Below are 57671 nucleotides of genomic sequence, written 5' to 3'. Positions count from 1 at the left end.
CTCGGCGGCGGCAGCTGCTGGATTGGCTGGGGCGGCAGCTCCGCCCCGGGGCGGATGGCGGCTTGGGTCGGCGATGTCGTCGCCTTGGCGGTTTTGCTGGGCGCGGTGGCCGAAGCAGCACCGGCGATCGCGGCCTGTGGCATCGCGGCAACGGCGAAACCCAGGACCAGCAGCGCGGGCCAACGTCGTCCGGCTGCAGTTTCGGCGGCGTCGAGCCAGCCCCTCGTGATTCGCGCCACGCCGGTCATTCGCGCTCCCGGGAAAGCTCAAAGCTGAGATCAAGCAGGGTCATGCCCCCCTGCCATACCGCTTGTCGTCGCCGAATGGGAGCATTTTGGGGCGCCGGGCGGCGCCCGCCAGGGGATTAACGGTAGCCGGTGGCGCTGGCGGCGCGCTGCGGGCCAGCCATCCGGTTCGACGGCGGTGCCGGACGGCCCTTGCCGCCGAACACCACGGAATCAATCGCGCCCAGCACCTTCTGCTGCATGATCCGGTTCTTCTCGATCGTGATGTGACCGACGCCGGGAACCGACTGCACGTCGACATTTTCGAGCTTGCCGCGGAAACCGTCGTCGCGGCGGACCGGCTCGCCGGCGCCGCTGGCAATGTAGAAATTGATGTAGCGCTCGGCATTGCCGCCGACGAGCTTGGTCTTGAACACCGAGTCCAGGCCGATCGCGAGCTTCACCGGCACGCCGAGCTGGCCGAGCTTGTTGATCATGTCCGGCAGCGCCGTCGCGCCGGAGGAATGGCCGACCAGGATGATGGTCTTGATGCGGCCGGCCCGATAGGCCGCCGCCGCCTCATCGGCCAGCGAGGACCACGACACGAAATTGGCGACCGTGTTCGGAATGCCCTGCGCGTCGAGCCTGGCTGCGATATCGTCGAGACCGAGCGAGAAGATATTCAGCACGCCACGCAGCAGATAGACATGCGTCGTGCTTGCGGCCGGCGCGGCGACCGGGCTCGGGGCCGCATGCACGGAACCGGCGCCGAGCGGCAGCGCCAACGCGATCGCCAGTGCGACCATGCCGAACCAGCGCCCCGGGAGACTGCGCGGCTGGAGGCTCCGCGACGTGGTCGATCGATTGGTGCTGGGACGTGGCGTCATCGGTCCTTCTCCAAGGCGGAAACATCGAGACGGCGCGACCGTACCCGACACGCTCGCAGACGCAACATCGTCGGACATCGCCGCCGGCGTTCATCGCCCTGACGTGGCCGCGCGGCAACACTTGCCTTACACAGTCACAGAAAAGCCCTGCAAGCAACATGATAACGGCGACGGCCGCGATTGCGCGACAACATCACCGTTCTTATCTGAACTTTCCGCCCGCCGTCGCGGATGCTCGACCGCGCAAATTCCGAATCACATCGAAATCCGTCGAATGGCTCCCGTCATATCCGTTTCCGGCCTGTCGAAGACCTATGCGTCGGGCTTCACCTCGCTGAACAACGTCAATCTCGAGATCGCGCGCGGCGAGATCTTTGCGCTGCTCGGCCCGAATGGCGCCGGCAAGACCACCCTGATCAGCATCATCTGCGGCATCGTCAATGCGTCGTCCGGCCAAGTCGCCGTCGGCGGTCACGACATCAATGCCGATTATCGCGCCGCGCGGGCCTTGATCGGGCTGGTTCCGCAGGAGCTGCACACCGATTCGTTCGAGAGCGTCTGGGCGACGGTGAGCTTCAGCCGCGGCCTGTTCGGCAAGCCGAAGAACCCGGCCTTGATCGAGAAGATCCTCAAGGATCTCTCACTGTGGGACAAGAAGGATGCCAAGATCATCACGCTGTCCGGCGGGATGAAACGGCGCGTGATGATCGCGAAGGCGCTGTCGCACGAGCCGCAGGTGCTGTTCCTGGACGAGCCGACCGCAGGCGTCGACGTCGAGCTGCGCAAAGGCATGTGGGACGTCGTGCGTGAGCTCAAGGCTGCCGGCGTCACGATCATCCTGACCACGCATTACATCGAGGAAGCCGAGGAGATGGCCGACCGGGTCGGCGTCATCAACAAGGGCGAGATTGTGCTGGTCGAGGACAAGGCCAAGCTGATGCAGAAGCTCGGCCGCAAGCGGCTGAGCCTGCACCTGCAGCAGCGCATCGATGCCATTCCGGAGGCGCTCGCGCCCTATCATCTGACCCTGTCGGAGGACGGCTGGCGGCTCGCTTATGATTACGACACCAAGGGCGACCGCACCGGCATCACCAGCCTGCTCGGCGATCTCAGGACCGCCGGCATTCGCTTCGTCGACCTCGAAACCAAGCAATCGTCCCTGGAGGACATCTTCGTGAGCCTGGTGCGGCAATGAACCTGCGGGCAGTCGGCGCAATCTACAAATTCGAGATGGCGCGCACCTGGCGCACGATCCTGCAGAGCATCGTGTCGCCGGTGGTGTCCACCTCGCTGTATTTCGTGGTGTTCGGCGCCGCGATCGGCTCGCGGATCAGCGAGGTCCAGGGCGTCAGCTACGGCACGTTCATCGTTCCGGGCCTGGTGATGCTGTCGGTATTGACCCAGAGCATCGCCAACGCCTCGTTCGGGATCTACTTCCCGAAATTCATCGGCACGATCTACGAGATCCTGTCGGCGCCGATCTCGCATTTCGAGATCGTGCTCGGCTATGTCGGCGCAGCCGCGACCAAATCGATCGTTCTCGGGCTGATCATCCTCGCCACGGCCGGGTTGTTCGTGCCGTTGCACATCCAGCACCCGGTCTGGATGCTGACCTTCCTGGTGCTGACCGCCATCACCTTCAGCCTGTTCGGCTTCATCATCGGCATCTGGGCCGATGGCTTCGAGAAGCTGCAGATGATCCCGATGCTGGTGGTGACGCCGCTGACCTTTCTGGGCGGCAGCTTCTACTCGGTCAACATGCTGCCGCCGACCTGGCACTCGATCGCGCTGCTCAATCCGGTGGTCTACCTGATCTCCGGCTTTCGCTGGAGCTTCTACGAGATCGCCGATGTCAGGGTGGAGATCAGCGTCGCCATGACGCTGTGCTTCCTTGTGATCTGCATGTCGATCATCTGGTGGATCTTCAAGACCGGTTACCGGCTCAAGCATTGAGCCGGCGCCGCTCTCGGCAGACCAGTTCAGCGATAACAGTGGAAGCGGCCGTAGCCGTCGCGATAGCCGCGGCAATGGTAATGCCGGTGGTAATAAGAACGATGCGGGATGCCCAGGGCCCCCTCGACCGCTCCGACCGCCCCGCCGACACCGGCGCCGACCGCGCCGCCGACGACACCGCCAACCGGGCCGCCGATCCGATTGCCCTCATGGGCGCCCTCCCGGGCGCCGCGGACGATGCCCTGAGCATGGGCCGATTGCGGCAGCGCGAACCAGGCCAGCGCCAGCACGATCAAGGCGAGCGCGGCCAGCAGATAGGTCAGCCGCTGCGGCGCGCGGTCGTCGAGGACCGCGGTCCTGGCCTTCATCGTGAGCATTTTCAGTCCCGGTATCTGCATCAGAGATCTTTGAAACGCAGATGCGGCCAAAAGGTTGCGGCGCCCGCACGAATTCGGCCGATTTAGAGCTTTCCTAAACAACGACGTGCCGTCGGGCCAAAAGGCCTTCGGACAATCGCGCAATTGTCACCATCGCGCCCGGCCCGTCGGCTTGCCTGTGCCGCCTCTGCAATTAAGGTTGAGCCGGGCACCGGCTGGAACAAATGCGTGTCTTGCGACATAGTGCAGGCTGCCGGCTGGGGAGCTGCGGCGCGAATGACAGTCTACGGCCTGGAGGCCAGAGGTTCGATGCGTACCACTCTTTTTGCGATTGCCGGCTTCGCTCTTCTGTCGGCCACGCCGGCGCTGGCCAAGATCGATATTACCGTCGACAAGAACAACCAGATCATGACGGTCGCGGTTGACGGCGTTGAGCGCTATCGCTGGCCGGTCTCGACCGGCATTCCCTCGCGCGAGACGCCGAACGGCACATTCCGGGCCTTCCGCATGGAAGCGGACCATTTTTCCAAGGAATTCGACGACGCGCCGATGCCGCATTCGATCTTCTTCACGAAGGTCGGCCACGCCATTCACGGCACCGATTCGGAAGGCCGGCTCGGCACGCCCGCATCCCACGGCTGTGTGCGCCTGTCCAAGGCGAACGCCACCACGCTCTATGATCTCGTGCAGAAGGACGGCGTGCTCAACACCACGGTGACGCTGACCGGATCGGCCGAGGTGGCACTGGCGCGCAATCCGCGTCGCGGCACCGCCGTGGCCCGCCGCGAGGTGCCGCAGCAATATGACGACAATGGCGAGCCGGTTGTGCTGACGCCGCAGCCGCAGCTGCTGCCGGGACGGCCGATCGCGCCACAGCAGCGCCCGGACGACGGCTACATCTATCCGGCCGACGGCAGCGACAATGGCGTTCGCTATCCGGCCCCGCGCGGCACCAGCCGCCGCGTCTACGACGCGCAGGCCTATCCGTCGCAGCAGGACCCGTCGTATTCTTACGACAACAGCAATCCGAGCTACGCGCAGCCGCGCTATTATCAGCCGCGGTCCTATTATCAGCCGCGCGGCTATTACACCTATCAGGATTGACGCCGGATCATCCGCATCGCCCGTCATCCGAATCTCCCGGCGCAGCCGAGCTCGCCTGGTGATGCGGTTTTGACGTCCTTCATTCCGCGCCGACGCGCTCCAGCGGCGCCGGGCTCCGCTCGGCGCCGACCTGTCCCCGGGCCGTCGCACTGCGTTGCCGGCGCTGGACGAAATACTGATCGGCCAGCACGCCGATCAGGATGACCGTCCCCATCACGGCGAAATTCAGCGAGCTCGGAATCCCCAGCAGGTTGACCAGGTTCTGCAGCACCTGCAGCAGGATCGTCCCGAGCACCACGCCGATGATCGAGCCCTCGCCACCGCGCAGCGAGCAGCCGCCGAGCACGGCGGCCGCGATGGCGTAGAGCTCATAGAACGAGCCGTGCACGGCCGGCGAGATCGAGCGGGTGTACATCGCGATCAGCACGGCCGCCAGCGCGGTCAGTCCGCCGCAGATCACATAGGCTGAGATCACGACCCGGTCGGACCGGATGCCGGAATAGCGCGCCGCCTCCTCGTTCTTGCCGACCGCATAGAAATAGCGGCCATAGACCGAACGGTGCAGCACCAGCCAGGCGATACCGGCCACGATCGCCAGCGCGACGACGCTGTGCGGCAACGGAAAGCCAAGCACATTGGTCCGTCCGGCGGTGAGCCATTCCAATGTCGGGAAGCTTGCACCATAGCCGAAGCCGGCGGTCGAATCCTCGGTGTAATAGCGCGCGGCGCCGCGATAGATCAGCAGCCCGCACAGCGTCACCACGAAGGGCTGAATGCGCATCTTGGTGGTGAGGGTGCCGTGCATGATCCCGATCGCGATGCCGCCGGCGATGATCAGGGCGAAGGCCACCATCCAGTTCACATCGCGGTTCACGATCAGGTCGATGAACAGCACACCGAGCAGCGCGATCACCGACCCCACGGCCAGCTCGATGCCGCCGACGATGATCACGAAAGCCTCCGCGATCGAGAAGATGCCGAACATCCCGACCTGGTTGGCGGTGTTGGAGAGGTTGCCGACCAGGAGAAAGCGCGGATTGATGACCGCCACGACCGTGCCGACCACCAGGATCAGGATGAGCAGGCTGAGATCTTTCTTGTGCACGGGCGCCTCGTTCAGACGGTATGGCCGACGGCGAGCTGCAGCACATTGTGCTCGCTGAACTCGCTGCGCGCCAGGAAGCCGGAGATGCGGCCTTCATGCATCACGGCGATCCGGTCGCTGACCCCGATCACCTCTTCCATGTCGCTGGAGATCATCAGGATCGCCACGCCGGCATCGGACAGCCGCCGCAGCATGTCGTAGATTTCCTGCTTGGCGCCGACGTCGATGCCGCGCGTCGGCTCGTCGAAGATCAAGACCTTCGGCCGCATCGACAGCCATTTGGCGAGCACGACCTTCTGCTGGTTGCCGCCGGACAATGTACCGACCGGCGCTTTGACATCGGCCGCGCGGATCTTGAGGCGCTCGCGCTGATGGTCGGCATTGGCGGTCTCGCGAACCGTGTCGACCAGGCCGAAGCTCGAATAGGAGGCGAGGTCCGGCAGCGAGACGTTCTGCGCCATCGACAATTCGAGCAGCAGGCCGCAAGCCTTGCGGTCTTCCGGAATGAGATAGATGCCGCGATCGATCGCCGCACGCGGCGAAGCGATGCGGATCGGCTCCCCCTCGACGCTGATCCCACCCGCCAGCAAGGGATCGACGCCGAAAATGGCGCGCGCCAGCTCGGTGCGTCCCGCGCCGACGAGCCCGGCGAGCCCCAATATCTCGCCGCGACGGAGTTGCAGGCTGACGGACCGGTGGGGATAGGTCGAGGTGACGGCATCGGCAACGTCGAGGATGGTCTCGCCCGGCGGCGCGGCCGGGGGCACGTAGAGAGATCTCAGGTCCCGGCCGATCATCAACCGGATCATGGCCGCTGGATTGAGTTCCTCACGCGCGAGCGCGCCGACCATGCGGCCGTCCCGCAGCACGATCGCATGGTCAGCACATTGCATCACCTCGTTCAAACGATGGGTGATGAAGATGACGCTGACGCCGTCGGCCTTAAGACTGGCGATCACCTGCATCAGCCGTTCCGTCTCCGACAGAGTGAGGCTCGAGGTCGGCTCGTCCATGATGACGCAGCGCGCGTCGAGCGACAGCGCCTTGATGATCTCCACCAGCTGGCGCTGCGCCAGAGACAATTCGGCGAGCGGTGTGTCAGGCGCGAAATCCGCACCGAGGCGATCGATCAGCGGACGCACTTTGGCACGCAGGGTCTTGCGATCAATCAGCTTCAGCGGTCCGCCATGGACCGGCTCGCGACCGATGAAGACGTTGCCGGCGACGTCGAGATTGTCGAACAGGTTCAGCTCCTGATGAACGAACGCGATGCCGGCCGCGATCGCATCCGCCACGCTGTAGCTCGTACGTGCGACGCCATCGATCCGGATGGTGCCACTGCTCGGCGCGACAACACCGCCGAGCACGCGCATCAGCGTCGACTTGCCGGCGCCGTTCTCGCCGAGCAACGCGACCACCTCGCCGGGAGCGACCGACAGGCTGACGTGGTCGAGCGCGACCACGCCAGGATAGGTCTTGCCGATGTCGATCAGCTCGAGGAAGGGTTCGCCCACGCCGGCCGTCGCACTACTTTTTCAGCATCTGCTTCATCTGCGCCATGAAGTCGTCGACGTTGGACTTCTCGATGACCTTGCCGGGAACGATGATGATGCCGTTGGCCGGAACGCCCGATTTGTCCCCTTGGACGACCTTCGCCATCAGCTTCATGCCCTGATAGCCCCACTCGAACGGCTGCTGCACGACGGTGCCCTCGATGGCGCCGTCCTTGACGCCGCCGAGCGTGATCGGATCCTCGTCGAAGCCGATGATCTTGATCTTGCCGAGCTTGCCGGCCTCCTTCAGCACCTCGTAGATGCGCGGCGTGTTATAGGAATAGAAGCCGACCAGGCAGCTGACGTCGGGCATGGCTGCGAGAATGTCCTCGACATTGCGCTTGGCGCGGGTCTGATCGATCTCGTCGCCACGCACGTCGACCAGTTCCACCTTCGAGCCCTTGATGGTCTCCTTGACGCCCTCGATGCGCTCGCGGGCATTGTCGGCGCCGAGCAGGCCGACGAAGCCGACGCATTTGCCGCCGTTCGGCAGCGCCTTGAGCATCAGCTTGCCGGCATCCTTGCCGAGCTCGGTGTTGGAGGAGCCGATATAGGCGATGCGCTTGGATTGCGGAGCGTCACTGTCGGTGGTGAACAGCACCGTCTGTGCGGCAACCTTGTTGAGGTGCTCGGTCTGGTTCTTCGGATCGACGGCGCTCACCATGATGCCGGCCGCGCCGGCCGCGACGAGGTCATCCAGCATCCGCTGTTGCACGGCGGCGGCCGCCTGCTCCGGATATTTGAGCTGCAGGCTGTAGTCGGGCAACTCGCCTTGCGCCTTCTTCACGCCGGCCTCGGCAATCTTCCAGAAATCGGACGCGCCGTTGACGACGAAGGCCAGTACCTTCTTATCGGCGGCTCCCGCCGAGCCCACGCCGAGCACCATCGCCAACACCGCAGACGCGCCGGCCATCCAAAGACGCTTCATCGAACCCCTCCCATGTGAAGCCGGCCTGCTTGATGCGGCCGGCATTTTTGCACTCACGACGTCCTCCGCCCGGGCGAAGGCTCCGCCTGGACTCACGGCACGTCCCGGTCGATCTGATCTGAACAAGGCGAGCCATCGGTCCGCTCTGCAAAGCGTCGTCAGGCCGGCCGTCGTCATGGAGATATAAACCGAGCTTCAATGCCCGCGTGCCGCGCTGGCGCCCGACAAGAAGACCTCAACACGGGATCAGATTGAGGCACGCACCTCAAGGTAGCATGGTCTTCGCGGGCTCGCAACTCATCGCCGCGACGAAACACCCATCCTGCATTTTGCGGTGCGGCACGCCTCAGCCGGCGTAGCCATGCCCCCGCCGCTCACGGCGCTGCGACCGAGCAGGCGGTCACGGCGAGGCACGCACCTCTGATTTTACGGCACGGCCGGAGGCAGGCGCATGCGCTGCGGCGCCGGCCCATGCGAAGCGACCGGGGTTCCCCGCGCCGCTATTCGCCGTCGCGCAGTCGTCGATACACCGCGCCGAGAATGTTCGAATAGTCGTCGGTCCAGACGCGCTCGCCATCGGTCGGCTCGGTTTCGGTCCATTTGTCCGATGCGGCGAGCTTGCCGACATCAGCCTCCTCGCGCGCGCTGACCACGACATCCGTCGAGAAGATGTACTCGTCGTCGCGGCCGGAGTCCTCGTTGTAGACCCAGCTCTTCATGTCGTTGGCGTCGGCGATGCCGACCACGACGCTCTCAAGCTCCAGATGGCGGTTGGAGACGTGCATCACCACGGCCCCCTGCGGCGCCAGCTTAGCCTTGTAGATGGCCATCGCCTCTTCTGTGGCAAGGTGGATCGGGATCGCATCCGACGAGTAGGCATCGACGATGATAAGGTCATAGACGCCATCCGGCTCCTTGGCAAAGGTCAGCCTGGCATCGCCGATGACGGGCTTGAAGTCGGGCGCGCAAGCTTTGATGTAGCTGAAATATTTCGGATCGCTGGCCGTATCGACCATGGTCTGGTCGATCTCGAAATACTTCCAGCTCTCGCCGGGCTCGGCGGCGCAGGTGAGCGTGCCGCTGCCGACGCCGATCACGGCCACCTTGAGCGGCGCGCCCTTGCGCTCGCGGATCGCCGTGATGGCGCGCCCGATGCCGCCATCCTTGTGATAATAGGTGATCGGCTCGGGGCGCCCGGTTACCTTGGAGCCATCGGCGTTGAGATATTTCTGCGCGCCGTGGATGGTCGTGCCGTGCATCAGCACGTGATAATGCCCGTCCGAGGTCACCACGATCTTGTGCACGCCGAAGAAGCTGCGCACGGTTTCGACGCGGCCATCGTCGGCCGGATAGGCGCGGATCAGGACCAGCGCGAGCGCAGCCGTTGCGAACACCTTCCAACGGCCGGCATCCAGCAGCAGCGCGATCAGCGCTGCCAGCACGCCCACCGCACCCGCGACATAGACGCGGTGATCTTCGAGATAGGTCGTGACCTTGCCGGTCAGACCGGCCGGCACCAGCAGCGCGACGGCGATGATCGCCAGCGCGATCCAGTACCAGCGCGTGATCCGCGGCAGCCGTTCGGCTTTCTCGCCGGGCCGGCACAGCGCGGCGAGCGCCAGCAGGATCGGATATTCGGTGACCCAGGAGAAAGTGAAGGGCGCGATCAATCCGGCGAAGAGGCCGCCGACCATGCCGCCGAACGACAGCGCGACATAGAAGCCGGTGAGGTATTTCGCGGCCGGACGCGTGCGGGCCAGCTCGCCATGGCAGGCCATCGCGATGACGAAGAAGCACAGCTGATGCCCACCGAGCGTGAGCGCGAGGTTCTGCTCGCCGCCGAAGGCGAGCAGCATGACGACGCCGGCGATCGCGAGCGGCTGCAAGGCCAGCATCCATTTGTGCGGCAGCAGCGGGCGCGATTGAAACACCAGCACCCATGTGAGCAGATAGAGCGAGAGCGGCAGCACCCAGAGCAATGGCGCGGCGGCCACATCCGTCGAGATATGCGCCGTGACCGCGATCAGCAGGCCCGAGGGCACTGCGGCCAGGAAGATCCAGCGCGCGCGCAACAGCCAGCTCGGCGCGGGAGCGTCGCCGTCCACGCTGGGCAGCAGGGCCATCACCGCGACCGGCGCGCGCAGCAGCAACACGCCGCAGCCGGCGATCAGCGCGATCAGCGCGGCATAGCCGCCGGTCCAGATCATGTTCTGCATGCGCAGGCTGAAGATCGGCTCGATCAGCAACGGATAGGACAGGAGCGCCAGGAAGCTGCCGATATTCGACGACGCATAGAGAAAATAGGGATCGGGAGCCGCGGGGTGTCCGGTCCGCACGAACCAGGCCTGCAGCAGGGGATTGTTGGCGGCGAGCGCGAAGAACGGCAGGCCGATCGACACCGTGAACAATCCGAGCAGCCAGAGCGCATAGCCGGAGGTTGGCGGATCACCCCAATGGCTGGAAATCGACAGCGGCAGGGTCAGCAGCGCAAAGCCGAGCAGCAGCAGATGAATGGCGATCGGCAGCACCCGGCTGCGCAGCTGCGTGAGAAAATGCGCGTAGGCGTAGCCGGCCAGCAGCAGGGCCTGGAAGAACACCATCGCCACCGACCACACCGCCGGCGAGCCACCGAGCCGCGGCAGCACCATCTTGGTGAACAACGGCTGCACCGAGAACAACAGCAGCGCGCTGACGAAGATCGCGGCGGTATAGATGACGAGAACCAGCCGGTTGCGCGCAGCAGACGGTTCGGCGACGGCAGGCGAGGCGATTGAGGTCATGGCAACTCCAGCAGCGGCTCGGCCGGCCTTGGATGGGGATGCACCGCCACGTGCAGACGACACATAGCGGATCGCAGGGCGGTATGGCGAGGAGCGGCACTTTCCCTTGACGGCGCGCCGATCCGGGGCGACAGCACGATCCGGAGGAAGAGTTCCCCGCAGCCGATCCGTGTTGGTCATTAATCAGGGCTTTTTGAAGCGAACATGAACGAAACCGACGTGATCATCATCGGCGCCGGCCATAATGGCCTGACCTGTGCCGCCTATCTCGCAATGGCGGGCTTGCGCGTGCATGTGGTGGAACGCCGCAAGGTGGTCGGCGGCGCTGCGGTCACGGAGGAGTTTCATCCCGGCTTCCGCAACTCCGTCGCCTCCTACACCGTCAGCCTGCTCAATCCGCGCGTGATCTCCGAACTCAGACTGCACGAGCACGGGCTGGAGATCGTCGAGCGTCGCGCGCAGAACTTCCTGCCCGCACCCGACGGACGCTTCCTGCTGACCGGAGAAGGCCGCACCCAGGCGTCCGTCGCGCGGCTCAGCCGGCGCGACGCCGACGCGATCGGTCCGTTCTCGGCGCGGCTGGAAGCGATCGCCGACGTCCTGCGCAGCCTGGTGCTGCGGGCGCCGCCGAATCTCGTGCCGCAGTTCGGGCTCGCCGCCATCCGCGAGGCCGTCAACGCCCTCGGCACGGCCAACGCGTTGCGCGCGCTGTCGCTCGAGCAGCAGCGCGACCTGCTCGATCTGTTCACGCGCTCCGCCGGCGAGATGCTCGACGACATTTTCGAGACGGATCTCGTGAAGGCCTTGTTCGGCTTCGACGCCATCGTTGGCAATTATGCCAGCCCCTACGCGGCCGGCTCAGCCTATGTGATGCTGCATCACGCGTTCGGCGAGGTGAACGGCAAGAAGGGCGTATGGGGTCACGCCATCGGCGGCATGGGCGCGATCACGCAGGCCATGTCCCGTGCCCTGAAGGAGCTGGGGACGCTGATCGAGGTCGACGCGCCCGTGCGCGAGGTGATCGTCGAGCGGGGCCGGGCCAGCGGCGTCGCGCTGGAGGATGGCCGCACGATCCGCTCCCGCTATGTCGCCGCCAACGTCAATCCGAAGCTGCTCTACACCCGGCTGATCCCGGCGGACGCCCTGCCGGCACCGTTCCTGGGCCGGATCCGGAACTGGCGCAACGGCTCCGGGACGTTCCGCATGAACGTGGCGCTCAGCCGCCTGCCCTCTTTCAGCGCGCTGCCCGGCGAAGGTGATCATCTGTCGGCTGGCATCATCCTGGCGCCGAGCCTGGGATACATGGAGCAGGCCTATCTCGATGCGAGAAAGCTCGGCTGGAGCCGCGATCCGGTCGTCGAACTGCTGATCCCGTCAACGCTCGATGCGACGCTGGCCCCGCCCGGTCAGCACGTCGCCAGCCTGTTCTGCCAGCATGTCGCGCCGGAGCTGCCCGATGGCCGCTCCTGGGACGATCACCGGGACGAGGTGGCCGATCTCATGATCGCGACCGTCGACCGCTACGCCCCCGGTTTCGCCGCCAGCGTGATCGGACGCCAGGTGCTGTCCCCGCTCGACCTCGAGCGACAGTTCGGGCTGCTGGGCGGCGACATCTTCCATGGCGCGCTGACCCTCAACCAGTTGTTCTCCGCCCGGCCGATGCTGGGGCACGCCGACTACCGCTCACCGCTCAAGGGTCTCTATCACTGCGGGGCCGGCAGCCATCCTGGCGGCGGCGTCACCGGCGCCCCTGGCCGCAATGCTGCGCAGGCCATTCTGGCCGACCATCGGGCGCTGTTCGGCTGAGGACAAGTCGTGGAACAGGAGTGGAAAGGTCTGTGGGTCAACGGTGGACCGAGCTGTTGACGACGCCGGGACAAGTGCTGGGCAAGCCGGTGGACAACCCGGTAGACACCCCTTGGATCAATGGTGGAGATCGCTCCCCGCAATGAAAAACCGGGCTCAAGGCCCGGTTCTCGAGAACGCCATCAAGGAGCAGATCACTTCAGAGAGCTGTTGATCGACTCGAACTTGCTGCTCAGCGACGTGCCCAGGCCATTCACGGCCGCAATGATCGCCAGGGAAATGCCGGCTGCAATCAAGCCATACTCGATGGCCGTGGCACCGGATTCGTCGCGCAGGAACTTCAAAAGGAAATTTGTCATCTGTACCTCGTTTCCAGCCCGGGAACCGAGGATCGCGTGGTTCCCATGACGGGAACATTACGGTGCAGAAGCTAAGGCTGGTCTAATACGCCTGGTTCAAGTTCCGGGCGGTTTTGAAGCAATTGCTGCGAGACTTTTACGGGAAGCGGTTCAGCATCCGCGCACAATCGATAGTTGCAGGATTTTTGCCCTCCGCTGGATCGTCTCGCTTGCGTTGACAGGGAAATCGCTTAACCACGCCGTCGAATGTTCCCAGGATCCGTGATGACCTCGACAGCCACGCCGGCAACCCATAAGGCCAGTTTCACCGTTGCAGACGAAGCCACCGCCCGCCAGGCTGTGGATGTCCTGACGGAGGTGTTCTTCGAGGGCGATGCGGCGGTTGCTGCTTTCGAGCGGCCCGACCTGCTGTGGGATGTGACCGTTCATTTCGCCGATCCGCCGGATCAGGACCTGATCCGTGAGCTGATCGGCGGGGCCGCCGGTCCACAAGTGGTCCAAACCCTCAATTTCGCTGTCGTCGAGGCCAAGGACTGGGTCAAAGCAAGCCTGGACGACCTTGTGCCGGTGCCCGCTGGACGCTTCGTGGTCCACGGCAGCCACGACCGGAACCGCGTCCCGGCCAACAAATTGGGGATCGAAATCGAGGCGGCGCTCGCCTTCGGGACCGGCCATCACGGCACCACGCGTGGCTGCCTGCTGCTGCTGGACCACATCTTGAAATCCCGCATGCCGCGGCGGGTGCTCGATCTGGGCACGGGAACCGGCGTGCTGGCGATTGCCGCCGCCAAGGCGCAACATCGCCCCGTTCTCGCCAGCGACATCGATCCGCCTTCGGTGGCGGTGGCTCGGGAGAATGCCCGGCTCAATGGCGTCGGGCCGCAGGTTCGCGTGATCAGGGCGACCGGCTTTGCCGCGGAAGACTTTGCCAAGGCCAGCCCCTTCGACCTCGTGCTGGCCAACATCCTCGCCAATCCGCTGCGGCAGCTGGCAAGTCCGATGCAACGCCATTTGGCGCGTTCGGCCGATGTGATTCTGTCTGGATTGCTGACCACCCAGGCCCGCAGCGTTATCGCAGCCTATCGCGCCCGCGGTTTGGTGCCGGTCCGGCATCTGCGCATCGAGGGCTGGAGCAGCCTGCTGTTGCGCAAGTCGGACTGATCTAGGTTGGACTGAGTGAAGTCAGACTGAACTGGGCCAGGCTGAGCGATGCCTAGGGATCGGCGAGGTCCATCAATGGATCAGCCCCGGCGTCATTTCTGCGGCTTCGCGCGTGAATCGCTGGATTCGGGCTGGCCGCCCGATGGACGGCGGATACGGGGTTCGACAAGACGATTGACCAGGCCAGCAAGTCTGCTGCGCGGTTTCTCGGCGACTGCAGGCGCCGGACCATGCGAGGCCGGAGCTGACAGTTTTTCGAAGGTAAATGCAGGCATTGTGCGTCCCCTCGGCGTTGAGTTGAGGCACTCCCCGGATTATGCGACCGTGGGTGATCTTGACGATCGTGGTCGCCATCCAAACGTTTCCTCGTCGCATCTCTTTCGGATGACCGACATGCGACAGCAAATCTTTTTGCACAGGCGAATGCAAGGAGATTCTTCGTGCACTGCACTGTTGCGCGGAGGATAGTCTGCGGCTGAAGAGACCCTCTCCTAAAGTATGAGAACGATGTTCGAAGCTCACTTTCAGACATTCGAAGATCCCGAAGCCGGCGTCGCCTTGACGGCCCGCCTCGCGGCGCTGCGCGAGGAACTTGCACGGCGCAAGCTCACCGGCTTCATCGTGCCGCGCGCCGACCAGCAGCAGAACGAATATGTGCCGCCATCCGAGGAGCGGCTGGCTTGGCTCACCGGCTTCACCGGCTCGGCCGGCCTCGCAATCGTGCTGCCGCAGGCGGCCGCCTTGTTCGTGGATGGCCGCTACACGCTGCAGGCCGGCAAGCAGGTCGACGGCAAGGCCTGGACGGTGGAATCACTCATCGAGCCGCCGCCGGAGAGCTGGCTGACCCGTCATCTGCAGAGCGGTGACCGCGTGGGCTTCGATCCCTGGCTGCATACGACCGCGGCGGCCGAGCGCTTCGCCGCGGCCTGCGCCAAGGTCGGGGCCGAGCTGGTCGCCGTCGAAGGGAATCCGATCGACAGCATCTGGACCGAGCGCCCGTTGCCGCCGCTCGGTCCCGTGTCCGTCCATGGCGCGGAATTGGCGGGCGAAAGCGAAGCGGACAAGCTTGGCCGGATCCGCGAGGAGATCAGTCGTCTCGGTGTCGAGGCGCTGGTGCTATCCGACTCCCACAACGTCGCCTGGACCTTCAACATTCGCGGCAGCGACGTCTCGCACACGCCATTGCCGCTGTCCTATGCGGTGGTGCCGAAGAGCGGGCGGCCGACCATCTTCATCGATCACCGCAAGCTCTCGAACGTCACGCGCGATCACCTCGAACGGAACGCCGACGTGGCCGAGCCGGATGCGCTGACGGCAAGCCTGGGCCGCTTGGCCCAGTCGGGCGCAGCCATCGCACTCGATAGCGCCACGGCGGCCGACGCCCTGACCCGCTTGATCCAGGACGCGGGCGGCAAGCCGGTGCGCGGCGCCGATCCCGTCAGCCTGCTCAAGGCGGCCAAGAACCAGGTCGAGATCGAAGGCACACGCCGCGCCCATCAGCGCGACGCGGTCGCATTGGCGCGCTTTCTCGCCTTCATCGATCGCGAAGCCCCGAAGGGCGCGCTGACCGAGATCGATGCGGTGGAAGCCCTGGAAAGCTTCCGCCGCGACACCGCTGCGCTCAAGGACGTGTCGTTCCCGACCATTTCGGGCACCGGCCCCAACGGCGCGATCGTCCATTACCGCGTCACCCGCAAGAGCAACCGGCGCATTGTGCCCGGCGATCTGCTGCTGATCGATTCCGGTGCGCAATATCAAGACGGCACCACCGATGTCACGCGGACGATCGCCGTGGGCACGCCGACCGGTGAGATGCGCGACCGCTTCACCCGCGTGCTGCGCGGGCATCTCGCCATCGCGCGCGCGATCTTCCCCGACGGCACCACAGGCGCCCAGCTGGACACGCTGGCGCGGCAGTTCCTGTGGCAGGCCGGCATCGATTTCGAGCACGGCACCGGCCACGGCGTCGGCAGCTATCTCTCGGTGCATGAGGGGCCGGCGCGGATCTCCAAGCTCGGCACCACGCCGCTGAAGCGCGGCATGATCCTGTCGAACGAACCCGGCTACTACAAGACCGACGCGTTCGGCATCCGCATCGAGAATCTCGAGCTCGTAGTGGAAAAGGAGATCGCAGGCGCGGAGAAGACGATGAACGGCTTCGAGGCGCTCACGCTGGCGCCGATCGACCGCCGCCTGATCGACGTGGCCATGCTGAGCGCCGAGGAGCGCGGATGGCTCGATGCCTATCATGCAAGGGTCAGGGAGACCGTCCGTCCGGCGCTCGACGAAGCCGACCAGCACTGGCTCGATCAGGCAACCGCCCCGCTCTAATACTCCGCAGCAAGACGCTGCACATCCGGCAGACGGCATGCCGTCGTCCGCGGCAGCGTCTGCCCCATCCAGCGGCCCACTGCGGAACGGCCGCCGCTGCGGACATGGCCGCATGCGGAAACAAGCATTTCCGCGGCACGGAAGCTCGCTACATTCGGACGCGTTCGACATGACCTGAGCGACGCGTTCGATGCATGGAATGATCAGCAGACCGCCCCGGACCGCGACCATCCAGGCGGCTCCCTCGCGCGCGGTGCTGATCCTGCTGGTCGTGATGACCGGGCTGGCGCCGATCTCGCTTTATCTGCTGGTCCCGGCACTGCCGCTGCTGGCGACCACGTTCGGGCGCGATGCCTCCGTGGTCCAGATGACCGTGTCGTTCTACATGATCGGCATCGCGATCTCGCAATTGCTGCTCGGTCCGCTGTCGGACCGGTTCGGCCGGCGGCCGGTGATGCTGGCGGGGCTGGCATTGTCGATCGTTGCGAGCTTCGGCTGCATCTTCGCCGCCACCCTGCCCCAGCTGATCGCGGCCCGCTTCTTCCAGGCGCTCGGCGGCGCCAGCGGCATGGTGATCAGCCGCGCCATCATCCGCGATCTCTATCCACGTGAGCGGATCGGGGCGATGATCAGCCTCGTCGTCGCGGTCATGATGATCGCGCAGATGCTGTCGCCGCTCACCGGCGGCCTGATCGAGATCGCGTTCGGCTGGCATGCGATCTTCTACGTCGTCGCCGCCGTCTCGGTTGCCGTCGCCATCGCCGTGACGATGGCACTGCCGGAAACACGCCCGACCCGCGTCGAAGGGGCGAGCTTCCGGCGCGATGTCGCGGCCCTCGTCAAGAGCCGCGCCTTCCTCGGCTACGCGCTGTGCCAGGTGCTGGCGTCGCAGATCATCTTCGCCTTCGCCGGCGGCGGGCCCTATATCGTCGAGGTGCAGATGGGCCGCTCCTCGGCGGAATATGGCGCGTGGTTTGCGACCACGGGCTTTGCGTATTTCGTCGGCAACCTGTTCTGCGTACGCTACGCGCCGCGCCATTCCCTCGACCGGCTGATCTGGTTCGGACTGGGGCTGCAGCTCACCGGCGCCGCGCTGAACTTCACGTGGAGCCTGTTCGGATTCAATCAGGTGCCGTCGGTCTTGTTCGGGACCCAGATGCTGCTGATGTTCGCCAATGCCGCGGTCATGGCGAACTCAGCCGCGGGCGCGCTCAGCGTTCGCCCCGGTGCCGCCGGCACCGCCTCGGGAGCGATGGGCTTCCTGCAGATGGGCATGGGCGCGCTGACGTCGCAGCTCGGCGCCTATCTCGGCGGACATTACGCGACCACGCTGCCGCTGACATCGGCGATCCTGGCGCTCTCCCTGGCCTGCGCCTGCAGCATGATCTTCCTGGTGCCGCGCACGAGTGTCACGGTGACGAGGGAGTTGATCGAACGGGCCGAGGAGGATGAGGCCGGGGTGATGTGACGGCGGCCTCAGGGTAGCGAACCATGGCGATGCGCGCTCGATCCAATGCCGTGCTGGCGAGGTGGCCCGCGCAGGGCGACAAGAAATCGGTGTCATGCCCCGCGCAGGCGGGGCATCCAGTACTCCGAGGCCCATCGGGCCGAGAACGACCGCCTCTGGAGTACTGGATCATCCGCTTTCGCGGATGATGACAGCGGTGGGTGTCGCAACCAGTGTCTATCGTAGCTCTGATCGCCGATCGGTTATTCCGCGATCAGCTGCAGCCACTCGTCCTCGGTCAGCACCTGCACGCCATGCTTCTGCGCATCCTTCAGCTTGGAGCCCGCGCCGGGGCCGGCGACGACGTAGTCGGTCTTCTTCGAGACCGAGCCCGACACTTTGGCGCCGAGCCGCTCGGCGGTGGCCTTGGCCTCGTCGCGCGTCATCTTTTCCAGCGTGCCCGTGAACACCACCGTTTTGGTCGCGATCGGCGAATGGCGCTTCGGCCTCTCCGCATCGAGGATCTTCACCTCCTGCGTCAGCCGCTCGACGATGCCGCGATTATGGTCCTCGGCGAAGTAGGCCGTGACGCTCTTGATCACGGTGTCACCGATCTGATCGAGCGCGTCCATCTCGGCGATCGCCTCCTCATCGCCCGCGGCCACCTTCAGGCAGGCCTCGTGAAAGGCGTCCCATGAGCCATAGCCGCGCGCCAGCGCCAGTGCCGTGGTCTCGCCGACATGGCGCATGCCGAGCGCATAGATGAACCGCTCCAGCGCGATCTCGCGCCGCGCGTCGATGGCGTTGAACAGGTTGCGCACCGAGGTCTCGCCATAGCCCTCGATCTCCTCCAGCTTCAGGCTGGCGTTGCGCTTCTGCAGGGTGAAGATGTCGGCGGGCTCCTTGACCCAGCCTTGCTCGAAGAAAAACGCGATCTGCTTCTCGCCGAGCCCATCGATATCGAACGCGCGGCGCGACGCGAACAGCTTCAGGTGCTCGATCTTCTGGTACGGGCAGGCGAACTCACCGGTGCAGCGCGCGCGCGAGCCCTCCTCGCCGGTAGCCGTCTCCTCGCGGACGACGTCGGTGTGCAAGGGACAGGGGCACGTCTTAGGCAGATGAAATGGCTTTGCTTCGGCGGGGCGCTTGTCGATGACCACGTCCACCACCTGCGGAATGACGTCGCCGGCGCGCTGGATCACGACGGTGTCGCCGATCCGGATGTCCCGCCCCTCGCGCAGCACCTCGCCCTTGTTGCCGATGCCCTTGATGTAGTCCTCGTTGTGCAAGGTGACGTTCTGCACGATGACGCCGCCGACTCCCACCGGCTCCAGCTTGCCGACCGGCGTGAGCGAACCGGTCCGGCCGACCTGGATCTCGATGTCCTTGAGCACCGTCATGGCGCGCTCGGCCGGGAATTTATGCGCGATGGCCCAGCGCGGCGTGCGCGACACGAAACCGAGCCGCTCCTGCCAGTCGATGCGGTCGACCTTGTAGACGACGCCGTCGATGTCGTAGTCGAGCTCGGCGCGCTGCTCCTCGATCGAGCGGTGAAACGCGATGAGTTCCTCGACCGAGTGGCACAGCCTGGTCAGCGGATTGGTGGTGAAGCCGCACTGCTCGAACCATTTGATCATGCCGGTCTGCGTCTCGGCCGGCGGCGTGCCGCTGATCTCGCCCCAGGCATAGGCAAAGAAGCCGAGCGGCCGCGAGGCGGTGATGGTCGGGTCCTTCTGGCGCAGCGAGCCGGCGGCGGAGTTGCGCGGATTGGCGAAGATGGTGTCGCCGGCCTCCTTCTGGCGCTCATTGAGCGCGAGGAAGGCCTGCTTGGTCATGTAGACCTCGCCGCGGACCTCGCAGACATCAGGCCAGTTGCGGCCATGCAGCTTCTGCGGAACGTCCTTGAGCGTACGGATGTTGGCGGTGACGTCCTCCCCCTCCGCGCCGTCGCCGCGGGTCGCTGCGGTGACCAGTTCGCCGCCCTCATAGCGCAGCGACATCGACAGGCCGTCGATCTTCGGCTCGGCCGAGAAATCGATGCGATCATCGGCAAGCTTCAGGAACCGCGCGATCCGGCCGACGAAGTCGCGCACATCCTCATCGGCGAAGGCGTTGTCGAGCGACAGCATCGGCACCGCATGCCGGACCTTCTTGAAGCGGCCCGAGGGCGTGGCGCCAACCTTCTGCGACGGAGATTCGCTGCTCACGAGCTCCGGAAAGCGTGTCTCGATGGCGTTGAAGCGACGGCGCAGCTCGTCATATTCGGCGTCCGAGATCTTGGGCGCGTCCTCCTGGTAATAGAGCCGATCATGGGTCTCGAGCTCCAAAGCGAGCCGTTTCCATTCCACCTTGGCCTGCGCCTTGGTGAGTTCCGCGACGTCCACGGGCTGCTTCGGTTTTGCTGTCTTCGGCATGCTGCGCACTATGCTGGGTCATTGCGGGCGGGGCCAAGCTTGATGCTGAGGGGCGCCCGGGCATGACGGTGTACACAATGCGCGCCTGGGTGCCAAAGCCGTTCGACCCGGCTGCCCCAGCCCAGGACGCCCAGTCGAGTATGCCCCCGTCTCTTGGGACGGCCCCGTGTTGGGACGTTCCAACCTAGGCCGCCGCCGCCTCCAGCAGCCGGTCCGCTGCGGCGCGGGCCTCGGCGGTGACCTCGGCCCCCGCCAGCATGCGCGCGATCTCCTCGCGGCGGTGCAGGGTCGCCAGCGTATTGACCCGGGTCACGACCCGCTTGCCGCGATCGAGCGCGTCCTTGGAGATCAGGAGATGCTGGTCGGCCCGCGCCGCGACCTGCGGCGCATGGGTGACGGCCATGACCTGGACCCCATGGGCAAGCCGCGCCAACCGGGCGCCGATCGCATCGGCGACCGCACCGCCCACGCCGGTATCGATCTCGTCGAACACCAGGGTCGGGGCCGAGCCGCGGTCCGACAGCACCACCTTGAGCGCCAGCAGGAACCGCGACAGCTCACCCCCGGAGGCGACCTTCATCATCGGGCCCGGCCGCGTTCCGGGGTTGGTCTGCACCCAGAACTCGACCCGGTCGATGCCCTCCGGCCCCGGCGCCTCGGCGTCGCTGTCGACCTGGGTCATGAACTTGGCGCGTTCGAGCTTGAGCGGCGCGAGTTCGGCATGGACGGCGCGGTTCAGCTTCTCCGCCGCCTTGCTGCGGGCCGCCGACAGCTTGGCTGCGGCCGCAGCATAACGCCCATCCGCCGCGGCGGCTGCAGCTTCCAGCTTCTTCAGCTGCTCTGCGCCGGCATCGATCAGGACGACATCGGCGGCATATTTGGCCGCCAGCGCCGCCAGCCCGTCGACCGGCGTCGAATATTTGCGCGCGGCCGCCCGCAGCGCAAACAGCCGCTCCTCGATGCGCTCGAGCTCCAGCGGATCGAAATCGGTCGCCGCGAGTGCTGCGGTCAAATGCTGGTCGGCCTCCTCCAGCGCGTTGATCGCGGCATCCATCGCCTTCACCGCCGGGTCGACCAGCGCGGGCGAACTGACCGCGCGCCGTTCCAGCCTGCGCACAGCGGCGGCGAGCGCTGCAATCGGCGACTGGTTGCCGCTCACGGCATCCTGCGCGTCACGCAGATCGCCCGCGATCTTCTCGCCCTGCATCATCGCGGTGCGGCGGGCGGCGAGCTGCGTCTCCTCGCCCTCCCTCGGCGCCAGCTTCTTCAGCTCGTCGGCGGCATGCCGCAGGTAGTCGGCCTCGCGGGCCGCCCGTTCCATGCCCGCGCGATGCTGGTCCAGTGCCGTGACGGCGGTCCGGCGCGCGACCCACAGCGCCTCGACCGCAGCGACGTCCTTCTCCAGACCCGCAAAGGCATCCAGGAGCCGGCGGTGGGTGGCGGCATCGACCAGCGCACGCTCATCATGCTGGCCGTGGATCTCGACCAGCGTGGCGCCGATCGCCTTGAGCGTCTGCACGCTCACCGACTGATCGTTGATGAAGGCACGGGTGCGGCCATCGCCATATTGGACGCGGCGCAGGATCATCTCGCCATTGGCATCCAGGCCGTTGGCGGCGAGGATCCTGGCAGCCGGATGCTCCTTGCCGATCTCGAACACGGCCGTCACCTGGCCCTGCCCGGCGCCATGGCGAACCAGACTGGCATCGCCGCGACCGCCAAGGGCCAACGCAAAGGCATCGAGCAGGATCGACTTGCCGGCGCCGGTCTCGCCGGTCAGCACCGCAAGCCCATTGGAAAATTCGAGATCGAGTCGTTCGATCAGGACGATGTCACGGATCGACAGTCGCGCCAGCATGGAGGCTCAAGTCCTTCGTAACGGGGCGGGAAGCCCCTGAGCGAACGACTCGACGCTAGCAGCAAAACGAGAACAAAACAAGAAAATAGAACAAACAAGGACCACGACTCGCGGTCGGGTACGTCTCAGCCGAGACCCAGTTTCTTGAAGGCCCGGGAGATGTAGGAGCCCTTGTTCTCCTCGGGTTCCACGCCGCCGGACTTCACGAGGTTATAGGCGTCCTTGTACCACTTACTGTCAGGGAAGTTGTGGCCAAGCACGGCCGCGGCGGTCTGGGCCTCGCCGACGATGCCGATGGTCATGTAGGCCTCGGTCAGCCGGTACAGCGCCTCTTCGACGTGGCGGGTCGTCTGATACTGCGTCACGACGGCCTTGAAGCGGTTGATGGCCGCCGTGTAGTCGCGCTTCTGCATGTAGTAGCGGCCGACGTCCATCTCCTTGCCGGCGAGCTGGTCGCGGGCGCCCTCCATCTTCGCCTTGGCGTTGGTGGCGTATTCGGAGTTCGGATATTTGCGCACCACCTCTTCGAGCGCGGCGATCGCCTTCTCGGTCCGGCCCTGGTCGCGGCTGATATCCGGGATCTGGTCGTAATGCGACGCGGCGATCAGGTATTGCGCATAGGCGGCGTCCGGGCTGCCCGGATGCAGCGTGACATAACGGGTGGCCGCGCCGATGCAGCCGTCATAGTCGCCGGCCTGATAGGACGCATAGGCGGACATCAGCAGCGATTTACGCGCCCAGTCGGAATAAGGATGTTGCCGGTCGACCTCTTCGAACTTCTTGGTCGCGCCTTTGACGTCCTTCTTCTCGTTCATGAGGTACAAGCCCTCATTGTAGAGCTTGTCCGCGGGCTCATCGACGAACGTATCGTCCTTGGCCAGGAACTTGTCCCACAGCCCGCCGGTGCCGCACCCGGCCAGCGGCAGCGCGAGCAGGACCAGCGATGCCGCCAGACGCAGGCTGCGGCCGGCGGACATTGCGGGATGACGGACTTCGCGCGTGAGACGCTGTATCGACATGCTTCTTTGGAACCTGATGCCTGTGATCTGATCTACGCCGCGTACCATGAACACCGTCTCATGACCGCGAAGGACGGATGATCCCTGCCTGGGGCGCATCACGCCGCCCCGGCCTCTCTAATCGAAAAACCTTCGTCAACCAACCGCATAGGCAGGCAATTCGCCCGGATTAAGGCGACACCTGGACGGCGGCATTCGAACATGGTTAGCGCGGAAAAAGCCTTTGGAAAACAGTCGGATGACGAACCGAATGCGACGTGCCGACGCATCCCGGACACAGCCGGTCACAAAATAGTTGGCGTGACGCGATCTGCGGGCTGGGCGCAGCAGCTTCGCTGCGCCGAATCCCGTCGTCGAGAACGTGCGGTCAGACCTTAGGACACATCCGGACCGAAGGCCGGGGCGATCATGCCGCCAACCATGCCGCCGACCGCTTCTGCGGCAACGCGCGGACGACGCACCGTCTCGCCTTCGACCACCCGCCACGCGGTGCGATCGGCCATCAGCGCGGTCAGAACCGCGTGGTTGAGCTTATGCCCGCCGCGAACCGAGCGGTAGGTTCCGAGCATCGGCAGACCGGCCAGCGCCAGATCGCCGATCGCGTCGAGCACCTTGTGACGCGCGCATTCATCGGCGTAGCGCAGACCTTCCGGATTGAGCAGGCGCTCTTCGTCGAACACCAGCGAGTTCTCGAACGAGGAACCGAGCGCGTAACCGGCGCTCCAGAGCCGGGCGACGTCACTCATGAAGCCGAACGTCCGGGCCCGCGCGATCTCGCGACGGAAGCGCTCCGGGCTGAGCTCGAAATGATAGGCTTGCCGGCCGATCACGGCGTTGGCGAAGTCGACCTCCACCTCGACCTGGAAACCGCTGCTGTTCGGACGCAACTCGCCGACCGAGCGACCGATCGCGACCTGAACCGGCTTGAGCACCTGGATGTAGCGGCGCGCCGCCGATTGGGTGAGGATGCCGGCCTGGTCGATCGCCGCCACGAACGGCGCAGCGCTGCCATCCATGATCGGAACTTCGGGGCCGTCGATCTCGATCAGGGCGTTGTCGATGCCCATGCCGCACAGTGCGGCCAGAACATGCTCGGCGGTCGACACGAGCGGACCGTTGCGGTCACCGAGAACGGTGGCAAGCTCGGTGGCAGTCACGGAGTTGAAGGCGGCCTTGACCTCGCGGTCGCATCCGTCGAGGCCGGTGCGGACGAACACGATGCCGGTGTCGATCGGCGCGGGGCCGAGGGTCAGGCTGACGGGAGTGCCGGAATGTACGCCGATACCAGTGACGGTGGCTTGCGAACGAAGCGTGGTTTGCCGGCTGAATTTCATCGACTATCGCCCAAGACCCCACCTGAAGGTCCCGCCGGCCGCCCCTCGCGAAACCGACTCACTTTCAGGTATCCCCAAGTCACGGCAGACCTTATCGAGGGCCCCAAAGAGCGCCAACTCACGCTTCTTTACGGATTGTTACCCCATCTCTGCCGTATTCGCGCCAACCCTTAACCAAACTGGAACGCCGCCTTAACCCTCCGTTCCCCCATCCAAACACCCAAAAGATAATTAATCATTTAAAATCAGTTAGTTGAGTAGCTGCAAATGAGATCCGAGAGCGCAGCAAAAAGCCCGGCTCTCACGAGCCGGGCCTGTGTGGCACCGTCGGTGCTGTAACAATTCTCACGTTGCCTGCCGGCGCAGGAAGGCCGGGATGTCCAAATGATCGTCGCCCTGTGGCGCCGGCGCCACAGGCGCAGGACGGCCATGGGGATCCAATCCCTGCGGAGCGGGACGGCGGGCATATTCTGAGACCGGCGATTCGTGGCTCGCGATCTGTTGGGCAACGTTCCGCTGCGGCTTTCGTTCCGGCAGCGGGGGCATCTGCGGCATCGCCGGACCCGCGGTTCGGGACGCGATCGGCGGCTCGTTCTCCTCGTCGCGACGACCGAGGCCGACATTGGCGAGACGCTGGAGCAGCGACATCCGGGTCTTCTGCGGATGCTCCTCACCCTCGTCGCCCCTGGCCTGCCGGATCTCGGCCTGGGCCGGCATCGGCAGATCCTCGAACTTCGGCATCCGGGGCGCGCGGGTCGGGACGCGCTCGGCGGCCTGCGGGATGAAGGTCTCCGGCGGGGCGGCTGGTTCGACCGGAGCGGCACGCTGCGCCTCCGGTTCCGGGAACAAGGACGGCTTCTGGGCGATCGGCCGCACCGTCACGTCACCATAGGAGGCCGGCTGCACCGGAGCCGCAGCGGGCGCAGGCTCGCTGGCCATGGCCGCGGCAACCGCCGCCAGCGTATCGCGTTCAACATTCGGCACCGGACGCGGCGCCGGGGCGACCGGCGCGGGCCCCGCGACGGCCGGGGCCTGCGACGCCTGCTGTTCCAGCTTGGCGGCGCGCTCGGCGAGACGCTGATTGTCGGCACGCAGGCGCGCGGTCAGGTCGGCAAGGCGGCTTTCCGGAAGACCCGCATGAGCGGTCGGGGCGGCGGCAATCGGAGCGACAGCCGCCGCCGGCTGTGCAGTCGTGACGTTCCGGTTGAACTGCGCCTGCTCGATGCCGGTGGCAACCACGGAGACGCGGATCAGGCCGTCGAGCGATTCGTCGAAAGTGGCGCCGACGATGATGTTGGCGTCCTGGTCGACCTCCTCGCGGATGCGGGTGGCGGCTTCATCGACCTCGAACAGCGTCAGGTCCTTGCCGCCGGTGATCGAGATCAGCAGGCCGCGGGCGCCCTTCATCGAGGAATCGTCGATCAGCGGGTTGGCGATCGCGGCTTCCGCGGCGGTCAGCGCGCGCTTCTCGCCCGACGCCTCGCCGGTGCCCATCATGGCCTTGCCCATCTCGCGCATGACGGCGCGGACGTCGGCGAAGTCCAGGTTGATCAGGCCTTCCTTGACCATCAGGTCGGTGATGCAGGCCACGCCCGAATAGAGCACCTGGTCGGCCATCGCAAAGGCGTCGGCGAAGGTGGTCTTCTCGTTGGCCACCCGGAACAGGTTCTGGTTCGGAATAATCAGAAGCGTGTCGACGACCTTGTGCAGCTCGGCGATGCCGGACTCGGCCGTGCGCATACGGCGCTGGCCCTCGAAATGGAACGGCTTGGTGACGACGCCCACCGTGAGGATATTCATCTCGCGCGCGGTCTTGGCGATGACGGGGGCCGCACCCGTGCCGGTGCCGCCGCCCATGCCGGCGGTCACGAACACCATGTTCGCCCCCGAAAGATGATCGCGGATCTCGTCGATCACCTCCTGCGCGGCGGCGGCGCCGACATCCGGCTGCGAACCGGCACCGAGCCCCTGGGTCACCTGGGTGCCCATCTGGATGATGCGCTGCGCCTTCGACATCGTCAGCGCCTGCGCGTCGGTATTGGCGACGACGAAGTCCACGCCCTGCAACCCGGCCGTGATCATGTTGTTCACGGCATTGCCGCCCGCGCCACCAACGCCGAACACGGTGATCCGGGGCTTCAGCTCGTGGATATCAGGAGGGGTAATAGTGAGTGCCATGGTTGCCTCTCGATCACGCGCGCGTGGGTTCGCCCCGGCCGCCGGCCGCGGGTGGTGTTGGTGAAAATCGCATGGAGCTGAAAATGGTCATCAGAAGCCCTCGCGTAGCCATCGTCCGACCTTTCCGAAGTAGCCGTCGGTTCCTGTCCCGACCTGCCGCGTATGCCGCGGTTCGACATGTTCGAGATGCGCGTATTGCGGATAGACGAGCAGCCCGGTGGGCACCGCGAAGGCGGCGTTCTTGGCTTCGTTGGGAAGGCGGCCGAAGCCGAGCGGACGGCCGACCCGCACCGGGCGGTCGAGGATCCGGGTCGCAAGCTCGACCAGACCCGTCAGCTGGGAGGCGCCTCCGCTGAGGACGACGCGCGCTTTGGGTTCTGCCGCAAAGGGCGAATCCTTCAGCCGGTCGCGGACCATTTCAAAAATCTCCTCGGCGCGGTGCCTGACAATGTTCGCGATGGTGGCGCGGGACACGATTTGCGGAACATCCCGCTCATTGTCCCCGGCCGTCGGAACAGACATCAACTCACGCGCGTCGGACCCGCCGGTCAGCACCGTGCCATATAACGTCTTGATTCGCTCGGCATCTGCAATGCACGCTGACAGGCCTCGCGCAAGATCCATGGTCACGTGATGCCCGCCGAGCGCAAATCCGGACGCATGCACGAACCGCCCGCCCGAATAGGTCGCGATCGTCGTGGTGCCCGCCCCCATCTCCACCACCGCCGCGCCGAGATCGGCTTCGTCGTCGGTGAGGACCGAGAGCCCGGCAACATAAGGGCTCGCCGCCATGGCCTCGACATTGAGATGGCAGCGCTCGACCACGAGCATCAGATTCTTGGCCACGGTCGCATCGGCGGTGACGACGTTCATGTCGACGCCGAACTGCCGCGCCAGCATGCCGCGGGGATCGCGAATGCCTTTCACTCCGTCGAGCGTGTAGCCGACGGGGAGCGCATGCAGCACCGCCCGTCCCTCGCCGGTGGCGTGGTGCATGCCGGTGGAGGTCACCCGGCTGACATCGGCCTGGGTGACGGCGCCGCCGCGAATGTCCGACGTCGCCTCAATCAGATGCCCCATGACGCGGCCGCCGGCGACCGGCAGCAGCACGGACTCGACCCGCACCTTGGCCATCCGCTCGGCCAGCGCGACGGCCTGTCGCACCGCCTGCTCGCAGGCGACCGGATCGACCACGGCGCCGGCCTTGACGCCGCGCGACTGGATCTGGCTGTAGCCGATCAGCTCGACCGCATGGGTGCGGCCGCGCAACGCGTCACTCGGCGGCGCCGGCCTGAGACGCGCGATCATGCAGGCGATCTTGCTGGTGCCGACGTCGAGCGAGGCGACGAGCGCGGTTCGCTTCTGCGCCATCGGGCGCGTTTTCGGCGTCTGGCGATCAAAGCCGGTCATGCGTCACCGGCCTTCTTCTTGGACTTGGCTTTGTCCTTGAACAGATCCTCGCGCGCCTTGGCGGCGTCGTCGGACAATTGCACGGTCAGACGATCCGGCAGGCGCATGTCGATCGCGACGATGTCGCGCGAGAACAGTTTGTCCTCCTGATCGAGCCGGCTCAGTGACGCCAGCGCGTTGCCGACATCGTTCTCGGGCAAGCGGATGTCGAGCCCGTCCTTGGTGCGCAGGTTCCAGCGCCGCTCGCCGACGAAGATGGCCGCCTTGGTGACGGCGCGCACCTGCGGGTAGCGGGCGAGCAGCGCCAGGAAATCACGCGCGCGGCTCTCGGCGCCCTTGCCGACGACGAGCGGGAGGGTCAGGAAACGGCGCGACACATAGGGTTCGAGCACGGCGCCATCATCGGCGATCACCGAGAGCCGGCCGTCCTGCTGCCACAGCGCGAACGCCTTGCGCTCGACGATGTCGATCTGCAGCTGGTTGGGGAAGAACTTCTGCACCGTCGCGTCGGCGATCCACGGATTGGCCTTGAGCTTGTCGCGAACTGCGGCGGCGTCGAGGAACAGCAGCGAGGAGCGGCCGGTGACGCCGCCGATGGCGAGCACCTCGTCCTGCGTCAGCTGCTTGCGCCCATTGATCGCGACCGCGGTGATGCGGAAACCCGCGGCGTTGGCCAGCGCATTGCGGGTATCGGACAGGGCCGCGCTGACGTCCTGGGCGTGGCCACCCTTGACGATGCCGAGCCAGACGCTGCCGAACAACAGCCCGACCGTCGCCACGGTGCCGAGACGATGCGGCAGATAACGTTCGACCAGTTCGACGATGCGCGGCGGCGCCTCGCGATCAATCACCGGCGCGAGCGCGGCCGGCGCCGTCTTGGCGCCGCCCTCCCCAGATGCCCGGCCATGTTTGCCGACTCGGGGGAAGCGGAAGCGCGGAAGGCGGGCAGAGATATACTCGCGCAGCAGGATCGCCGCGCCAAGGGCAGCGGCTTTCAGGTTCGCTTGAGGCCTCTGCGATCGAGCGAGGCGTCCTGCACCATCCATTGCACGAGCTCATCAAACTGTTGTGTCCGCAAATACGTCGCGGACCCGCGCCGCTCGACCTCGACCCGCCCGGACGCTGGTGACCACGGCGATGCGTTTCGTCACGACAGCTCAAGGCAGCCGAGCACCACTGAGGCGCCAGCGTTAACCTTCGGACGTCCTGGTAAACAAAAAGTAAAATCGGTCCGGTCAGGCGATTTTTTTCTTCGATCTTTGAGGACGTTGTCTCGAATTCTTAAGCATTTTACCGGCTACAGGAACCGCCGCGGGGCGGCCAGGCCGGGTTCCTTCGGGGGTCCCCGCCGGGACGAGCTACCGGCCCGCACGGCGCTCCGCCAGATCGATCTGCTGCTGCAGGAAGTCGCGGAACGAGATGTTCTGCGCGGCCAGCGCCTTCGGGTATAGCGAGGCCGCGGTGAGCCCCGGCAGCGTATTGGTCTCCAGATAAACCGGGCCATTGGCCGAGACGATGAAATCGCTGCGCGAATAGCCGCCGCATGACAGCGCGCGATGCGCCTTGATGGCTTCGGTCTGCAGCGTGGCCGTGACCTCCGGCGTGAAGCGGCCGGGGCAGATTTCCTTGGTGGCGGTCGCGAGATATTTGGCGAAATAGTTGAAGGCGCCATCGGCCGGCAGGATCTCGATCGGCGGCAAGGCGATCAACGATCCATCCGACTGCTCGAGCACGCCGCAGGTCGCCTCCGTGCCGGTGACGAAAGGCTCGATCAGATACTCCTCCGTCGCTGCGGCAGCCCGGACCGCGACGAGATCCTGCTTCGCGTTGACGAAGATCAGGCCGAAGCTGGAGCCGTCCTTGACGGGCTTGGCGATCAACCGGCCATGCTGCGCCAGTGCGGCCTCGGCATCAGCGAGCGATACGCCTTCTGCCACCGTGACGCCGCCGAGCACGGCAAAGCGCTTTGCAGCGACCTTGTCGAAGGCGAGATGCGAGGCGGCCGAGCTCGAGCCCGTAAACGGCACGCCGCGAATCTCACACATCACTTGAAGCTCGCCATTCTCCGCCCGGCCGCCATGCAAAGCGAGCACAAGCACGCGATCCTCCGCCTTGGCACGGTCGAGCGCGTCAGCGAGAGTCCCGATCCGCGGGCCGTCGGCCGTGAATGGCTCCTCGAACGGCCTGGCATGCGCGACCAGCGCCTTGCCGCTCGCCTGATGCACCGTGTCGTCGGCCTCCCAGAACCAGAGGTCGGAATCGGGCAGCGTCGCATGCAGAGCCTGCGCGCTGGCGACCGAGACAAGCCGTTCCTTGTTGGAGCCGCCGAACAAAATCGTGGTGCGCATCAATGTCTTCTCGGGCTGGTCTGCAACTGCGCCGGCAATTGCGCTGGAAGGGTTTGAGGAGGCGGGCGAAGCTACCTCGCCTTGAGTCCGATCCGCTTGATCTCCCACTGCAGCGCGATGCCCGACGCCGCTTCGACCCGTTCACGCACGGTCTCACCGAGCGTCTCGATGTCATCGGCGGTGGCGTTGCCGGTGTTGATCAGGAAGTTGCAATGCATCTCGGAGACCTGCGCGCCGCCGACCTTGAGCCCGCGGCAACCCGCGCCATCGACGAGCTTCCAGGCGGAATGTCCCGGCGGGTTCTTGAAGGTGGAGCCACCGGTCTTCTCGCGGATCGGCTGCGCCGTCTCGCGATGCGCCTGCACCTCGGCCATGCGCACCCGGATCGCTTCGGGATCCGAAGGCTTGCCGCGGAAGCGCGCCGCCGTGAAGATCAGCGACGGATCGGCACCGCTCGCGCGATAGGTGAACTTCATGTCGGCATTGGTGAAGTGGTGCGTCACGCCCTGGCGGTCGACCGCGGCCGCCTCGACCAGGATATCCTTGGTCTCGCCGCCATTGGCCCCGGCATTCATGCGCAGCGCGCCGCCGATGGTGCCGGGAATGCCGAACAGGAATTCGAGACCGGCGAGATTGGCTGATGCCGCGGCCTCGGCCACCCGCTTGTCCAGCGCCGCGGTGCCGGCCGTGACGATGTCGCCCTCGGTCTTGACCTCGCCGAACGCCCGCGGCGCCAGCCGGATCACGACACCCGTCACCCCGCCGTCGCGCACGATCATGTTCGAGCCGACACCGATGACATGGACCGGCAGCTCATCTGGAAGGTGCTTCAGAAAATAAGCGAGGTCGTCGGCGTCGGCCGGCGTGAACAGCACCTGCGCCGGTCCGCCGACGCGGAACCAGGTGAGCGGCGCGAGGCTCTCGTTGGCGAGCAGCCGCCCGCGCAACTCGGGCATCGCGGCTTTGAGGTCGGGCGTGATGTCGGGGAAGCTCACCACCCTACCCCAGCGCTTTCAGCTCGTTCGGCAGCGCGTAGGCCCATTGCGTGATGTTGCCGGCGCCGAGGCACACGACGAGATCACCCGGCTTGGCGAGATCCTTGACGATGCCGGCGAGGTCGGCGGCCTTGGGCAGCGGCAGCACGTTGCGATGGCCGTGGGCGCGCAGGCCGAGCACGAAGTGATCGCGGTCGATGCCTTGGATCGGCGCTTCGCCGGCCGGGTAGACGTCGGCGACGATGACGGCGTCCGCATCGTTGAAGCAGGTGCAGAACTCCTCGAACAGCGACTGCAGACGGGTGTAGCGATGCGGCTGCACCACGGCGATGACCTTGCCGCTGGTGGATTCACGCGCCGCCTTCAGCACGGCCGCGATCTCCACCGGGTGATGACCATAATCGTCGATGATGGTGACGCCGTTCCAATCGCCGGTGCGGGTGAAGCGGCGCTTGACGCCGCCGAAGCCGGCGATGGCCTTGCGGATCGCCTCGTCCGAAATGCCGAGCTCATGCGCAACGGCGATCGCCGCCGTTGCGTTCGAGGCATTGTGCCGGCCCGGCATCGGCAGCGTGATGTCCGAGATCTCGTGCGTCACGCCGCTCTTGCGGTCGCGGAACACGACCTTGAAGCGCGAGCCACCATTGGCGGGCGAGAGATCGACCAACCGCACATCGGCCTGCGGGTTCACGCCATAGGTGATGATGCGACGGTCCTCGATCTTGCCGACCAGCGCCTGCACCACCGGATGATCGATGCACATCACGGCGAAGCCGTAGAACGGTACGTTCTCGACGAAGGCGCGGAACGCATCCTGCACAGCGTCGAAGGTCTTGAAATGATCGAGATGCTCGGGATCGACATTGGTGACGATGGCGACATCCGCCGGCAGCTTCAGGAAGGTGCCGTCGCTCTCATCGGCCTCGACGACCATCCAGTCGCCGGCGCCGAGCCGCGCATTGGTGCCGTAAGCATTGATGATGCCGCCATTGATCACGGTCGGATCGATCCCGCCAGCATCGAGCAGCGCCGCCACCATCGACGTTGTCGTGGTCTTGCCATGGGTGCCGGCGATCGCGACGCAGCTCTTCAGCCGCATCAGCTCGGCCAGCATCTCGGCCCGCCGGACCACGGGAATGCGCTGCGCGCGCGCCGCCATCAGCTCCGGATTGTCACGCTTGATCGCGGTCGACACCACGACGACATCGGCGCCCGCGACGTTCTCGGCCTTGTGCCCGACGCTGACCGCAATGCCCTTCTCGCGCAGGCGCGCGACATTGGCATTGTCGGCGGCGTCGGAGCCCTGCACCGTGTAGCCGAGATTGCACAGCACCTCGGCGATGCCACTCATGCCGATACCGCCGATCCCGACGAAGTGGATGGGTCCGATCTCGCGCGGCAGTCTCATGGGCGTCTCGTCTCAAGGGTTCCGGGCGCGCTCGGGAGGGGCGCAGCCGCGAATCATCAGCCCTTCTTGCAAGACATGACCGACCGGGACAAGTCCGCTCGGGCCCTCAATATTGCGATTTCGCAAGCCGTTCGCCCGATTTTGGCCGGTTTTGAGCCGCCCGACGGCAGTGATTTGGACCGCCCGGCAGCTTTCAGGATTCGTTAAGCGCGATCGCAGACGAGCCGCCCCGAGCCCGATACCTGCAATTTTTGCGCGTCCCCCGCGGCAATGCGCGTGGCATGGCTGGTGCGGCGCACGGGCGGTCCCGGCGCACCGTCAATATTCAATGGAGAATCCCGCCGATGTGCTCGCTGTGTGAAACCCGATCCCCCGCTTTGTCCCGACGGCGACTGCTCGGCGGTGGCGCCGTCCTGGCCGCGGCGGCGGTCGGCGCGCTGCCGGCCTTTGCGAAGGACGCCAAGGGAGCGAGCGACAGCGTCGTGCCCCCTCCGAATGCGATCTCTCCGGACGACGCGATGAAGCGCATCGTCGAGGGCAACGCCCGCTACGTCGCCGGCAATCTCGACAACAAGGATTTCTCGGCCGGCCGTGCGGCGCGCGCCGCGGCCCAGTATCCGATCGCAGCGATCGTGAGCTGCGCCGATTCCCGGGTGGCGCCGGAGCTGGTGTTCGATCAGGCGCCGGGCGAGCTGTTCGTGGTCCGGGTCGCCGGCAATTTCGTCAATGACGACGGTCTCGCCAGCCTCGAATATGGCGTCAAGTTCCTGGGGACGCCGCTCGTGCTGGTGCTCGGCCACAGCGGCTGCGGCGCCATCGATGCCACCATCAAGGTCCTCAAGGACGGCACCAAGCTGCCCGGCCACCTTCCGACCCTGATCGATGCGCTGAAGCCCGGCGTGGAGGCTGCGATCGCGAAGAAGCCGCAGGACCTGCTGGCCGAGGCCACGGCGGAGAACGTGCGCAGCAATGTCCGGCGCCTGTCGACCGCCAAGCCGATCGTCGGCCGCATGGTCGCCGAGGGCAAGGTGAAGATCGTCGGCGGCATCTATGACATCGGCTCCGGCCGGGTCACGATGATCTGACGGGTCACACCGGCTGCAGCGCGCGATCGGCACGCGCGGCTGCAGCAGCGAGCCAGGTCACCTGGTGACAGAACCAAGCCTCAACGGACGCCACGAAACCCGGCATCAGCGTCAGGCGCCGGCGTCCGTCGTCGAAGCGCAGCAGCCGGCGCTCTTCCATCGCCGCCAGCAGATTGCGGATATGGGAGCGCGAGACGCCGAGCATCGTCGCAAGCTCTGCCGTGGACACGTCGACGACGTGGCGCCCGGCGGCGGACCGGGCGACGAGCGTCAGCGCCAGGTGGATGCCGCTATCGTGCTCGTCGGTCCAGGCCAGATCCGGAAATCCCGTCAGCGGCCGGTTGTCGCGGCAGAGCCAGGTCGCGCATTGCCGGATCGTCTCGGCGTAGAAGCTCTGGTCGTCCCGCAGTCGAACGCTCAATCCGCCGGCCTCAGTCAGTCGCGCATGACAATCCAGATGCAGGGCAAGCCAACCTCGCAGACCTTCGAGGATGACGGGTCCTGGCACGAGATAACGGATCCGGCCGTCCCCGGGCTCGCGCTCGATCGTGACCAGCGACAGACCCCGCAGCACCGCGACGAAGGCCGCGGTCTGCCGCGGCCCCGGCAGCCGCGTCTGCAAACGGGTCAGGGTCGGGCGCTCGACCGGCTGGCGCGCCGACATATGCATCATCACGATGTGCGCCACGATTTCCGTCGGGGCGCGCTGACCGAACAGCTTGATCATCAGGCGCTGACCACGCAGCGGCGCAATCAGCTGGTCGCAGAATCCGACGAACACGGGCGCGAAGGATGGATGGTCACGCAAACGCATCGGATGATCGTCCCCCGCGATGGCGCGCGCGTCAGCGCTCCGGTTCGTCATGGGACCGCACCCGACCGATCAGAGCGCCGCCGTCCTGACCACGAGATCGGCCAGACGCTCGGCGGCATCGAGCCGCCCGGCGGCGCGGGCAGCCTGCGCCATCGCCGCCAGGCGCGACGGCTCGGCCGCGAGCGCCGAGATCTCCGAGGCCAGCCGATCCGACGTGAAGTCGCTCTGCACGATCCGGATCGCGGCATTCGCGTCCGACAGCACGCCGGCATTGGCGTACTGATCCTGGTCGATGGCGCCGGGCAGCGGCACCAGGATCGAGGGCCGGCCGATCGCGGCGAGTTCCGCCACCGTGCCCGCGCCGGAGCGCGAGATCACGAGATGGTTGGCGGCGAGACGGGCCGGCAAATCGGTGAAGAACGGCTGCAGCTCGGCATTGATCTTGAGCCGCTCGTACACCGCGCGAACCCGCGCCATGTCCTCCTGGCGGACCTGCTGGGTCAGCACCAGCCGGCTCCAGAGCGTCGGCTCGAGCCGCTCGATCGCGCCGGGCACGACGTCGCTCATGATGCGGGCGCCCTGGCTGCCGCCGACCACGAGCAGCCGCAGCGGGCCTGCGCTCTCAGGCGCGGCATAGGGCACCGCGGCCGCTTCGAGAATGGCAGGACGCATCGGCGTGCCGACGGTGGTGGTCTTACCGGCAAGCGCCGGATCGCGGTCGAGCACGCCCGGCAGCGAGGTGGCGATCGCCTTCACATGGGCCGACAGGAAACGGTTGGCACGGCCGAGCACGGCATTGGCATCATGGATCAGGCTGGGCACGCCCGCGAGCCGCGCCGCCAGCAGCGGCGGCACCGTCGGATAGCCGCCGAAGCCGATCACGGCTGCGGGCTTCAGGCGCCGCATCAGGTTGAAGGCCGCAAGGGTGCCGGTGCCGAGCAGCAGCGCCGTGCGTGCGAGCGCCACCGGCGAACGGCTGCGCACCGTCTCGCTCGGCACCACGTCGATCATATCCTTGGTGAACAGGCCGCTGTAGCGCAGCGCGCGCGCATCGGTGACGAGACGGACGCGATAGCCGCGCTTGATCAGCTCGACGCCGAGCGCTTCGGCCGGAAACAGATGACCACCGGTGCCACCGGCGGCCAGCAGAATGAGGGGCGCAGAAGAGGTCATGCGCGCTTGTTTACAGCCAATATGTCGTCATTGCGAGCGAGCCGGCCTACGCATAATTGCGCAGCGTCCCCGCGGCGTCGGTGGCCTCGGCTTCGATCCGCGGCCGCTGCCGCGTCAACGCCAGCATCATGCCGACGCCGTAGGCGAGCGACACGATCGAGGAGCCGCCATAGGAGATGAAGGGCAAGGTCATGCCCTTGGCCGGGATCAGCTGCAGGTTGACCGAGATGTTGATCGCCGCCTGGATGCCGAACAGGATCGCGAGGCCCGACGCCGCAAAGCGCGAGAAGCCGTCCTCGCTGGCATAGGCGCGCGACAAGGTGCGGATCACGATGAAGCCGAACAATGCAACCAAAGCCAGGCACAGGATGATGCCGAACTCCTCGGCCGCGACCGCGAACACGAAATCGGTGTGGCTGTCCGGCAGGCTGCGCTTGGCGATGCCCTCGCCCGGCCCGAGGCCGAACCAGCCGCCATTGGAGAATGCCTCCATCGCCGTGTCGACCTGGAAGGTGTCGCCGGACGCCGGATTCATGAACCGCTTGATGCGGCCGGCGACGTGCGGGACCAGCAGATAGGCGCCGAACAGGCCAGCGGCCGCGGCGCCGGCGAGGCCGGCGACCCAGATCATGCGCATGCCGGCGATGAAGAACAGCGAGCCCCAGACCATCAGGATCAGCATGGTCTGGCCGAAATCCGGCTCCATCACCAGGAGCGACACCAGCATCAAGAGCAGCACCAACGCCATCGTGGTGGCCGGCATGTCCGGCCGCCGCGCCGATTCCGAGAACAGCCAGGCGGCGACGACGACGAAGGCCGGCTTGGCCGCTTCCGATGCCTGGATGTTGACGCCGACCAGCGTGATCCAGCGCCGCGAGCCCTTCACCTCCGGGCCGATGGCGAGCGTCAGCACGATCAGCACGATGGCGATCGCAAACACCACCAGCGCGCTGCGCCGGATCTGCCGCGGCGACAGGAAGGACACGCCGATCAGCACGATGAAGGACGGCAGCAGGAACAGGACGTGGCGGTTGAAGAAGTGGAACGCGTCGAGCCCGATGCGCGTCGCGACCGGCGGGCTCGCCGCCAGCGACAGGATCACCCCGCACAGCATCAGCGCCAGGATCGCGCCGAGCAGCGGCTTGTCGACCGTCCACCACCAATCGGACAGCGGATTGCGTTCTTCACGGGAGAGCATCGGACGTTCACCTGAGACTTAGGGAATCAACCCATTGGCGCCCAGGATGGTTATCGAAGGCTTAAGGACCTCTCCGCTGCGACAGCGGTGTGTGCCGTAGCGTCACGATGAACGACGTGGACCTCGGCATCCTTGGCCACCTGCCTTCGCGGGTGAAACAAGCGTGTGGTCGACGATGGCGAGCTAGACCACCCGCTCCACACCCGGCAGCGCCTGGACCAGGTCGCGGAAGCGGGTGCCGCGGACCTCGAAATTGCGGAATTGGTCGAACGAGGCGCAGGCCGGCGACAGCAGGACCACGGCGTCCGTCAGCCCGGAAGCTTCCGCATCGGCAGCGGCCTGCGCCACCGCGACCTCGAGCGTGCCGGACATCGCGTGCGCGACCTTGTTGCCGAGCGTGCCGGCGAACTCCGCTGCGGCCTCGCCGATCAGATAGGCCTTGCGGATGCGCGGAAAGAAACCTTCGAGGCTGGTGATGCCACCTGCCTTGGGCTTGCCGCCGGCGATCCAGAAGATGTCGGCGAAGGACGACAGCGCGTGCGCCGTCGCATCCGCGTTGGTGCCCTTGGAGTCGTTGACAAACAGGACATGGCCGCGGCGGCCGACCTGCTCCATGCGATGCGCCAGCCCGGGGAAGCTGCGCAGCCCCTGCTGCAGTACATCCTCCTTCACGCCGATCGCGAGCGCGGCAGCGGCGGCGCAGGCGGCGTTCTGCGCATTGTGCTGGCCGCGCAGCGAGCCGATGCCGCCGAGCCGCGCGACCTCGCTGCGCGCGCCACCCGCGTTGCGCAGGATGGTCTCGTGCTCGACATAGAGACCGTCAGCCAGCGGGTTCTTCACCGAGACGCGCACCACCCCGCTTGCCGGCCTGGTCGAGCCGATCGGCGATCGCGCGCGAAAAGCCGTCGTCCACGCCGACGATCGCGGTCCCCTCCGGCTTGACGCCGGCCACCAGGCGCTCCTTGACCGCAGCGTAGTTCTCGATCGTGCCGTGGCGGTCGATGTGATCCTCGCTGACATTGAGCAGGATGCCGACGGTGGGATCGAGCGACGGCGTCAGGTCGATCTGATAGGATGACATCTCGATGACGTGGACGCGGCCCATCCGCGGTGGCTCCAGCGACAGGATCGCGGTGCCGATATTGCCGCCCAGCTGGGTGTCGTAGCCGGCGGTCTGCATCAGATGCGCGATCAACGCCGTCGTGGTCGATTTGCCGTTGGTGCCGGTGATGGCGACGAATGGCGCATCCGGCGCGTGCCGCCTGCGCTCGCGGCAGAACAGCTCGATGTCGCCGATCACCTCGATGCCGGCCTCGCGCGCCTTGAGCACGCTCCAATGCGGCACCGGATGGGTCAGCGGCACGCCGGGCGCCAGCACCAGCGCTGCGAAATCTGCCCAGGACACGGTGCGCAGATCCGCGGTAACGAAACCGGCTTTGGCCGCTTCGGCCAGCCGCTCGGCGCCATCGTCGCCGGCCACGACGTCCGCACCGCCCGCGCGGAGTGCGTGGCAACTGGCGAGCCCGGACCCGCCAAGGCCGAACACGGCGACGGTCTTTCCGGCGAATGAGGTGACGGGGATCATGTCAGCGCAGCTTCAGGGTCGACAGGCCGACCAGCGCCAGCATCACGGAGATGATCCAGAAGCGGATCACGATCTGCGGCTCGGTCCAGCCGAGTTGTTCGAAATGATGATGGATCGGCGCCATCTTGAAGATGCGCTTGCCGGTCAGCTTGAACGAGGCCACCTGTACGATCACCGACACGGCTTCGAGCACGAACAGTCCGCCGATCACCGCCAGCACGATCTCGTGCTTCACCGCCACGGCGATCGAGCCGAGCATGCCGCCAAGCGCCAGCGAGCCGGTGTCGCCCATGAAGATCGAGGCCGGCGGAGCGTTGAACCAGAGGAAGCCGAGCCCGGCCCCGAGCACCGCGCCGCACAGCACGGCGAGCTCGCCGGTGCCCGCCACATAGTGGATCTGGAGATAATCCGAGAACACGGCGTTGCCGGCCAGGTAGGCGATCAGGCCGAAGCTCGCCGAGGCGATCATCACCGGAACGATCGCGAGGCCATCGAGCCCATCGGTGAGGTTCACCGCGTTGCCGGCGCCGACGATGACGAAGGCGCCGAAGATGACGTACATCCAGCCGAACTTGATCACGAGATCCTTGAAGAAGGGAATCGCAAGGCCGGTCGAGGACGGGTCGCGCCCGAGCCGGACCAGCGCATAGCAGGCGACCAGTGCGATGCCGGCCTCGATCAGGATCCGCGCACGCCCGGCAAAGCCCGAATGGGACTGCTTGGTGACCTTCAGGTAGTCGTCATAGAAGCCAACGAAGCCGAAGCCGAGCGTCACCGCCAGCACGATCCAGACGTAAGGATTGAGCGGATTGGCCCACAGCACGGTCGAGACGACGAGGCCCGACAGGATCATCAGGCCGCCCATCGTCGGCGTGCCCTTCTTGCTGATGATATGCGATTGCGGGCCGTCGGCGCGGATCGGCTGTCCCTTGCCCTGGCGCAAGCGCAGATGATCGATGATCCAGGGGCCGAACAGGAACACGAACAACGCGCCGGTCACCACGGCCCCGCCGGTGCGGAACGTGATATAGCGGAACACGTTGAGCAGGCCGCGAAACATCGCCAGGCTCGGAAACGTATTCGTCAGCTCGATCAACCAGTAGAACATCCAACCCGCCTATGCCGCTTCGCCGAGATCGAGCCACGTGATCTCAATGGATTCGCGGGCGCGAATCCGATCCAGCCTCTTTTAACCACGATCGGAGCCGGGTGCGAATCGTTGCCTGCGAGGGGATGATCCCTCCGGCATGGCTGCCCCGCGACCGATAGCCAGATTTTGTTCCACCGCGCCGCGATATCGCCCGATTTCAATTCGAGCCCTGCAGCGCAGCCGCGAGCTTCTGCACGAACTTGTTCACCCAGAAGATCTTCTTGCTGCCCTTGATGACGACGACGTCGCCCGGTGCAAGCAGCGCGGCCACCTGGCTGGCGTCCAGGGTCGCCGGGTCCTCGTGCCAGCCGAGTCGCTTCTCCGGCGGCAGCTTCTGGAACAGATGACGCATCAGCGGACCGACGCAGTACACCCCGTCGATCCCAGTGACATGCCCGGCCATGTCGGCATGATAGGCTGGCGCCTCCTCCCCCAGCTCCAGCATGTCGCCGATCACGGCGATCCGCCGCCCGCGCACCGGCCGCGCCTGCAGACTGTCGAGCGCCGCCGCCATGCTCGCGGGGTTGCCGTTGAAGCTGTCATCGATCAGAACGATCTCGCCGATGCGCTGCTCGACGCCCCGCCCGGTCATGATACCGACCTCGCCCAGTTCGCGCGCCAGCAGCACCGGATCAAGCCCGGCCGCGGCGACGGAGGCGAGCGCCGCCAAGGCGTTATGCAGGCGATGCGGTGCCCCCGGGGTCAGCGAGAACGCCAGATGACGGCCGGCAATGTCAGCCGTGACGTCCCAGCTCTCGCCGGCAGGAACATGCGACATGGCATGAACGTCGGCGCCAGCGCCGAATCGCAGCACCCTGCCGGGCCATTCGGGCGCGGCAAGATCAACCGGCAGCACCAGGATGCCGTCCGCCGGCAACCCACGCGCGATCGAGACCTTCTCCTTGCGGATCGCCTCCAGGCTGCCGAGTTTCTCCAGATGCACCGGCTGCACGTTGACGACCAGCGCCACCGTCGGCTGCGACAGCTCGGTCAGCCGCGCAATTTCGCCTTGCTGGTTCATGCCCATCTCGACCACCCACACCGAGGCGCTCGGATCGGCATTGCACAGCGTCAACGGTACCCCCCAGAAATTGTTGAAACTCGACGGGCTGGCGGATGCTCCGGGATAGGCGGCGATGAACTCCTTGGTCGATGTCTTGCCGGCGCTGCCAGTGAGGCCGATGACCGGACCGTGAAAGCGGGCCCGCGCCGCGCGCGCGAGCGCCCACAATCCGTCGATCAATGTATCCGGCACCACCAATTGCGGAACGATGATGCCATCGATTCGGTGCGGAACGATCATCGCGACCGCACCGGCCTGCTCGGCATTGGCCGCAAATTCCCAGCCGTCGCGGCTGGAGGCGAAGCTCGAGATGAACCCCCCGCTCGGCGTGCCGCTCAGCGCAACGAACAGGCTGCCGGGCTTCACCGCGCGGCTGTCCTGCGTCACGAGGTCGATCGACGTCTCCGGATAATCGCCGGCAAGACCGAGCGCGCGCGCCACCTCGGCCACCGTCCACAGCGCCTTCGTCATGATGCCCTCGCTGCCAATGCGTCCGCGACCGCTTCATGATCGCTGAAATGCAGAGTGGTGCTGCCGATGATCTGCCCGGTCTCATGCCCCTTGCCGGCAATCACGAGGGCGTCGCCGGGCTGCATTTCGCCGATCGCGACCTTGATCGCCTCGGCGCGGTCGCCGATCTCGCGCGCACCGGGCGCGGCAGCCAAGATCGCGGCCCGGATCGCTGCCGGATCCTCGCTGCGCGGATTGTCGTCGGTGACGATCACGCGATCGGCCTCGGCGGCAGCGATGGCGCCCATCAAAGGCCGCTTGCCGGTATCACGGTCGCCGCCGGCGCCAAACACGACAACGAGCTTTCGCGCGGCATAGGGCCGCAGCGCCTGCAACGCCTTGGCCAGCGCATCCGGCTTGTGCGCGTAGTCGATGAAGATGGGCGCGCCATTGTGCTCGCCGACCAGTTCGAGCCGGCCCTTGGCGCCTTCGAGCGTCTCCAACGCCTCGAACACGGCCTGCGGATCGCTGCCGGTGCCGATGGCAAGGCCAGCGGCGACCAGCGCATTTTCGACCTGGAACGCGCCGACCAGCGGCAGGCGGATCGTGTACATGCGACCGCAATGCTGGAGCTGGAGCTGCTGGGCGAAGCCATCGATGGCTGCGGCGACGAGCCGGATGCCCGCCCCCGCGCCATCGCCATGCGTGCCCACGGTCATCAGGCGAAGACAGCGCGCTTGTGCCGCGGCGATGACATCCGCCGAGCAGTCATGATCGGCCGAGATCACCGCAGCACCGCCGGGCGGCACGAGATCGCGGAACAGCCTCAGCTTGGCGTTGAGATAGTGCGCGAGGTCGGGGTGATAGTCCATGTGATCGCGCGACAGATTGGTGAACCCGCCGGCCGAGACCCGCACGCCGTCGAGGCGATATTGGTCGAGCCCATGCGACGACGCCTCGAAGGCCAGATGGGTGACGCCGTCCTGCGTGATCTCATCGATCTGCCGGTGCAGCGCGATCGGATCGGGCGTGGTCAGCGAGCCGTAGACGGTGCGCTTGTCCGACACCAGGCCGACCGTGCCGATGCTGGCCGAGCTGTGACCGAGCTTCTGCCAGATCTGCCGCGTGAAGGCCGCGACCGAGGTCTTGCCGCTAGTCCCGGTCACGGCGGCGATCGTCGCCGGCTGGCGCGGATAGAACCGCGCCGCGGCCAGCGCCAGCGCCAGCCGCGGGTTGGGCAGCTCAACATAAGGCACCGACAGCGCCGTGCGAGGGGGAGATCCGCCGGCCACGGCGACCGCGCCGGCCGCAATGGCCGCAGCGATGAAGCGGGCACCGTCGGTCTTCGTTCCAGAAAGCGCGAAGAACAGATCGCCGGGACGCACCGCGCGGCTGTCGACGGCCAAGCCGGAGACGTCGACGGCGGCGATCTCCGGGTCGCGCCCAGCCGCATCGCCGAGAAGATCGTGGAGTTTCATCCTGGTCCCGCACCAGTTCCGCCCCGCCCCCTGCGGGCGGCGGCGTAAAGCCAGCAATTCGACGACGGCTTACTGTGTCAGCCGCGATGCCGCAAGAATTTGGCGGTCGGACGGCGGCAGGTCGAAACGGGGCTCGATGCCGAGCAGCGGCCCGATCCGGGCGATCACGTTGCCGGCGGTCGGCACCGCGTTCCAGCCGGAGGTGATGAAGCCGTAGGTTTCCTTGAGCGGCTGGGGCTCGTCCAGCATGATCAGAAGCTGGTAGCGCGGCTTGTCCGCCGGGATCACAGCGGTGAAGAGGGTCAGCACCTTCTTTTTGGCGTAGCGACCATTGATCACCTTTTCGGCCGTGCCGGTCTTGCCGCCGATATAATAGCCCTTGACGTCGGCCTTGCGCGCGGTGCCGACCTCGGCATTGAGGCGCATCAGATAGCGCATCTTCTCGGAGGTTTCCGGCTTGATGACGCGCTTGGCCAGCGCCATCGCCTCCTCTTCCGTGCGCTTCATGAAGGTCGGCGGGATCAAGAGGCCGCCATTGACCAGCGCGCTGACGCCCATCACGCCCTGCAACGGCGCCACCGCCATGCCGTGCCCGAACGCGATCGTGACCGTGTTCAACTCGGCCCAGCGCTTGGGCAGGATCGGCGAGGCACTCTCCGGCAGTTCGGTGCGCAGCCGGTCGAACTGTCCCATCTTGCGCAGGAACGCCTTGTGCGCCTCCACGCCCTGCGTCAACGCGATCCTGGCAGCACCGACATTGGACGAAAAGTAGAACACTTCCTTCATGCTGAGAAAGCGGCCCTTGGGCTCATCGTCATGGATCGCGAACTTGCCGTAATGCAGCGGCCCGCGTGCATCCCACAGCGAATTGAGATCATATTTGCCCGTGTCGAGCGCCATCGCCAGGGTGAACGCCTTGAAGGTCGATCCCATCTCATACACGCCTGTGGTCAAGCGGTTGATGCGATCTGGATCATGCGCTTCCTTCGGGCTGTTCGGATCAAAATCCGGCAGCGACACCATGGCAACGATTTCGCCGGTCCTGACATTGACGACGAGGCCGGAAGCCGCCTTGGTCTTGAACTTCTCCTTGGCTTTGAGCAGTTCGTCACGCAGCGCATGCTCGACGCGCAGATCGACCGACAGTTCGATCGGGCGTTGCAGCCGATCGGTGGCAAAGCCGGCGCGGTGCAGGTCGGCGAGGCCCTGATTGTCGAGCCACTTCTCCATACCGGCGATGCCCTGGTTGTCGATGTTCACCAGGCCGATCAGATGCGCAACCTCGTTGCCGGTCGGATAGACGCGCTTGTTCTCGCGCAGGAAGCCGACGCCCGGCAGACCAAGGCGATGAATGTCCTGCTGCTGCTTCGGCGACATCTCGCGCTTCAGCCAGACGAAGCCCTTGCGTGACATCAAGCGCTCGCGCACCTCGCTTGTATCGAGGTCCGGCAACGTCGCAGTCAGAAGCTCGATCGCCTCGTCCTTGTCGATGAGGCGGCGCGGCTCGGCGAACAGGCTCGGCGTCTTCACGTCGGTGGCGAGCACGGCTCCGTTGCGATCGACGATATCGGGCCGCGCGGTGGCGATGGCGTCCTGCTGCGCGGCCCGCCGCGCGGTCGGACCATCGGCGCCGACCGCGAACATCACCAGCCGACCGCCGATGATCGCATAGACGGCGGCAAAGGCGATGATCGCGAGACCAATGCGCGCACGCGCCTTGGCGGTGCGATCGACATCGCGCCCATACAGCAACGTGCGGATCAATCGCTGCCGCCAGGGCTCCTGCGGCTTGACGTGAGGCCGAAGCTGATCGGTCATTGCTGATCCTCCGGAGGACGCACCGACCCGGTCACAGGGGGCTCATCGTTGATCGCGTCGATCGTATCGATCATTGATCCGATCGGATCGGGATTGTCGGAGCGGGCGAACCGGGGCGGCCGCTCCGGCAGGTTTTTGAGGCTGTCATATTGCGTGGCGTTGAGCGGCTTCAACGGCAAGTGGCGTTCGACCAATCCTTGCAGCCTCAGGGGAGCATCGAGCTTGGCCCATTCCGAGCGCAGGATCGCGATGGCCTCGCGCTGCTCGCGGATCTCGGCCCGCAGTTGCAGCACGCGCTCGACACGCGCGGTGGATTCCATCTTGATGCGATAGACATAGGCGGCGGCGAAGATCAGCGAGCAGATCACGACCAGATGGAGGAGGCGCATGCGTCACCCTCCTCGCAGGACGTCGGCCAAGCGCGGCCAAGATGACGATGCGGGCGGGTGGCGGGCCGGCGCTGCGGTGCGCTCAGCCCCGCGCAGCTTGGCCGAGCGTGCGCGCGGATTGGACTCGATTTCGCTCTCATCGGCCACGGCCGGCTTGCGGTTGAGCAGTTGGAAGGTCGGAGTCTCCTGGGCGATCTCGGGCAGATGGCGCGAGCCGCCACCGGTCTTGCTCCGTTCCGCCAGGAAGGTCTTGACGATCCGATCCTCGAGCGAATGGAACGAGACGACAGCCAGCCGCCCGCCCGGCGCCAACACCTGCTCGGCCGCCGACAATGCCTGCTCCAATTCCTCGAGCTCTTCATTGACGAGAATGCGCAGGGCCTGGAACGTCCGCGTCGCCGGATGAATATCGCCTGGCTTCGATCTCACCACGCGCGCGACGATGTCGGCGAGCTGCCGCGTCGTCGTGATCGGCTGCTCCTTGCGCGCTGCGACGATGGCGCGAGCGACAGCACGCGAGTGGCGCTCTTCGCCGAAGATATAGATAACGTCGGCCAGATCACGCTCGGAGGCCAGTGCCACGACGTCAGCAGCGGTCGGTCCGGCCTCCCCCATCCGCATGTCGAGCGGGCCATCGAACCGGAAGGAGAAGCCACGCGCGGCGGAATCGAGCTGCATCGACGAGACGCCGACATCCATCACAATGCCGTCAACTTGGGACAATCCAAGCGATGCACAGATGTCCGCGATCGCGGAGAAGCGCTTCTCGACCAGCGTGAGGCGAGCGCCGGCCTCCGCGACGAGCGCGGCGCCGCCGGCGATCGCCGTGCTGTCGCGATCAATCCCGATCACCCGCGTTCCCGGGGTCTGCAGAATCAAGCGCGTGTATCCGCCCGCGCCGAAGGTCGCATCGATATAGGTTCCGCCCTCGCGCGGAGCGAGCATGGCCACCGCCTCCGGACCGAGCACCGGGACGTGTCGCTGGTCAGCCCTGCTCACGCGGACGCTCCGCGAGGATGCCGCTGGGTCAGATTGGCTTTGGTCGGCTGCGAGCCCATCGCGCCTTCGATCCTCGCGCCCCTTCAACTCGCCAAGCCATCTCTCGGGTTGGTCAGCCATCCACCGCGACGGTCGATTTCGCCGACACAACGCAGCTGTGCCGGGGAGCGGGCCTCGGCCCGGCGGCGATCACGCGGCTGGCTGGACCAGGAACCGCTTTCCATCGTGATCTGCCGTGCAGGACCTTGCATCGTGGCGGCTGGCCGTCCCGAAGGTCGGCTTGGTTCTTCACCGCTCAGTAACGGCGTTCAGCGTTAACAAACCGTTGATGGTCTGTGGCGGATATTAGGCACTTCTCCTCGGACGCGACCAGCTCATGGGCGACCTCTGGCAATGCATGAGGTTTCTGCAGCAATCGGGTAGATGCGATTTCGATTGCGGTTGGGAGATGCAAAAGAGTAGTGCGTGCCCATATTCGATTTGAGCCATTTGCCGTCGCCAGCCGCTTCGAGTGCGTCATGCCGAATTCAACCGACAAGCCCGCATCGAATCGTCCACGCGCGCTGCCGATCCCCAAGGGCTGTGCTGAGCTGCCGCTCTTCACCCCGGACTCGTCGATTGCATCCGACGTCATCCCCTCCGCAAATTTCGGTGAGCGCAAAGGTGGCCGCCAGCCGGACATGGTCATCCTCCATTATACCGGGATGCCGGACGTGGAGGGCGCGATCACCAAGCTGTGCACCGCCGGCAGCGAGGTCTCCGCGCATTACATCGTGCTGGAGGACGGACGAATCGTGCAGTGCGTGCCGGAGGCGATGCGCGCCTGGCATGCCGGTCTCTCGTCCTGGGGCGGAGACGAGGACATCAACTCCTGCTCGATCGGCGTCGAGATCGTCAATCGCGGCCATGATTGGGGCTATCCGGACTTTCCGCCGCGACAGATCGCGGCGGTGATTGCGCTGTGCCGGGGCATCATGCTCCGCCGTAACGTCCCGGCGCACCGCATTCTCGGTCATTCCGACGTCGCGCCGTCGCGTAAGAAGGATCCGGGCGAGAAATTCCCTTGGCACTCGCTGGCCAATTCGGGGGTCGGCCATTGGGTGCAGCCGGCGGCGATCACCAAGGGCGAGACGCTGAAGCTCGGCAGCATCGGCGATGACGTCAGGGGCCTGCAGAAGGCGCTCGCCAAATATGGCTATGGCGTGCCGATCACCGGCAAGTTTGACGGCATCACCATGGATGTGGTCACCGCGTTCCAGCGTCATTTCCGCCCCGAGCGGATCGACGGCATCGCCGACCGCTCGACTCTGTGGACCCTGCATGCGCTGCTGACGAGCTTGCCGGCAGAGGAACCGACGACGCGCGTCTGAGTGATCAGGCGCCCGCATCGAGTTCGACGAGCCGGCGGGCATAGAGCCGCTTGAGCGGCTCCAGCTGCGTCGAATCCCGCGCCGAGCGGTAGGCTGCGCGGGCCTCCTCGCGCCGATCGAGCCGCCGCAACAGGTCCGCGCGCACCGCCGGCAACAGGTCGTATTGTCGCAAGCCGCCCCGCGCGGCGAGCGAGTCGACCAGCGCGAGCGCCCGCGCGGGGCCGTCAACCATCGAGACAGCGGCCGCGTGATTGAGTTCGATCACCGGCGACGGCGCAATCCGCAGCAGGACCTCATAGAGGCCGACGATCTGGCGCCAATCCGTGTCGTGATAGCCCGGCGCCTGGGCATGGAGCGCAGCGATCGCGGCCTGGACCGTATAAGGCTGCGGCCGCCCCCTGACACCGAGCGCCTGTTCGACAAGGGCAAGGCCTTCGGCGATCTGCTCGCTGTTCCACAACGACCGGTCCTGCTCCTCCAGCAGGACGATGTCTCCGGACGCATCGGTCCGTCCGGCCCGGCGCGCATCGTGGAGCAGCATCAAGGCGAGCAGGCCTTTGATGTCGGGGGCCTCCGGCATCAGGCCAAGAACGAGCCGGCCGAGCCGGATCGCCTCGCGCGCGAGATCGTGGCGGATCAGTTCCGGTCCGGAGGTCGCGAGGTAGCCTTCCGTGAACACCAGATAGATCACGGTCAGCACGCCGCGCAGACGCTCTTCCAGGGCGTGGCGCCCGGGCACCTCGTAGGGAATGCCGGCGAGGCGGATCTTCTGTTTGGCACGCAGCAGGCGCTGCGCCATCGCCTCCTCGCTGGTGAGGAAGGCGCGTGCGACTTCGGCCGTGGTCAGCCCGCAGACCGTGCGCAGCGTGAGCGCCACCTGGACCTCCTGCGCGAAGGCCGGATGGCAACAGGTGAAGATCAGCCGCAGCATGTCGTCGTCGAGATCGCTTGGCGCGGCGGCCTCGTCGCTGACGGCGTCGCGCTCGATCGCATGGACGATCTCGGCTTCCTTGGCGCGAAAGTTGCGCTGGCGCCGGATCCGATCGATCACCTTGTTGCGCGCCACATTGACCAGCCACGCGCGCGGATTGGCAGGGGCCCCTGCCCCTCGCCAATTGAGCAGCGCCGCCGCGAACGCGTCCTGCAACGCGTCCTCGGCCAGTTCGAAGTCACCGACGAGCCTGATCAAGGTCGCGAGCGCGCGGCCGGCCTCGTCGCGGAACACCTTGTCGATCGCCTCAGGCGTCATCGCTGACACTCGCGCCGGCCGCACGCTGGCATCAATGATTGTACTGCCAGACGGGCCGGACCTCGATCGACCCCAGCCTGGCGCCAGGAATGCGGGCTGCGATCCCGATCGCCTCGTCCAGATTATTGGCCTCGATCATGTAGTAGCCGCCGAGCTGCTCGCGGGTCTCGGCGAACGGCCCATCCGTGGTCAGGATCTTGCCGTCGCGCACCCGCACCGTCGTCGACGTCGTCGTCGGCTGCAGCCGGTCGCCGCCCTTGTAGTTGCCGCTCGCGATGATCGACTGCGTGAAGGCTTGATATTCCGCCAGCATCTTGCCCTCGGCCTCCTTCTCCATCTTCGCGTATTCGACCTCGTTCAAATAGATCATCAGCAGATATTGCATCGACTTGCTCCCTTGTTCGGCTGGACTGCCGACATCCAGTCGAACGGCTCGGACACGGAACGACACCCCGAGGATAATATTTTTCCTGCGCGGCGGTGGCTTGACGTACTGGCCGGCAAGCTCCATTCAGGCCGCGTCAGTCGGCCGGACGGCCGCTCCGGCAGGTGCCGAAAGGCCGCCGGGGAGGAAAGTCCGGGCTCCATCGACATGCGGTGCCGGATAACGTCCGGCGGGGGCGACCCCAGGGACAGTGCCACAGAGAACGAACCGCTTCCTCCCGAAAGGGAGGCGAGTAAGGGTGAAAAGGTGCGGTAAGAGCGCACCGCGGGGCCGGCAACGGAACCGGCATGGTAAACCCCACCGGGAGCAAAACCGAATAGGGACGGCCACGCGGAGACAATCGCAATTGCGATGACGTCCGCGGGAGCGATGTCAGGCTCGCCGTCCGGGTAGGTTGCCCGAGGTCTCGCGCAAGCGCGATCCCAGAGGAATGGCCGTCACGTATCGTCATGCGCAAGCATCACGGTGCCCTACAGAACCCGGCTTACAGGCCGGCTGATATGTTCATGAGGGGCTCGGCGCACCAGCACCGGGCCCCTCACCATTGTTGCTAACCCGCGGCCGAGAGCTGGCCGAACTCGGTGGCCTGGCGCTCGAACAGGCTGCGATAGAGCCCGCCGGGCTTGCCGACGAGCGTGGCATGATTGCCCTGCTCGACGATGCGGCCGCGGTCGAACACCAGGATGCGGTCGAGGCTGCGCACCGTCGCCAGACGATGCGCGATCACGATCGCGGTCCTGCCCTTCATCAGCCGCTCCATCGCCTCCTGGATCAGCGTCTCGGACTCCGAATCGAGGCTCGAGGTCGCCTCGTCCAGGATCAGCACCCGCGCATCCGCCAGGAACGCCCGCGCCAGCGCCACCCGCTGCCGCTCGCCGCCCGACAGCTTGACGCCGCGCTCGCCGACCAGCGTGCCGTAGCCCTTCGGCAGGCGCGTGATGAACTCATGCGCGTTCGCAAGCCGCGCCGCGTGCTCGATCTCGGCCTCGCTGGCGCCGGGCCGGCCATAGGCGATGTTCTCGGCCAGCGAGCGGTGGAACAGGATCGGCTCCTGCTGCACGATCGCGATCTGGCTGCGCAGCGAATCCTGCTTGGCATGGGCGATGTCATGCCCGTCGATCAGGATCCGGCCGCCGCTGACGTCGTACAGCCGCTGCACCAGCTTGACGAAGGTCGTCTTGCCAGAGCCGGAGCGCCCGACCAGGCCGATCCGCTCGCCCGGCCGGATGTCCACCGACAGCCGGTCGTAGAGCGCGGTACGATGGCCGCCATAGAGGAATGTCACCGCGTCGAACACGATGTGCCCGCCGGTCACCGCGATGGGCCTGGCGTCCGCGGCATCGACGATGCCGATCGGCTCGCCATGGATCGCCACCAGTTCGTCCATGTCGTTGACCGCGCGCTGCAGGTTGTTGATGTGCATGCCGACGTCACGCAAGTAAGCATGGATGACGTAGTAGCTCGTCAACACATAGGTGACGTCGCCGGGCGACGCCTTGCCCGCCATCCACAGCAGCACGGCGCCGCCGATCACCGCGGAGCGCAGGCACAACAGCACGCCGAGCTGCACGGCAGCCGTCGTGTTGTAGCGCAGCCAGGTGCGGTTGACGCGCCGCCGCCAGCGGCTGACGACGCGCATCAGCCGGCCGTCCTCCCGCGCCTCGGCGCCGAACGACTTGACCACGGCATTGCAGCTCAGCGCATCCGCCAGGGTGCCGCCGACCTTGGTGTCCCAGGCATTGGAGATGCGGGCGGCAGGCGCGATGTAGCGGGTCGAGAAGGCGACCGTCATCGCCACATAGACCACCGCGCCCAGCGCAATGACCCCGCCCAGCGCACCCCAATGCAGGCCGAGCAGCACCATCGAGCCGAGCAGCACCGACAAGGACGGCAGCAAGGCCAGCAGTATGGTGTCGTTGTAGAGGTCGAGCGCCCACATGCCCCTGGTGATCTTGCGCACCGTGGAGCCGGCGAAGCTGTTGGCGTGCCAGTCGGTCGAGAAACGCTGCACGCGCACGAAGGCGTCGCGCGCCACGTCCGACATGATGCGCAATGTGAACGGCACGATCAGCTGCAGCCCGGACAGCCGCAGCACGATCGAGGCGAAGCCAAGCGCGACGATGGCGCCGAACGAGACGAGCGCGCTATGCCGCGCGTCGGCATTGCCTGGACCCAGGGTCAGCGCATCGACCAGTTGGCCGGAGAACAGCGGCATGAACAGGTCGGCGGCGGTGGCGCCGAGCAGCGCCACGGCGATGCCGAGCGTCATGCGCGGCTGCTGCAGCCAATGGCGGGTCACGAATGGGATCACGACGCGGATCGCGGCGGGACGCTTGTCGGCCTTCAGGCCGGAGACTTGGATGGTCATGGCTTCACCCGGCCGCGCTCGCAGCGCCAGCCGGCTCCAAATGAAGCAGACGCGGCAACGCGCGCGGTCTGCGAATGATGAATCAGGTTGAGAGAAGGACGGCGGCGCTCAAATCGAGCGGCGGAACACCAGTACGGGCATCGAACGAGCTGGCGTTGTGAGCACAGCCGTCGAAAGCGCGAGCATCGACCGGGTGCAAGCGATCTGCAGATGCGATGTCGTCATGCAAATCTCCCCGGTTCGAGCGACAATACTGATTTATTACCACCGACGGTATGATTTGGCAACCCGCGCGCATCGCGGGCGAACGCGCGTCAGTGCGCGTCGCCGCCTGCCGCCATCGGCGAGCTCGGCTTGTTGAGCAGCAGCACCATGAAGCTGAGCGCGATATAGAAGCAGGTCAGCATGAAGAAGGCGTCGCCATAGCCCATCACCACGGCCTGGCGATGCACGATCTGCGACAGCTGCTTCATGGCCATCAGCGCCGAGTCGCCCATGCCCTGCAGCTTCTGCTGCAGCATGTTCAGCGTCTCGACGGCGGTCGCATTGCCCCAGTTCACCCGCTCATGCAGGCGGGAAATATGCAGATCGGTACGGTCGTTCAGCACCTGGTTGATCACGGCGAGGCCGACGGCGCCGCCGAGATTGCGCATCAGGTTGAACAGGCCGGAAGCGTTCTTGACGCGATCGGGCGCAAGCGTACCAAGTGCAATGTTGTTGGTCGGCACCATCGCGCACATCATGCCGACGCCGCGCAGCACCTGCGGCAGAAACAGCTCCCAGAAATCATAGTCACGGGTGATCCCGGTCATCTGATAGGAGCCGATCGCGAAAATGATCAGGCCGAACGCGATGATCAGCCGCATGTCGATCTTCACCATCAGACGGCCGACCACTGGCGCCATCAGGAACATGGTGACGCCGGAGACGAACATGGTCTCGCCGATCATCAGCGCGCTGTAGCCGCGCACCTCGGCGAGATAGCGCGGATAGATGTAGGTCAGGCCGTAGAGACCGATGCCGACGCAGAACTGCAACAGGCAGCCGACCGCGAAATTGCGATCGGTGAACGCGCCGAGATCGACGATCGGCTCATCCACCGTCAGCACGCGCCAGAAGAAGCACACCGCCGACACCGCGCAGACCACGGCGAAGATCGCCACCGAGGTCTCCTGCAGCCATTCATGTTGCGGCCCCTCCTCCAGCACATATTCCAGTGAACCGAGGAAGCCGGCCATGAACAGCAGGCCCCACCAGTCGAAGCGTTCGAGCAGCTCGAAATGCGGCTCGTCGAAATCGACCAGTGCCAGCACGCCGATCGTGATCATGACGCCCGGCGGGATATTGATGAAGAACAGCCAGTGCCACGACATCGCATCGGTGATGTAGCCGCCGACGGTCGGGCCGATGGTCGGCGCGAGCGTCGCGACCAGGCCGATGATCGGACCGACGATGTGGAACTTGGAGCGCGGAAACACCGTGTAGGCCGAGGCGAACACGGTCGGGATCATGCCGGCGCCGAGAAAGCCCTGGATCGCGCGCCACAGAATCATCTGCTCGATCGACGAGGCGAAGCCGCACAGGAAGCTGGAGATGGTGAAGCCGGCGGCCGAGATCGCAAACAACAGCCGCGTGCCGAGCGCGCGCGACAGGAAGCCCGACAACGGAATCGCGATCACCTCGGCGATCAGATAAGCGGTCTGGACCCAGGACACTTCGCTCGAGCTCGCCGACAATCCGGCCTGGATCTCGCTGAGCGAGGCCGACACGATCTGGATGTCGAGGATCGACATGAACATGCCGAACACCATGATCAGGAACGCAATCAGCCGCCGCGGCGCGATGCGGTCCGACGCCGCCGCCGGCGCGCTCATGGTGGGATCGGCTGTCGTTGCGGTGGCCATGGCTGTGTTCGATCCTGCTAACCCCAGCGGCAGTCTGCTCCCTCTCCCATGGGGAGAGGGCTGGGGTGAGGGGGTACGGTGTCAAGATAGGAGAGAGTCCCCTCACCCGGATTATATCTTCGATGCAATCCGACCTCTCCCCGGCGGGGAGAGGTGAACTCAGCTCGGGGCAGGATTACCAATCTCATCGTCAGATCGATCGAACTACTTCCCCTGCACCGTCGCGGGCGCGTCGAGGTCGGCGTCGGTGTCGGCATCCTTGGCGCCGTCGGTGGTGTCGACGGTGACGTAGACCGACATGCCGGCGCGCAGCAGGTTCTGCCGCGCCACCTCCTTCGGCACACGGATGCGCACCGGCAACCGCTGCACGATCTTGGTGAAGTTGCCGGTCGCGTTGTCCGGCGGCAGCAGGGTAAACACCGAGCCCGCGGCCGGCGAGATGCTGTCGACCACGCCCTTGAAGCCGCGAGCGCCATAGGCGTCGACCTTGATCGTCACCGGCTGGCCCGGACGGATCCGCTTGAGCTGGGTTTCCTTGAAATTGGCATCGATGAAGACGTCGTCGAGCGGCACCACGTTGCCGAGCCGCTGGCCGACCGCGACGAAGTCGCCGGTGTTGACGAGGCGGTTGGAAAACGTGCCGTCGACCGGTGCACGCACGGTGGCAAATTCGAGGTCGCGCTCGGCCTTGGCCAGCGACGTCTTCAGCTCGGCAAGCTGCGCCTGGGCCTCGACCTGCTGCGCCTTGGTCACCTCGACATTGTCGCGCGCGGCGTCGAACGCGGCGCGCGCGGCGCGGACTGCGGCCATGCCCTGGTCGCGCGCGGCTTCCGACTGTTCGAACGTCGCATGCGAGGCAAAACCCTTGCTGCTCAGCGCCTGCTGGCGCTCATAGTCGAGACCGGCGCGCTTCATTGCGGCTTCGGACGAGGTCAGATTGGCCTGCGCCTGCTCGACGGCGCTCTGCTGCGCGGCGACCTGCCGGCCGATGCGCGCGATCGTCGCCTCCTGGGTCGCGATCTTGCTGCGCGCTGCGTCGACCGCGATCTTGTAGTCGCCGTCATCGATGCGGAAGATCACGTCGCCCTTGCGGACCACCGAATTGTCGCGCGGCACGATCTCCTGGATATGACCGGACACGCGGGCGCCAAGCATCGTGTTGTTGGCGCGGACATAGGAGTCGTCGGTCGAGACCATGAAGCGGCCGACTATGAAATAATGGGTGGCATAGCCGGCGGCAGCGAGCGCCAACAGCAGGCCGACGCCTGCGAGCACACGCTTGCGCTTGGCGGATTTCGGCGCTGCCGTGCTGGCCGGCGGTTTCTGCCCGGCGGGCGCCCCCGCCGGCGTGGCCGGCGGCAGTTCCAGCGGCGCCTCGGCGACAGAGTCGGCCTTGATATCAGCCTCCTTGGCACTGGCCTGGCCAGCCTTGACGTCATTTGTCCGCGTTTCAGCAGCCTTGCGCTGCGCCGGCTCGTTGGCCTGGGGACGGGCCGTGGCAGGCTGCCCCTGGTCCGGAGCTTCCTCAGCATCCGGACGACGCGCCCGCACCGCCTGTTCTCTCGCAGCAGCCATCAGCGACTCCCACCCGTCACAGCGGAGCCGATCGGCCCCATAGAATTCCGACCGAACCGTTCGGTCAGTCGACATCTATCATTGACCGAACCGTTCGGTCAATTTATATCTTCGCGACCGCAACATATCCGCTCAGCTCCTTTTGTGAGGTTGCCGCACTCGGATTCTTCGGGAACAGCCTAAACCAATGATTGAGGCCGATCAGAACACCACCCACGCACCGCAGGACGAGGACACGTCGAAACGACGGCAGATCCTCGACGGCGCGCGCGACGTCTTTATGGAGCTGGGCTTCGATGGCGCCAGCATGGGTGAGATCGCCCGCGCGGCTGGTGTCTCCAAGGGCACCCTGTACGTCTACTTCACCGACAAGACCGCATTGTTCGAAGCGATCGTCGAAGAAGAGACGCGCACCGCTGTGCTGTTCAGATTCGATCCCGACCGTGATATCGCGACCAATCTCACCGGTTTCGGCGAAGCCTATATCGCGCTGGTGTGCCGGCCGGGCGGCGGATCCGCGATCCGCACCGTGATGGCGATCGCCGAGCGCATGCCGGATGTCGGGCGCCGCTACTACGACCGCGTGCTGGAAGGCACCATCAATTGTCTGACGACCTATTTGCGCGGCCGGGTCGAGGCAGGGCAACTGGCCATCGACGATTGTCAGCTCGCCGCATCGCAATTCCATCTGATGTGCCAAGCCACCTTGTTCCTGCCCTTCATCTTCCAGGCCGAGCCGGCCCCCTCGCCCGAGCGCATCAGCAAGGTGGTGGGCAGCGCGGTTCGGATGTTCCTCGCCAATTACGGCGTCAAAGCCTGACCGCGCGGCGCGTAAACGCCTGTCTGGGGCAATGAGATCGCTCGCGTCGGACATGCACTTTCCTTCTCGCGACGGATGACGTCCGAGCTTGGCGATCGGATCACCCTCGGCCGATCCGGAGGGTGCAGGGAAGGCCGGGCGCTGGCCGCGCCCATGGCCCGCCTGCGAAAAAAATGCAGGCTGCAGGAACCACAGGTCTGGCCGAGATCACCCGGCCCTCCCCGCGCGATGGGCTTACGAATTATACGTAGTCTCCCCGGTGTCCGTGCGTGTTAGCCACCGTCGTCGCCGCGATGCGCTCAGCATCGTCGCCAACTTGACGCCAGCATCGGGGCGTCAGGACCCTACGACTTCATCGTCCTGCCGGCCGCGTTCGTCCGCGCGCGATTGCAGCGCGCTGCGCGCCGACAGGCCACCACTCCCCGCCCCCAACGCTCGTGACGACCGCGAAACGTCCCTTCGAGAGGGGCAGGATGAAGAGAGAGAAACATTACTTTCGGAAAATTGGAAGACGAATATTTTTGCGGGGAGGACTGGACAGGGCAAATCAGCTTGGTCGGACAAGCGAAATCAGCTTCCACGCGCAAGAATTTAATGCGCGAGCGCAGCAACGCGGCATCATCGCGAGCGAAGCGACGCGATCCAGGGGCGACACGAAAGGTCTGGATTGCTTCGTCGCTCCGCTCCTCGCAATGACGGAGAATGGGCAGCCCTGCGTCACACCTCCATCGTGATCGCCCGGTTCGGTTCAAGCCGGGCGATCCAGTCGTCCGAGGCGGTCGTAATGACATCGTTGGGCTGCGGCTTACGCAGGGCGATCACATCGATGAGATCGCACGATCGGCGAGAACACTGCCAATGAGTTATTCCGTCATGCCCGGGCCTGTCCCGGGCATCCACATCATACCCAGGACGCCAAGCGACGTGGATGGCCACGACAAGCCCGGCCATGACGATGTGGAAGCAAACGGGCGCACGAGGCCGAATGTTCTTATATACGATTGCTCTGCGGCGTACCGGATGCCCGCCTGCGCGGGCATGACGGCGGATGGTGTGGTCGACAGGCTGCCCCTCATCGCCTCCCGGGCTACTTCTTCCCGCTCTTCGTCGCGTGCGAATGCGAATGGCTGTGGCTGCTGCTGTGACTATGCGAATGGCTATGCGTATGCGCGTGATCGGGCGCCGCATCGATCGGCATCAGCGCGACATGGCCGTGGCGGACGCCGCGTTCAGCGATGACGTGGTCGGCGAACGCCTTGACCTCGCGCCGCTCCCCCTTGAGCACGGTCACCTCGAGGCAGCTCTCCTGGTCGATGTGGACGTGCAGGGTCGCTTGGGCGAGGCCGGAATGATCATGCGCCTCCTGGGTCAGCCGCTTCGGCAGCTCGCGGGCGGCGTGGTCATAGACATAGCTCAAGGTCGCGATGCACTGGCGGCTGTCGGTCCCGGCATTGTCGGCGCTCTCCAGGCCGCTGCGCAGCAGATCGCGAAACGCCTCAGAGCGGTTGTCATAGCCGCGCCGGGCCATGAAGTCGTCGACCTCCGCGAGCAGATCGTCGTCGATCGTGATCGTCAGGCGCTGCATAGATCGTCTCCCGGCGGCAACAGTGTCGACACCAGTATGATGTTTGCGCGTTGACATCATACCGGTGTCATCTTAGCGTTCTTTAACACTCGACAGTGGGGCGATCCAAGCGAGCGTGTCGCAGGCCAATGACGGCCCGCGACAGATGACGACGCATGCCCCGGTTGCGAGATC

General features: G+C 65.9%; 43 protein-coding genes, 1 other RNA gene and 1 pseudogene (1 of these 45 only partly in view). 11 read left to right on the top strand and 34 right to left on the bottom strand.

Going from position 1 to position 57671, the window contains the following annotated elements; translation table 11 throughout:
* Together ACVIJ6_RS20115 and ACVIJ6_RS20110 are read right to left on the bottom strand one after the other, a co-directional pair.
* Window positions 1-248, bottom strand: partial view of a LysM peptidoglycan-binding domain-containing protein gene (locus ACVIJ6_RS20115; RefSeq protein ID WP_456774104.1) — the beginning only. Its footprint begins 787 nt before the window's first position; 248 of the gene's 1035 nt are visible here — the first part of the coding sequence; it begins with the start codon at window positions 246-248; its stop codon lies off the left edge, out of view.
* 116 nt (window positions 249-364) lie between these two features.
* Window positions 365-1111, bottom strand: a complete 747-nt coding sequence (locus ACVIJ6_RS20110) for a hypothetical protein (RefSeq protein WP_456774103.1) — start codon at window positions 1109-1111, stop codon at window positions 365-367.
* Window positions 1112-1385: 274 nt separating this feature from the next.
* Here ACVIJ6_RS20110 and ACVIJ6_RS20105 point away from each other — a divergent pair, with 274 nt between their 5' ends.
* Window positions 1386-2306 (top strand): ABC transporter ATP-binding protein, encoded by a 921-nt coding sequence (locus ACVIJ6_RS20105; RefSeq protein ID WP_456774102.1) that lies wholly within the window; start codon window positions 1386-1388, stop codon window positions 2304-2306.
* On the top strand, window positions 2303-3064 hold the full coding sequence (locus tag ACVIJ6_RS20100) for an ABC transporter permease (RefSeq protein WP_456774101.1): 762 nt from the start codon (window positions 2303-2305) through the stop codon (window positions 3062-3064). Before ACVIJ6_RS20105 ends, ACVIJ6_RS20100 begins: the two co-directional genes overlap by 4 nt.
* Window positions 3065-3090: 26 nt before the next feature.
* Here ACVIJ6_RS20100 and ACVIJ6_RS20095 read toward each other — a convergent pair whose 3' ends face one another.
* Window positions 3091-3441: a hypothetical protein gene (locus ACVIJ6_RS20095; protein WP_012046025.1), complete on the bottom strand. Its 351-nt coding sequence runs from the start codon at window positions 3439-3441 to the stop codon at window positions 3091-3093.
* Between the two features lie 309 nt (window positions 3442-3750).
* On the opposite strand from ACVIJ6_RS20095, the gene ACVIJ6_RS20090 reads away from it, so the two are divergent.
* Complete coding sequence (locus tag ACVIJ6_RS20090; protein ID WP_456774100.1) at window positions 3751-4545, top strand: L,D-transpeptidase; 795 nt, start codon at window positions 3751-3753, stop codon at window positions 4543-4545.
* Window positions 4546-4624: 79 nt separating this feature from the next.
* Here the strand turns inward: ACVIJ6_RS20090 and ACVIJ6_RS20085 are convergent, their stop codons facing one another.
* The 4 genes from ACVIJ6_RS20085 to ACVIJ6_RS20070 all read right to left on the bottom strand — a co-directional run bounded on the left by ACVIJ6_RS20085 (window position 4625) and on the right by ACVIJ6_RS20070 (window position 10911).
* Window positions 4625-5650, bottom strand: a complete 1026-nt coding sequence (locus ACVIJ6_RS20085; protein ID WP_456774099.1) for an ABC transporter permease — start codon at window positions 5648-5650, stop codon at window positions 4625-4627.
* Between the two features lie 11 nt (window positions 5651-5661).
* Window positions 5662-7164: a sugar ABC transporter ATP-binding protein gene (locus ACVIJ6_RS20080; protein ID WP_456774098.1), complete on the bottom strand. Its 1503-nt coding sequence runs from the start codon at window positions 7162-7164 to the stop codon at window positions 5662-5664.
* A 13-nt stretch (window positions 7165-7177) separates the two neighbouring features.
* The gene (locus tag ACVIJ6_RS20075; protein WP_012046029.1) at window positions 7178-8131 is read right to left on the bottom strand and encodes a sugar-binding protein; all 954 of its coding nucleotides are present in this window, start codon (window positions 8129-8131) and stop codon (window positions 7178-7180) included.
* 500 nt (window positions 8132-8631) lie between these two features.
* A complete protein-coding gene (locus ACVIJ6_RS20070) occupies window positions 8632-10911 on the bottom strand; it encodes a spermidine synthase (protein ID WP_456774097.1) in 2280 nt (759 codons plus the stop codon).
* 204 nt (window positions 10912-11115) lie between these two features.
* On the opposite strand from ACVIJ6_RS20070, the gene ACVIJ6_RS20065 reads away from it, so the two are divergent.
* Complete coding sequence (locus ACVIJ6_RS20065) at window positions 11116-12717, top strand: phytoene desaturase family protein (protein ID WP_456774096.1); 1602 nt, start codon at window positions 11116-11118, stop codon at window positions 12715-12717.
* 194 nt (window positions 12718-12911) lie between these two features.
* Here the strand turns inward: ACVIJ6_RS20065 and ACVIJ6_RS20060 are convergent, their stop codons facing one another.
* Window positions 12912-13076 carry a Flp family type IVb pilin gene (locus tag ACVIJ6_RS20060; protein ID WP_041750952.1) on the bottom strand — a complete coding sequence of 55 codons (165 nt, stop codon included), beginning with the start codon at window positions 13074-13076 and terminating at the stop codon, window positions 12912-12914.
* 264 nt (window positions 13077-13340) lie between these two features.
* Between ACVIJ6_RS20060 and ACVIJ6_RS20055 the strand changes: the two genes are divergently transcribed.
* The 3 genes from ACVIJ6_RS20055 (at window position 13341) to ACVIJ6_RS20045 (ending at window position 18036) form a co-directional block, all read left to right on the top strand.
* On the top strand, window positions 13341-14237 hold the full coding sequence (locus ACVIJ6_RS20055) for a 50S ribosomal protein L11 methyltransferase (RefSeq protein WP_456774095.1): 897 nt from the start codon (window positions 13341-13343) through the stop codon (window positions 14235-14237).
* Window positions 14238-14744: 507 nt separating this feature from the next.
* Window positions 14745-16568, top strand: coding sequence for an aminopeptidase P family protein (locus tag ACVIJ6_RS20050; RefSeq protein ID WP_456774094.1), 1824 nt, complete (start codon window positions 14745-14747; stop codon window positions 16566-16568).
* A gap of 190 nt (window positions 16569-16758) precedes the next feature.
* Entirely contained in the window at window positions 16759-18036 is a 1278-nt protein-coding gene (locus tag ACVIJ6_RS20045) for a multidrug effflux MFS transporter (protein WP_456774093.1), read from the top strand.
* Between the two features lie 242 nt (window positions 18037-18278).
* On the opposite strand, the gene ligA is transcribed toward ACVIJ6_RS20045, so the two are convergent.
* The 10 genes from ligA to murC all read right to left on the bottom strand — a co-directional run bounded on the left by ligA (window position 18279) and on the right by murC (window position 32979).
* Window positions 18279-20429, bottom strand: a complete 2151-nt coding sequence (gene ligA / locus ACVIJ6_RS20040; protein ID WP_456774092.1) for an NAD-dependent DNA ligase LigA — start codon at window positions 20427-20429, stop codon at window positions 18279-18281.
* 184 nt (window positions 20430-20613) lie between these two features.
* Window positions 20614-22287: a DNA repair protein RecN gene (gene recN, locus ACVIJ6_RS20035; RefSeq protein ID WP_456774091.1), complete on the bottom strand. Its 1674-nt coding sequence runs from the start codon at window positions 22285-22287 to the stop codon at window positions 20614-20616.
* Between the two features lie 125 nt (window positions 22288-22412).
* On the bottom strand, window positions 22413-23306 hold the full coding sequence (locus ACVIJ6_RS20030; RefSeq protein WP_456774090.1) for an outer membrane protein assembly factor BamD: 894 nt from the start codon (window positions 23304-23306) through the stop codon (window positions 22413-22415).
* A 374-nt stretch (window positions 23307-23680) separates the two neighbouring features.
* On the bottom strand, window positions 23681-24640 hold the full coding sequence (lpxC, locus tag ACVIJ6_RS20025) for a UDP-3-O-acyl-N-acetylglucosamine deacetylase (RefSeq protein ID WP_456774089.1): 960 nt from the start codon (window positions 24638-24640) through the stop codon (window positions 23681-23683).
* Between the two features lie 345 nt (window positions 24641-24985).
* Complete coding sequence (gene ftsZ, locus ACVIJ6_RS20020) at window positions 24986-26818, bottom strand: cell division protein FtsZ (protein ID WP_456774088.1); 1833 nt, start codon at window positions 26816-26818, stop codon at window positions 24986-24988.
* A gap of 90 nt (window positions 26819-26908) precedes the next feature.
* On the bottom strand, window positions 26909-28228 hold the full coding sequence (gene ftsA, locus ACVIJ6_RS20015) for a cell division protein FtsA (RefSeq protein ID WP_012046040.1): 1320 nt from the start codon (window positions 28226-28228) through the stop codon (window positions 26909-26911).
* The gene (locus tag ACVIJ6_RS20010; RefSeq protein WP_456774087.1) at window positions 28225-29274 is read right to left on the bottom strand and encodes a cell division protein FtsQ/DivIB; all 1050 of its coding nucleotides are present in this window, start codon (window positions 29272-29274) and stop codon (window positions 28225-28227) included. The genes ftsA and ACVIJ6_RS20010 overlap by 4 nt, the downstream gene beginning before the upstream one ends.
* Before the next feature lie 312 nt (window positions 29275-29586).
* On the bottom strand, window positions 29587-30576 hold the full coding sequence (locus ACVIJ6_RS20005) for a D-alanine--D-alanine ligase family protein (RefSeq protein WP_456774086.1): 990 nt from the start codon (window positions 30574-30576) through the stop codon (window positions 29587-29589).
* 71 nt (window positions 30577-30647) lie between these two features.
* Window positions 30648-31571 (bottom strand): UDP-N-acetylmuramate dehydrogenase, encoded by a 924-nt coding sequence (gene murB / locus ACVIJ6_RS20000; RefSeq protein WP_456774085.1) that lies wholly within the window; start codon window positions 31569-31571, stop codon window positions 30648-30650.
* 4 nt (window positions 31572-31575) lie between these two features.
* The gene (gene murC / locus ACVIJ6_RS19995) at window positions 31576-32979 is read right to left on the bottom strand and encodes a UDP-N-acetylmuramate--L-alanine ligase (RefSeq protein ID WP_456774084.1); all 1404 of its coding nucleotides are present in this window, start codon (window positions 32977-32979) and stop codon (window positions 31576-31578) included.
* Window positions 32980-33323: 344 nt separating this feature from the next.
* Here murC and ACVIJ6_RS19990 point away from each other — a divergent pair, with 344 nt between their 5' ends.
* Window positions 33324-34064 carry a carbonic anhydrase gene (locus tag ACVIJ6_RS19990; RefSeq protein WP_456774083.1) on the top strand — a complete coding sequence of 247 codons (741 nt, stop codon included), beginning with the start codon at window positions 33324-33326 and terminating at the stop codon, window positions 34062-34064.
* Between the two features lie 4 nt (window positions 34065-34068).
* Here ACVIJ6_RS19990 and ACVIJ6_RS19985 read toward each other — a convergent pair whose 3' ends face one another.
* From ACVIJ6_RS19985 to rsmH, 10 genes and pseudogenes are all read right to left on the bottom strand, one after another.
* A complete protein-coding gene (locus tag ACVIJ6_RS19985) occupies window positions 34069-34929 on the bottom strand; it encodes a helix-turn-helix domain-containing protein (RefSeq protein WP_456774082.1) in 861 nt (286 codons plus the stop codon).
* An 18-nt stretch (window positions 34930-34947) separates the two neighbouring features.
* Window positions 34948-36051 (bottom strand): undecaprenyldiphospho-muramoylpentapeptide beta-N-acetylglucosaminyltransferase, encoded by a 1104-nt coding sequence (murG, locus tag ACVIJ6_RS19980; RefSeq protein WP_456774081.1) that lies wholly within the window; start codon window positions 36049-36051, stop codon window positions 34948-34950.
* A 46-nt stretch (window positions 36052-36097) separates the two neighbouring features.
* Complete coding sequence (gene ftsW / locus ACVIJ6_RS19975) at window positions 36098-37249, bottom strand: putative lipid II flippase FtsW (RefSeq protein WP_456774080.1); 1152 nt, start codon at window positions 37247-37249, stop codon at window positions 36098-36100.
* Between the two features lie 183 nt (window positions 37250-37432).
* Window positions 37433-38834 (bottom strand): annotated as a pseudogene (gene murD, locus ACVIJ6_RS19970) (UDP-N-acetylmuramoyl-L-alanine--D-glutamate ligase).
* A gap of 1 nt (window position 38835) precedes the next feature.
* A complete protein-coding gene (mraY, locus tag ACVIJ6_RS19965; protein WP_012046050.1) occupies window positions 38836-39942 on the bottom strand; it encodes a phospho-N-acetylmuramoyl-pentapeptide-transferase in 1107 nt (368 codons plus the stop codon).
* Window positions 39943-40141: 199 nt separating this feature from the next.
* Entirely contained in the window at window positions 40142-41518 is a 1377-nt protein-coding gene (locus ACVIJ6_RS19960) for a UDP-N-acetylmuramoyl-tripeptide--D-alanyl-D-alanine ligase (protein WP_456774079.1), read from the bottom strand.
* A complete protein-coding gene (locus tag ACVIJ6_RS19955; protein WP_456774078.1) occupies window positions 41515-42975 on the bottom strand; it encodes a UDP-N-acetylmuramoyl-L-alanyl-D-glutamate--2,6-diaminopimelate ligase in 1461 nt (486 codons plus the stop codon). The genes ACVIJ6_RS19960 and ACVIJ6_RS19955 overlap by 4 nt, the downstream gene beginning before the upstream one ends.
* Window positions 42976-43044: 69 nt before the next feature.
* The gene (locus ACVIJ6_RS19950) at window positions 43045-44793 is read right to left on the bottom strand and encodes a peptidoglycan D,D-transpeptidase FtsI family protein (protein WP_012046053.1); all 1749 of its coding nucleotides are present in this window, start codon (window positions 44791-44793) and stop codon (window positions 43045-43047) included.
* Window positions 44790-45182: a cell division protein FtsL gene (gene ftsL, locus ACVIJ6_RS19945; RefSeq protein ID WP_012046054.1), complete on the bottom strand. Its 393-nt coding sequence runs from the start codon at window positions 45180-45182 to the stop codon at window positions 44790-44792. The genes ACVIJ6_RS19950 and ftsL overlap by 4 nt, the downstream gene beginning before the upstream one ends.
* 3 nt (window positions 45183-45185) lie before the next feature.
* Window positions 45186-46181 (bottom strand): 16S rRNA (cytosine(1402)-N(4))-methyltransferase RsmH, encoded by a 996-nt coding sequence (gene rsmH, locus ACVIJ6_RS19940; protein WP_456774077.1) that lies wholly within the window; start codon window positions 46179-46181, stop codon window positions 45186-45188.
* A gap of 518 nt (window positions 46182-46699) precedes the next feature.
* Between rsmH and ACVIJ6_RS19935 the strand changes: the two genes are divergently transcribed.
* The gene (locus ACVIJ6_RS19935) at window positions 46700-47551 is read left to right on the top strand and encodes a peptidoglycan recognition protein family protein (protein WP_456774076.1); all 852 of its coding nucleotides are present in this window, start codon (window positions 46700-46702) and stop codon (window positions 47549-47551) included.
* A 4-nt stretch (window positions 47552-47555) separates the two neighbouring features.
* Here ACVIJ6_RS19935 and ACVIJ6_RS19930 read toward each other — a convergent pair whose 3' ends face one another.
* Both ACVIJ6_RS19930 and ACVIJ6_RS19925 read right to left on the bottom strand, forming a co-directional pair.
* Window positions 47556-48800, bottom strand: coding sequence for an RNA polymerase sigma factor (locus ACVIJ6_RS19930; protein ID WP_456774075.1), 1245 nt, complete (start codon window positions 48798-48800; stop codon window positions 47556-47558).
* 31 nt (window positions 48801-48831) lie between these two features.
* On the bottom strand, window positions 48832-49185 hold the full coding sequence (locus ACVIJ6_RS19925) for a YciI family protein (RefSeq protein ID WP_456774074.1): 354 nt from the start codon (window positions 49183-49185) through the stop codon (window positions 48832-48834).
* Between the two features lie 136 nt (window positions 49186-49321).
* Here ACVIJ6_RS19925 and rnpB point away from each other — a divergent pair.
* Window positions 49322-49748: RNase P RNA component class A (gene rnpB / locus ACVIJ6_RS19920), an RNA gene on the top strand.
* Window positions 49749-49795: 47 nt separating this feature from the next.
* On the opposite strand, the gene ACVIJ6_RS19915 is transcribed toward rnpB, so the two are convergent.
* From ACVIJ6_RS19915 to ACVIJ6_RS19905, 3 genes are all read right to left on the bottom strand, one after another.
* Window positions 49796-51613 carry an ABC transporter ATP-binding protein gene (locus ACVIJ6_RS19915; protein WP_456774073.1) on the bottom strand — a complete coding sequence of 606 codons (1818 nt, stop codon included), beginning with the start codon at window positions 51611-51613 and terminating at the stop codon, window positions 49796-49798.
* 314 nt (window positions 51614-51927) lie between these two features.
* Window positions 51928-53517, bottom strand: coding sequence for a DHA2 family efflux MFS transporter permease subunit (locus ACVIJ6_RS19910; protein ID WP_456774072.1), 1590 nt, complete (start codon window positions 53515-53517; stop codon window positions 51928-51930).
* Window positions 53518-53721: 204 nt separating this feature from the next.
* Complete coding sequence (locus tag ACVIJ6_RS19905) at window positions 53722-55092, bottom strand: efflux RND transporter periplasmic adaptor subunit (RefSeq protein ID WP_456774071.1); 1371 nt, start codon at window positions 55090-55092, stop codon at window positions 53722-53724.
* Window positions 55093-55279: 187 nt separating this feature from the next.
* On the opposite strand from ACVIJ6_RS19905, the gene ACVIJ6_RS19900 reads away from it, so the two are divergent.
* Window positions 55280-55912 carry a TetR/AcrR family transcriptional regulator gene (locus ACVIJ6_RS19900; RefSeq protein WP_456774070.1) on the top strand — a complete coding sequence of 211 codons (633 nt, stop codon included), beginning with the start codon at window positions 55280-55282 and terminating at the stop codon, window positions 55910-55912.
* Window positions 55913-56999: 1087 nt separating this feature from the next.
* Here ACVIJ6_RS19900 and nikR read toward each other — a convergent pair.
* A complete protein-coding gene (gene nikR / locus ACVIJ6_RS19895; protein WP_456774069.1) occupies window positions 57000-57497 on the bottom strand; it encodes a nickel-responsive transcriptional regulator NikR in 498 nt (165 codons plus the stop codon).
* Window positions 57498-57671 lie beyond the last annotated feature (174 nt).

It is taken from the genome of Bradyrhizobium sp. USDA 4369 (genome assembly GCF_054056435.1).
This window is presented reverse-complemented; position numbering and strand designations above follow the sequence as displayed.

What these genes read in the sequence shown, in the direction of transcription:
- ACVIJ6_RS20110 (WP_456774103.1), bottom strand. Translation starts at nt 1,111, where the DNA reads ATGACGCCACGTCCCAGCACCAATCGATCGACCACGTCGCGGAGCCTC.
- ACVIJ6_RS20105 (WP_456774102.1), top strand. Translation starts at nt 1,386, where the DNA reads ATGGCTCCCGTCATATCCGTTTCCGGCCTGTCGAAGACCTATGCGTCG.
- ACVIJ6_RS20100 (WP_456774101.1), top strand. Translation starts at nt 2,303, where the DNA reads ATGAACCTGCGGGCAGTCGGCGCAATCTACAAATTCGAGATGGCGCGC.
- ACVIJ6_RS20095 (WP_012046025.1), bottom strand. Translation starts at nt 3,441, where the DNA reads ATGCTCACGATGAAGGCCAGGACCGCGGTCCTCGACGACCGCGCGCCG.
- ACVIJ6_RS20090 (WP_456774100.1), top strand. Translation starts at nt 3,751, where the DNA reads ATGCGTACCACTCTTTTTGCGATTGCCGGCTTCGCTCTTCTGTCGGCC.
- ACVIJ6_RS20075 (WP_012046029.1), bottom strand. Translation starts at nt 8,131, where the DNA reads ATGAAGCGTCTTTGGATGGCCGGCGCGTCTGCGGTGTTGGCGATGGTG.
- ACVIJ6_RS20070 (WP_456774097.1), bottom strand. Translation starts at nt 10,911, where the DNA reads ATGACCTCAATCGCCTCGCCTGCCGTCGCCGAACCGTCTGCTGCGCGC.
- ACVIJ6_RS20065 (WP_456774096.1), top strand. Translation starts at nt 11,116, where the DNA reads ATGAACGAAACCGACGTGATCATCATCGGCGCCGGCCATAATGGCCTG.
- ACVIJ6_RS20060 (WP_041750952.1), bottom strand. Translation starts at nt 13,076, where the DNA reads ATGACAAATTTCCTTTTGAAGTTCCTGCGCGACGAATCCGGTGCCACG.
- ACVIJ6_RS20055 (WP_456774095.1), top strand. Translation starts at nt 13,341, where the DNA reads ATGACCTCGACAGCCACGCCGGCAACCCATAAGGCCAGTTTCACCGTT.
- ACVIJ6_RS20050 (WP_456774094.1), top strand. Translation starts at nt 14,745, where the DNA reads ATGTTCGAAGCTCACTTTCAGACATTCGAAGATCCCGAAGCCGGCGTC.
- ACVIJ6_RS20045 (WP_456774093.1), top strand. Translation starts at nt 16,759, where the DNA reads ATGCATGGAATGATCAGCAGACCGCCCCGGACCGCGACCATCCAGGCG.
- ligA (WP_456774092.1), bottom strand. Translation starts at nt 20,429, where the DNA reads ATGCCGAAGACAGCAAAACCGAAGCAGCCCGTGGACGTCGCGGAACTC.
- recN (WP_456774091.1), bottom strand. Translation starts at nt 22,287, where the DNA reads ATGCTGGCGCGACTGTCGATCCGTGACATCGTCCTGATCGAACGACTC.
- ACVIJ6_RS20030 (WP_456774090.1), bottom strand. Translation starts at nt 23,306, where the DNA reads ATGTCGATACAGCGTCTCACGCGCGAAGTCCGTCATCCCGCAATGTCC.
- lpxC (WP_456774089.1), bottom strand. Translation starts at nt 24,640, where the DNA reads ATGAAATTCAGCCGGCAAACCACGCTTCGTTCGCAAGCCACCGTCACT.
- ftsZ (WP_456774088.1), bottom strand. Translation starts at nt 26,818, where the DNA reads ATGGCACTCACTATTACCCCTCCTGATATCCACGAGCTGAAGCCCCGG.
- ftsA (WP_012046040.1), bottom strand. Translation starts at nt 28,228, where the DNA reads ATGACCGGCTTTGATCGCCAGACGCCGAAAACGCGCCCGATGGCGCAG.
- ACVIJ6_RS20010 (WP_456774087.1), bottom strand. Translation starts at nt 29,274, where the DNA reads ATGGATGGTGCAGGACGCCTCGCTCGATCGCAGAGGCCTCAAGCGAAC.
- ACVIJ6_RS20005 (WP_456774086.1), bottom strand. Translation starts at nt 30,576, where the DNA reads ATGCGCACCACGATTTTGTTCGGCGGCTCCAACAAGGAACGGCTTGTC.
- murC (WP_456774084.1), bottom strand. Translation starts at nt 32,979, where the DNA reads ATGAGACTGCCGCGCGAGATCGGACCCATCCACTTCGTCGGGATCGGC.
- ACVIJ6_RS19990 (WP_456774083.1), top strand. Translation starts at nt 33,324, where the DNA reads ATGTGCTCGCTGTGTGAAACCCGATCCCCCGCTTTGTCCCGACGGCGA.
- ACVIJ6_RS19985 (WP_456774082.1), bottom strand. Translation starts at nt 34,929, where the DNA reads ATGACGAACCGGAGCGCTGACGCGCGCGCCATCGCGGGGGACGATCAT.
- murG (WP_456774081.1), bottom strand. Translation starts at nt 36,051, where the DNA reads ATGACCTCTTCTGCGCCCCTCATTCTGCTGGCCGCCGGTGGCACCGGT.
- ftsW (WP_456774080.1), bottom strand. Translation starts at nt 37,249, where the DNA reads ATGCTCTCCCGTGAAGAACGCAATCCGCTGTCCGATTGGTGGTGGACG.
- mraY (WP_012046050.1), bottom strand. Translation starts at nt 39,942, where the DNA reads ATGTTCTACTGGTTGATCGAGCTGACGAATACGTTTCCGAGCCTGGCG.
- ACVIJ6_RS19960 (WP_456774079.1), bottom strand. Translation starts at nt 41,518, where the DNA reads ATGACGAAGGCGCTGTGGACGGTGGCCGAGGTGGCGCGCGCGCTCGGT.
- ACVIJ6_RS19955 (WP_456774078.1), bottom strand. Translation starts at nt 42,975, where the DNA reads ATGAAACTCCACGATCTTCTCGGCGATGCGGCTGGGCGCGACCCGGAG.
- ACVIJ6_RS19950 (WP_012046053.1), bottom strand. Translation starts at nt 44,793, where the DNA reads ATGACCGATCAGCTTCGGCCTCACGTCAAGCCGCAGGAGCCCTGGCGG.
- ftsL (WP_012046054.1), bottom strand. Translation starts at nt 45,182, where the DNA reads ATGCGCCTCCTCCATCTGGTCGTGATCTGCTCGCTGATCTTCGCCGCC.
- ACVIJ6_RS19935 (WP_456774076.1), top strand. Translation starts at nt 46,700, where the DNA reads ATGCCGAATTCAACCGACAAGCCCGCATCGAATCGTCCACGCGCGCTG.
- ACVIJ6_RS19930 (WP_456774075.1), bottom strand. Translation starts at nt 48,800, where the DNA reads ATGACGCCTGAGGCGATCGACAAGGTGTTCCGCGACGAGGCCGGCCGC.
- ACVIJ6_RS19925 (WP_456774074.1), bottom strand. Translation starts at nt 49,185, where the DNA reads ATGCAATATCTGCTGATGATCTATTTGAACGAGGTCGAATACGCGAAG.
- ACVIJ6_RS19915 (WP_456774073.1), bottom strand. Translation starts at nt 51,613, where the DNA reads ATGACCATCCAAGTCTCCGGCCTGAAGGCCGACAAGCGTCCCGCCGCG.
- ACVIJ6_RS19910 (WP_456774072.1), bottom strand. Translation starts at nt 53,517, where the DNA reads ATGGCCACCGCAACGACAGCCGATCCCACCATGAGCGCGCCGGCGGCG.
- ACVIJ6_RS19905 (WP_456774071.1), bottom strand. Translation starts at nt 55,092, where the DNA reads ATGGCTGCTGCGAGAGAACAGGCGGTGCGGGCGCGTCGTCCGGATGCT.
- ACVIJ6_RS19900 (WP_456774070.1), top strand. Translation starts at nt 55,280, where the DNA reads ATGATTGAGGCCGATCAGAACACCACCCACGCACCGCAGGACGAGGAC.
- nikR (WP_456774069.1), bottom strand. Translation starts at nt 57,497, where the DNA reads ATGCAGCGCCTGACGATCACGATCGACGACGATCTGCTCGCGGAGGTC.